A 57,671-nucleotide genomic window follows, 5' to 3' on the forward strand; every position below is an offset into this window, starting at 1 on the left:
ATTGAAGCTGCTAAACTCATAAAATCACTCAAGAAGTATAAAACACAAGCACCACCTATTATTGCCGTTACTGCTGGCGCTACATTAGAAAACGAAAGTTTTACATCAGAAAGTAGTCTCGATGAATTTTTAGGTAAGCCCATTGATTTTGACACCCTAAAAATAATTATAAAGAAGTATTTAAATATTAATGAATCTGAAGAATCTTAATACTTTCCACACAACCTTTTTCACATTTCTGCATCTACTCTAAAAATGATGATATGAAATACAAATTATTCTTTTTCTTAATCTCAATACTAGCAATTAGCTGTACTGCTGATGATGATACGGAAGTGCAAATACGACTCGCAAATATTAGTGAGTTTGATTATACTAATATTACTATAAGAAATGGCATTTCTTATGAAGATCTAGAAGCTGGAGAAGTTTCTGAATATCAAACTTTTGAATCTTCATACAGCTATATGTTTGTACAATTAGTCGCTAATCAAGATACCCTTTTTATTCAACCCATTGATTTTGTAGGAGAATCATTAATTCGTGGAGGTAATTATACCTATGAAATAGAAGCCAATTTTGAAAACAATGATTTAGGTTCTTTACGAGCTATTTTAGTAAGGGATTAAATCAATAGTACAAAAGTCAGTTCTTCATTTTATTTTTATAGTAGAGATGTATTGGTATACGCTTTCGCGAAAGCGTATATACGCATAAAAATTTCTTGGAAAGTTTCTACGTTGAATTTATAAGATCCCAAAACGAGTTTGGGATAAGCGATTCACTAATTATAAAGAGCAACCAAGGGTAGTTTAAAAACATCCAACTGCTAATATGAGATCCCAAAACAAGTTTGGGATAAGCGACTCGCAATCTTTCTATAGCGTTTCGCTTAGAGAAAGATGCTCGCTGCTTACATATTTCGTCTATACTGCCCTCCTACTTCAAATAAAGCGCTTGTAATCTGTCCTAATGAACATACTTTTGTAGCTTCCATAAGGTGCTCAAAGATATTTTCATTATAAATAGCAGCCTCTTGAATCTTTGTAATCTCACTATCAATTTTATCAGCTTTTGCTTGGTGTAAACTTTCAAGCATTGTGATTTGATATTGCTTTTCATCTTCGGTAGCTCTAATGACCTCAGCTGGTCGAACTGTAGGACTTCCTTTACTACTTAAGAATGTATTTACCCCTATAATTGGGAATTCACCAGTATGCTTTAACGTTTCATAATACAAGCTTTCTTCTTGAATTTTACTACGCTGATACATGGTTTCCATTGCTCCTAGTACTCCGCCTCGTTCTGTAATACGATCAAATTCTATCAGTACCGCTTCTTCTACAAGATCTGTAAGCTCTTCGATGATAAATGAACCTTGAATTGGGTTTTCATTTTTAGCAAGCCCTAATTCTTTATTGATGATCAATTGTATGGCCATTGCACGACGTACACTTTCTTCTGTAGGCGTTGTAATAGCTTCATCATACGCATTGGTATGTAATGAGTTACAATTATCATAAATCGCATACAATGCTTGTAAAGTCGTACGAATATCATTAAAATCAATCTCCTGTGCATGTAAACTACGTCCAGAGGTTTGAATATGATATTTAAGCATTTGTGCACGTGAGTTAGCATTATACTTATTTTTCATGGCCTTTGCCCATATCTTACGTGCAACGCGTCCTATCACTGCGTATTCTGGATCGATCCCGTTAGAGAAGAAGAACGAAAGGTTTGGGCCAAACTTATTGATATCCATACCTCTACTTAAGTAATACTCTACATAGGTAAATCCATTAGCCAGTGTTAATGCCAATTGCGTAATTGGGTTAGCTCCTGCTTCTGCAATATGATATCCAGAAATAGATACCGAATAAAAGTTACGTACTTTTTGTTCTATAAAATATTCTTGTACATCTCCCATGAGTCGCAATGCAAACTCTGTAGAGAAAATACATGTGTTTTGTGCTTGATCTTCTTTAAGGATATCTGCTTGTACAGTTCCACGTACTTGTGCTAGTGTTTCTGTTTTAATCGTAGCATACACATCAGCAGGTAATACTTGATCACCTGTAACACCTAGAAGCATCAATCCTAATCCGTCATTCCCTTCTGGTAATTCTCCCTGATAACTTGGTCTAGTTTTTCCTTTATATATCGCTTCAATCTTAGCGTTTACTTCTTCTTCTAGATTATGTTCTTTAATATACTTCTCACAATTCTGGTCGATAGCTGCATTCATAAAGAAACCTAATAACATAGGTGCTGGACCGTTAATGGTCATACTTACTGATGTCATTGGGTGGCTTAAATCAAAACCAGAGTATAATTTTTTAGCATCATCAAGACAACAGATACTTACTCCTGCGTTTCCTATTTTCCCGTAGATATCTGGACGATGTCCTGGGTCATTTCCATATAGCGTTACACTATCAAAAGCTGTACTTAAGCGCTTAGCCGGCATTCCTAAACTCACATAATGAAAACGTTTATTGGTACGCTCTGGTCCTCCTTCTCCTGCAAACATACGTGTAGGATCTTCTCCCGTACGCTTAAAAGGATATAGTCCTGAAGTATATGGGAATTCTCCTGGTACATTTTCTTGTAATACCCATCGCAATACATCACCCCAAGCTTCATATTTAGGTAAAGCTACTTTAGGAATCTGTGTATGTGATAGCGATTCTGTATGTGTATCTATTTTAATCTCTTTATCTCTTACCTTAAATGTATAAACAGGACTTTTATAACGATTTACTTTTTCATCCCATCCGGTAATTACTTCCCAATTGTAAGGATCAAGGTTTAGCTTTACACGATCAAATTGTGCGACTAAGAGTTTTATTAGGTCTTTATCTTCTTGAGTGATTTCTTCTGTGGTTTCAAAAGTAACACCAGATTTATCTAATTGAGGTTTTGCATTTAATAAGGTCTCTATGGTTTTATAAATCCCATATAAACGTTGTGCTGTTTCCTGTTGCGCTTTCGCGGAAGCGTCATACGCTCTATTATTTTCTGCAATTTCACTTAAATATCGTGTACGAGATGGAGGAATTACAAATATTTTTTCGCTCATCTCTTTACTGATAGCGAATGTAGATTCTAGATTTGCTTCATTTACTTCATTTACCTTCTCCATAATTTTCTTATAGAGGGTATTCATTCCTGGGTCATTAAACTGAGAAGCTATCGTTCCAAATACTGGCAAATCATCTTGATGCGTATCCCAAAGGTTATGATTACGCATATACTGTTTTTTGACATCACGAAGTGCATCTAATGAACCTCGTTTATCAAATTTATTAATAGCTACAAGATCTGCGAAGTCAAGCATATCAATCTTCTCCAATTGTGTAGCAGCACCAAACTCAGGAGTCATTACATATAGTGAAGTATCCGAGTGTTCTAGAATTTCTGTGTCTGATTGTCCAATACCAGAGGTTTCTAGTATAATCAAATCATATTCAGCAGCTTTGAGTACTTCTATAGCTTCTGCAACATATTTAGAGAGAGCAAGGTTACTTTGGCGTGTTGCTAAAGAACGCATATATACTCTTGGAGAATTAATTGCATTCATACGAATACGATCTCCTAGTAAAGCCCCTCCTGTTTTACGTTTGGAAGGATCTACAGAAATAAGACCTATGGTTTTTTCTGGAAAATCAATCAAGAACCTACGTACAAGTTCATCTACCAATGAAGACTTTCCTGCTCCTCCTGTACCTGTAATTCCTAATACAGGCGTCAATGAGGTTTTATTTTTTTTATGAATAGTTTCTAAAGCTTCAGCAGCTACCTCTGGAAAGTTTTCTGCTGCTGAGATCACTCTTGCAATAGCTCTAGGGTTTTTCTCTGTTAAATGATTGACTTCTCCATTTAATTGGTCCCCTACTGGAAAATCAGATTGTTGTACAAGGTCATTAATCATTCCTTGTAATCCCATCTCACGACCATCGTCTGGAGAATAGATACGGGTGATACCGTAATCCATTAATTCTTTAATTTCTTCTGGAAGAATAACACCTCCTCCACCTCCGAAGATTTTTATATGATCTGCCCCTTTTTCTTTAAGAAGGTCATACATATATTTAAAATATTCATTATGTCCTCCTTGATATGAGGTTAATGCAATGGCATTAGCATCTTCTTGAATTGCCGTATTAACGACCTCTTCTACACTCCTATCGTGTCCTAAATGGATAACCTCTACTCCTGTACTTTGTATGATACGACGCATAATATTAATGGCGGCATCATGCCCATCAAAAAGAGAGGCTGCAGTAACTATACGAACTTTATATTTTGGAGTATATGGTGTGGCTTGTTTCATCTTCAAAAAAAGGGTGTTTTATGGATGCAAATTTACGTAATATTCAATAAAATTGCCGATTTATTTATAATCATATAATTTATTGTTACAATCCAAAAATTTCTCCCTGGTTTGCAAAACGGTAGCCTTCTTCTTCTAAGGTAAGTCGCTTTGCGTTTTTGACACTTAATGCAGGATTAGAATGATTAAAATGTATAAAAACAACCTTTGATTTTACTGTCTTATTTTCTTCTTTAAAAAGTAGTGTTGTCTCATCTATAAAGGGATGCGGAACTTCACTCATAGGTCTTGGGATTTCTCCTTCCGAAAAAAATGTTGCGTCTATAAATGCATAATCTACTTTTTTTACTTCTTCTACAATAGATTTCTCCCATACGGACCATTTATTAATATCTGGAATAAATAAAGCTGTTTTTGTAGGGCCTTCTATACGATATCCAACGGTTTCAGAAAACTCATCTCTGTGCGGCACTAGGAATGGAGTAATCTTTAGCTTTCGCGAAAGCGTAATAAGACTATCCTCTTGCATAGACTGAATTTCTATATTCTTTAAAGTGACTAACTGACTCCATGGGCCATTGGATTCTAAGAAAGTTTTCATTTTTGGCATCGCATACACAGGAATGCCTTTGCTTCCCATGGCTTCTCTGCCAAAATGCATTAAGCCTGTATAATGTCCTATATGTGCATGCGTTAAGAAAACACCGTCTATAATAGTAGCTGTAGGGAGTTCTTCTCCCAAAAGGTGCAATTGTTGTGGCATATCTGGCGTAGCTTCAAATAGGTATTTCTTCTGCTGTTCTTTATCTATCAGTCCAAGGCTTACTACTAATTCTTGGGCACGTAGATTGTTTGCTACATCATTAAATTCTTTAGGATTATTAATATGGGGCATTCCGCCGTCTTGAGCAATTCCGAGTATTTTTAGGTATACTTCATTTTCTATTTGAGATGGTATAGGTTTTTGTACTTCTTTAGAGGTATCACCACAACTCAAAATGAATAGCGATATAGGTATTATCAAAAATCTTAAATTCATATCTTTACTGAAATTATATCAAAGATACCCAAATGAAAAAGTTTATCGCCCTATGTATGGTCATCTGCCTAAGTTCATGTGCAGAATTACAACAAGTTGTTAATAATCTTCCACAAGATGGAGGGAATGTCCTTTCGCAATCACAAATAGGTAATGGCCTAAAAGAAGCGTTACAATTAGGAATTGATAAACAAGTATCAAAACTTACCGCTAAAGACGGGTTTTATAAAAACGAATTAACAAAAATATTACTTCCAGAAGAGCTTCGTAAAGTGGATAAGACTTTGCGAGATATAGGATTAGGAAGTCTTGCAGATGAAGGGTTAAAAGTATTAAACAGAGCAGCTGAAGACGCTGTAAAGGAAGCAACTCCAATCTTTATAGATGCTGTAAAAGGAATTACGTTTGCTGATGCTAAAAATATCTTACTAGGTAGTGATGATGCTGCTACACAATATTTAACTTCAAGAACAGAGCAAGCATTGTATAGTAAATTCAATCCTGTTATCAAGAACTCCTTTAATAAAGTTGGAGCTGATCAGATATGGGAAAATCTTATTACTAGATACAATAATATCCCGTTAACTAATAATGTAAATCCTGATCTTACAGATTATGTAACTCAAGAGGCATTAAAAGGGGTTTATAAAATGATCGCTGTTGAAGAAAAACAAATACGTACAAAATATACTTCTAGAACTACCGATCTTTTAAAACGTGTTTTTGCATTACAAGACTAATTAAAAGTCTGTAAATCATTGTACTCTCTTAAAATTTTACAAATAATAACGAGTAAAATGTCGCATTTGAATTATTTATTTGCGCATATACAAGGAAAGCTTACACATACTAAATAGCTATAGTTATATGGGTTTTGGTTTTTTAATTTCATAAGGAATTAATAACTAAAACCTTATAATTATGAAAAAAATTATTTTCCTTTTATGTGTTGTTTTTACAACCTCTAGTTTATTTTCTCAAACAACAAGTCAGAGTAATTTAAATGATCCAGTACCTGCAGATGCTCAATGGTTAGGGAGCAATAGTAATAACGCCTTAGCATGGAGAAATGGTAATGTAGCTATTGGAACCTCTTCTACTACAGATGGATTTCTTACCTATAAACTTTCAGTAAATGGAAGCATGCGAGCTACCTCTGTCAAAGTATATAATGGATGGGCAGATTACGTATTTGAAAAAGAATATAGTCTACCTACACTTGCAGAAGTGGAAGCATTTATACAACAAAATGGACATCTAAAAGATATTCCATCTGCTGCTACAGTTGCTGAAGAAGGAATTGATCTTGGAGAAATGAATAAGCTACTATTGCAAAAAATAGAAGAACTCACCCTCTATGTTATAGCATTGAATAAAGAGATCGAAACTTTAAAAAAGGAATAGACGTATGCGTTATAATATATTTATAAAAAGTATAGGGATATTTATTTTCTTAAGCTTTTCAGCTTTAGGGTTTGGACAACAGTCATTGACTACAGAAGTGATTGATTTATTTGAGGTATCTACAAATAAATCAATAGCTAGTCAATACTTATCCCCCAAACAGGAAGGGTACATTTTACAACTTAACGAATCGCGATTTGGTAAGTTTATGAATGATGATAAAAAAGACTTTGCATTTACATTACCATCTCCAAGTGGTCGTGATAAACCTATATCTGTTCTATTAATGAAATCTCATATCATTGAAGATGGAGCCAAAGGTTTTACTAGTGATGGGAAACAGGTTTTTGATCTTGAAAGCTTAGGAAGTCATTATTGGGGTAGTATTTCGGGTGAACAAACACAAGTTGCTATATCTTTTTTCAATGATGAAATATATGGTTATTTCTCTGGTATTAATGGTAACTATAATCTTATCCCTTTGAAAGATGCCGGAAAGGGAATGTATATCTTCTATAAAGAAGTAGCATCTACAGAAAGTCTTGAATGTGGAATGACAGATGAAGAAAATGATAATGCAGCAAATTACACGCCACAAAATAAAAATACAGATATCCGCATACAACGACATCCCATTCGTATTTCGTTAGAAGCAAATAATGCTGTCTTTATGAATCCAAACGTTGGTAATGGTTCTGTTAGTCAGACAATAAGCATTATGCTCTCTCAATTTAATCAAAGCGCCATGGTTTTTGCTAATGAAGAAATTACGATGTGGGTTTCTGAAGTAAAAGTAGAAACACTTGGATGGACAAACCCAACAACTGTTTTCCCTGGGCCTGGTATGACAGGTGAAATAACTTACAATGGGCAAGTATATTGCGAAGGTGCGACCTCTCATTATTTAGCTCAATTTCAAAATGAACGAGCAAATGTGTATAATGGTGATTATGCCTATTTGTTTGTAAATAATAGTTGCTTTGCCGCTGGTAGAGCCGCGACTATTGGAGGGTTTTGTGATAATCCAAATACTTCCAGAATGGGTGTTGGGTTAATTCCTGCGCCGTTACCTTCAGGTTATGAATTGCCAAGTATACATCCTCGCTTAACTATATTTCTACACGAATTGGGGCATCTCTTTGGTTCTCCACATACTCGTAGTTGCATTTGGAATGGAAATGGAACAGCATTAGATGCTGGCCCTAATGGTGATGCAAATAATTGTTATAATGGTCCAAATCCTGCTTATTATACCATTATGGCCTCTGGTGGTGGTGAAAATGAATGGAGGGATTATAACTTCGTTAGAGGATTTGGCGTACAACCTGGTCAACGTATCAGAGATAGGATTATAGAACATATAGATTGTTTTAATGAACTTACATTTTGTCAAGCAAATCGCTACATATTTCATAGAATTTCTGATGAGACTCCCGTAGATTACAATGCCTTTTATCAAGCATTACAAATACAAGCAGATAATGATATTGTAAATAACTCCAAAGCCATATATGTAGCACAAGAATATATCCAACTACTCCCAGGTTTTGATGTTTCATCCAACTCTGAATTTGATGCTATTATAGTAGATGATTGTTTGGATTATGAAGATGTAGATGCACAAACACAATCTGCTATTCCTACTGATGATGTACCAACATTTGACGTAAACATATACCCAAACCCTTCTAATGGAGAATTTAGTGTAGCAATAAATAAAGAATTAAAGCAACTAGAATATGAACTTCTGGACTTAAGTGGTATGCCATTATATAAAGTAAGTTTACAAGAAAAACAGGTATTTAAAGTAAATTATAGAAATTTAAAAACAGGTGTTTATATATTAAGAGTAATTTCTGAAGGAAAAATTGTCATCAAAAAAATCATTATAAACTAATTAAAAATTGTTTTTAAATTATTAAAACCACACTTGTAATAAGTGTGGTTTTTGTGCATAAAGCTATTAGTTAATCAGTTATAAATATTTATTTCAGAATGTACAAGTATTTAATTTTAAAACATTAAACATCTAAACATCAATTTTTTACGTAAATTTAATAAGCCCCAAGTAGTAACCCAATACAAACCAAGCAATGACAACTACAAAACATATTCGATTTAAAGAATATTTGGAAAGGAAACACAAACGGCTTATCGAAGAGGCATATAATATTAGATACACCGATTCTAGCTTAAGTGATGTTTTGACATATGAAGCGCTACAACTAGATCAGAAATTAAAATTTTTACAATTCTAGCTGTAGACGTAATTTTTTAAAATAATCAAAAGCTCCCAATAGCCTACTCCCATACCAAGAAAAATATTCTCCATCTACCAGCACTATTTTCGCATTGGTATATGGCGTAATTTCTTTTATGTGCTTTTCAGCGAAAGGAAATGGTTCTGAAGACAAAAAGATATAATCTAGATTTTGAAGTTGATTTAATTGTATCTCTGGATATCTCCCTTCTTCAGATAAAAATACATTATCAAAATGACACACTCCTAATAGATAATTAATAAACGTATCCGCCCCAGCTGCCATCCAAGGGTCTTTCCAAATGAAATATCCTACTTTTTTACGAGGCATTACACTAGGGATCTCTTTCTGAAAATCTTGGTATTTACGCTGAATATTTTTGACTAAACTAGTAGCTATTTGCTCCACTTGAAAAATAGTTCCATACATTGTAATGAGCGAAAGTGCATCCTCTAAATTTTTAATATCAGAAACATGCACAGGAGCTATCATTTCCATATCACGTACAATCTGTTCGGTATTTTCTTCTTTATTACAAAGAATGATGTCAGGCTGTAATGCTTTTACTTTATCTATATGTATCTGTTTTGTCCCACCAACAACCTTCTTTTCTTTGATGAGGCCCACTGGATGTACACAAAATTTTGTGAGACCAATGATATGATCACGTAACCCTAAATCTACCAATAATTCTGTTTGACTAGGTACTAAGGAAACAATACGCTTAGGAGTTTTAGAGAATTGAAATACTCTTCCTAATTGGTCTATAAACTCCATTAAAGAAATGTATTAAAGCGTTTGGAGAATTGCTTGCATGGCTTCTTGCATACTCTTTGCTGCTTCACGTGCTGCTTGTGCAAAATCTTCTTCCTGAGATTTATAAATAATCCCTCTAGAAGAATTTACTAAAAGGCCAATATCTTTTGTCATACCATACTTACAAACTTCCTCAAGACTACCACCTTGTGCGCCTACCCCAGGAACTAATAAAAAAGATTCAGGAATGATAGCACGTATATCTGTTAGGTATTCTGCTTTTGTAGCTCCTACCACATACATCAAACGATCACTGTTTTCATACGTTTTTGAAGTCTCTAGTACTTTTTTATAGACCTCTTGGTTTCCAATTTTTTGTGTTTGAAAATCAAATGCCCCTTTATTAGAAGTTAATGCAAGTACAATCGTATGTTTTCCTTCAAAGGCAAGAAAAGGTTCTACAGAATCACGCCCCATATAAGGAGCAATGGTGATTGAATCAAAATTAAGCGTTTCAAAAAATGCTTTTGCATATCGGGTAGATGTATTTCCGATATCTCCTCGTTTTGCATCAGCAATTGTAAACTGCTCAGGGTAGTTATCATTAAGATAATTGATTGTTTTTTCTAAAGACTTCCATCCTTCAAGTCCGTAGGCTTCGTAAAAAGCAATATTAGGTTTATAACCTACACATAAATCTTGTGTAGCATCAATAATTGCTTTATTAAATTCAAAAATAGGATCTTCTTCTTTTAATAAATGTTTTGGAATTTTATCCAAGTCAGTATCTAATCCTACTACTAAGAAAGATTTTTTTTTATGTATTTGACTAACAAGTTCTTGAGTGGTCATTATAATTCGCCTTCGTTTGCTTTTAACTTCTCTGTATTTTCTACCAATTGTAACTCATCTAATATCTTCTGGATATCTCCATTTACAATGTTTTGAAGATCATACAATGTCAATCCAATACGGTGATCTGTTACACGCCCTTGTGGATAGTTGTAGGTTCTAATCTTTGCACTACGGTCTCCACTACTTACTTGGGAGTTACGCTTTGCAGCATCTTCTTCTTGTTTCTTAGCAAGCTCAAGATCATACAAACGTGAGCGTAATACTTTAAAGGCTTTTTCTTTATTCTTATGCTGTGATTTTTGATCTTGACATTGTGCCACTAAGCCTGTAGGAATATGTGTTAAACGTACGGCAGAATAGGTAGTATTTACCGACTGTCCTCCAGGTCCTGACGAACAGAAGAAATCTATACGTACATCTTTCATTTCGATTTGTACGTCAAATTCTTCGGCTTCAGGAAGTACCATTACAGTAGCAGCACTTGTATGAACACGTCCTTGTGTTTCTGTTTGTGGTACACGTTGTACACGGTGTACGCCAGCTTCAAACTTCAACGTCCCGTATACATCTTCTCCAGTGATTTCAAATTGGATTTCTTTAAACCCTCCTGAAGTTCCTTCAGAAAAATCAACAGTACTGTGACTCCATCCTTGTTTACCATCTACATACTTGGTATACATTCTATATAAATCTCCAGCAAAAATACTCGCCTCATCTCCTCCAGTTCCAGCACGTATTTCTACCACGACATTTTTAGCATCTTCTGGATCTTTAGGAATAAGCATCATTCTGATTTTCTCTTCCAATTCTGGAATAGCAGATTTTGCCTCATCCATTTGCATTTTAGCCATTTCGACCATCTCTGCATCACTCCCATCAGAAATAATCTCTTCTGCTTCGGTAAGGTTATCTGTATACTCTATATATTTTGCGCGCTCATCCATAAGCGCTCTTAAATCTTTGTATTCTTTATTGAGCTGAACATATCGCTTTTGATCAGATATAATATCTGGTTGAATGATTAAATCACTCACTTCATCAAAACGTTGTTTTACTATCTGTAATTTTTCTAACATAATTGCCTTCTGCTTGCCGCGAATTTACAATTTTCAATTGATATTTTCTTTGCGTATCATTGCTTTTGATCTTATATTTTTAATTAAAGAGTACTTCATATTAAATCAATAGAAAAAATAGGGTTCGGTGGCGGATGCCATTGGTGTACTGAGGCTGTATTTCAGACCATCAAAGGTGTAAAAAAAGTGGAGCAAGGTTTTATTGCTTCGACAGCACCTAATGATACCTTTTCAGAAGGGGTTATTGTACATTATGACGCTCAAATTATTCGTTTAGAACAACTTATAGAAGTTCATCTGCATACCCATAATGCTACGAGCGATCATAGTTTTAGAACCAAATATAGATCGGCTATATATTATTATCATAAGGAGCAAGAGTTCGCTTTCGCGAAAGCGTTATTAGCTTTACAACCGCAATTTTCAGAACCTATTATTACGAAAGCACTTCCACTGGTTACTTTTACTCTTAATGATGAATCTTTCTTAGACTATTTTAAAAGAAATCCCGAGGCACCTTTTTGTACGCGATATATTGATCCTAAGCTAGAAAAATTACAGAGGAAGTACACAAATTGGATTAAGGATTTATAAATACTTGTTTTTTATCAATGGTGATACGTTTACCATCTTTTAAGACAAATTCAAAGCTCTTTCCTTCTTTACCCAGTTGTTTTTGATACTTATTGAATTCACAAAAATCTGTAAATGTATTTCCGTTGAGACTTATGACTTCATCACCCTGTCGTATACCAAGATTCCATGCTTCACTGCCTTCTTTAATTTGTAAAACAATCATTTTTCCATTCTTCACTACAGCGGCACACTCATAATTCCAAACATCGCTTTTAACGGTAGCATCAGAAACATAAAGTTGATCATTACGTAAACTCATAAACAAACGTTTCCCTTTCCATAAACTATTTCCAATTTTAGTGCTTTGATTCCCGTAATCTACAGCTGGAGAAAGCGTCACACTCCCTGATTGCAATTCTGGTAATTGTACCGTTGTATTATAAGTCTTGGTAAGTGTACCATTCACATCATAAAAGCCACTATACATAGCCGTTGTTGGATATTGATCTATACTCAATAAGTTGTACGCTGTTTTATTTACATCTGAATCTCTAGCACCCGTATCTAATAAAAATTTAATTTTCTTCCCATTCATTTCCATAAAAACTGAGGGACGATTATTGGTGAAGTCAAAATCTAAATTGTGCATATCTTTGACTTCCTCAGGATAAAAATCTGGTGGAGACATAATGAGTATTTTATTTTCAAAATCTATGGTCCAATTAAAATGCTGTGTGATGTCTACACCTAATATACCGTCTATATTATAACAAGTAAAGATCTCACTATCATTAGCTTTTAAAATTCTGTGTTTCGTAATTTCTCTACTCCCTAATTGAATCTTTCCGCTTTTATAGAAACGCATCTTCGTTCTTGAACCATTAGAAGAATTTACATTTGTTGTTTTTGAGGTACGTTTTAAATTATCTTCCACCCAAGAAAAACCTACAGTTGCTTGTGCTCCTGTATCAAAGGCAAACTGTTTTTCTACACCATTAAAGCTGATAGGGATTGTAATAATTCCCAAATCATTTCTAAAAGGAATAGTATCTTGAAATACGACTGGTTTTTGTGCTTGAAGCGTTATAGCGAAACCGCATAAAAATAAAAGAATGATGGCTTTTTTCATAAGTAGTGAATGGTCTATACTAAATAGACCAAAATATACTATGATTGTTACAATCTAGGAAAGTAAATTCTTATTATTTCTTGATATATATTACGCACAATACACCCTCACTCTCACATCTAGTTAATTGGTAATTAATTATCTAGCAGTAAATATTTTTTTAAAACACTTAATTGTGTCGGTACTTTTATTATTGAAATTGAAAACCTATTTGAGTTAATTTTTCATCTTTAAACCCAACTACAACTATTGTTTTTTCCTTATTAGGATCTGTCATATACATGCCTGGCATTAAAGAAACTAAATCAATCACTTTAATTTCAGATAGGATTTCATTTGTAGTATTCATATCAAACTCAATACTGTCAATTGATAATTTACCTGTATAGGTTGTTTCTGGAAAGGTTTTATCTCCATCCCAGTTAAAATTTGCTCCTATAAATATCAGATTGTCTTTATAAAAATGCATCGCTATTCCTAGATCAGTATAATGATAGGTCATTTTTCCAGTTGGATACTCTTTATAAAGTACGGGTTCTCCTAATAAAGAGGTAACCTTTTCTAAATCTGAAGTTTTATCAATTTTTTCCCCATTAAGAATTACTTCCTTATTCTCATTAAATATGATTTCTGGAGTATTCTGTGCAGATACTAGTGATACAGTAAAAAGAGTGATGATTAAAAATAGTGTGTTTTTCATGTTATTACTTAATTTTATTAATATTTCCTATATGTGTCTTAGAATAGGAAATCTTACCCTCTAATTAACTAATTAATACGTAAACGTTCCTTTATCACTCGTAATCGTCAATTTCTTTCCAGTGTCACTCGCTTCTACCCTACCAACAATCTGTGCCGGCACATTAAAAGACTCAGAAATAGCTATCAGCTCTTTTGCGATAGTTTCATTACAATAAATCTCCATACGATGTCCCATATTAAATACTTGATACATCTCTTTCCAATCAGTACCACTTTCTTTTTGAATTAAATCAAATAATGGTGGTACATCAAAAAGGGTATCCTTGATAATATGAAGGTCTTCTACAAAATGTAAAATCTTGGTTTGTGCTCCACCACTACAATGCACCATTCCATGAATATCAGTTGCATTATATTTTGAAAGTATTTCTTTAATAATAGGTGCATAGGTACGTGTAGGAGAAAGCACCAACTTCCCAGCATCTATAGGGCTGTTTTCTACAGTATCCGTTAGTTTTTTTGAACCGCTATATACCAATTCATTAGGAACAGCAGCATCAAAACTCTCAGGGAATTTCTCGGCTAGATATGTATGAAATACATCATGTCTTGCCGATGTCAATCCATTACTTCCCATACCTCCATTATACGCTGTTTCATAAGTAGCCTGACCAAAAGATGCCAGTCCTACAATCACATCACCCGGTCTTATATTTGCATTATCTATGACGTCACTACGTTTCATACGAGCCGTTACGGTAGAATCTACAATAATCGTACGTACTAGGTCACCTACATCTGCTGTCTCTCCTCCTGTAGAATGGATAGTTACTCCAAACTTTTTTAAATCTCCTAATAGCTCTTCGGTTCCATTTATAATTGCCGAAATCACTTCACCAGGAATCACATTTTTATTACGTCCTATAGTAGATGACAGAATAATATTATCTGTAGCGCCTACACACAATAGGTCGTCTACATTCATAATAAGTGCGTCTTGTGCAATTCCTTTCCAAACAGAGATATCACCCGTTTCTTTCCAATACATATACGCTAATGCCGATTTTGTACCTGCTCCATCTGCATGCATAATCAAACAATAATCATCATCTCCCGTCAAGTGATCAGGAACTATTTTACAAAATGCTTTCGGAAATAATCCCTTATCTACATTTTTAATAGCGTTGTGTACATCTTCTTTTCCTGCAGATACGCCTCTTAGCGCATAACGTTTTGAAATATCTTGGCTCATAAGTTATTTTGAAGTCACAAAAATAGGTATAATTATGTAGATTTTTCTAGTATACGCTTTCGCGAAAGCGTATAAAACCATAAATAATGACTGAAAATTCTTACCCACTTTTAAGAACCTGATGTCTTATGAATATATAATCTATAATTACATCTAAAAATATATTTTAAAACCTTCTTTTTACGTATTTTAGAATGGTGTATATATTCCCCCCTTATACATTAAAAAACAGTTATTAAATTGAAATCAACCAACTTCATCGGAGTAGCTTCTGCGCTACTTTTATTATTTTTTGTCGGGAATACATATAGTCAAACACAAGATGTACTTGGTCACGGATTTGACATACGATATATAGATCCATTAGACTGGGGTAATTCGTCTAAAGGAAAAGTACTTTTAAAAGGAACACCTGTCCGATCAGCCAACTCACAAAGCTTCCCTGAAACCCATGTATTTGTAACCAATTCATACGAGTTTGAGCGTAATGTTTTAGAGGCAGATACTATAGACTACCCATATATAGCTTATAATAGCAAAGCACACTACAAGCTCTATGACACCTCTGAAAACCCGGAGGTCCTTATGGTATATACAAAAAAGAAAATAGGAACTGAAACAGCGCTTCTGCCCACAAGAACAAGTATTCCAGATAGTGCATTTGTAGAAGATTTTAATAGACTAGGACGCGATATCACACCCAATGGATTTATTGCTAGATATGGAACTCATATGGCACAAGAAGTAGCTTATGGTGGTGTTTTTATACTTCAAAACTCTATTGCAAAAAATGATTATATCTATTCTCCATATGATAAGGATGCTTTTAAAGAAAAAGTCATTGAAGATATACAACAACAACAATTAAATAATGAAGATATAGATCCCTTCATAAACGCCAAAAAAGGAAGACCGTACACTATAGGTGGAGATAAGAATCAATTATGGTTTACTTCTTGGGAAGGTACTGTTTCTAAAAATACACAAGCACCTATTGAAGTGCGTATGATTCCAGTTGTAGAAATCTTACGTTCTTTATCATTACCGACAGTAGAAGAAAAATCTAAAAAAATAAAATTGCTGGATGATGCAACTACAGCGGCTATCCAAGAAGCTCGTGAGAACGTAAGCAAAAAACAAGCAAGCACCTTTTTTAAGAAATACTCATTGCGCTTTAAACAAGAGATCATAAGTTTTGTCAAGAAAAGTATGGGGCCTGTAAAAACAGATGGTGATGATTATACCGGAGATATATTTTTCGGAGGATTTTCTAAAGATGAAGCTTTACTTCATACCAAACCGCTTATAGAAAGAGGTGGCTTACGATTAGAAACACTTATTACTGATGAAGTCGTAACGCTAGATAAAAATGTAATAGTTACCATTAAGCCTGAAGATATCGAATATGGCTATATGAGTGTTTGGGATGATACCAAGAAATTATTCAAAAGTAAGGATAGAAAAAGGTTGCGAGTTGCTGGTTCTGAAGAAGCAAAAACGTATTATAAAGATGCTTTATTAAACAATGTCCAAAAAACAGTAACACTTACTTCTATAGACGATCATATTTACGAAGTTATATATACTATGGAACTTGTAAGAGAAACAGATCTTCTCAAGAATACAAATACACAATATAACTATGTTATTGATTCTGAAATTGTTGCTGCTGCTGCCACTGGAAATATAGAAAGACTTGAATCTCTCTTTTTAAGAAATGCTAATGTAAGTGCTCAAGGACTTATAGAAGCTGTTATAGTAAATAAACAGCCTTCTGAAATCCTTAATTATATTTTAGATAAAGGAGTAACGCCTACCACGAGAGATTTGGATGTTTTATTTGAAAGAGAACATTTTAATGAAGAATACGCACTGATTTTATTAGAACGTGGTGCTGCTCCAAAAAATAATATGATCTATAAAGCTGTTGCATACAAAAGTGCCCCAGTTGTTTATGCGCTTTTTAGAGAAGGCGCCCAACCTCGTAACAACGACCTTTCTTTTGCGTTACAACTACGCTACTACCCTACTGTTAAAGCGCTAATGAGTGAAGATTACGATGTCTTTGAGGCAGATATGGATCAATTATTACTCGCCATTGAAAATGAAGATAATGACCTTGCTAAAAAGTTTATAGAAATGGGAGCAACAGCTGATGCATCCATGTTAGAGAAAGCAATAAAAACAGAGGATATCGCTCTTAAAAATACAGTAATCCCTGTGACTGAAGCAAATCAAGAATCGCTTGAGGTTGCTGCTTCTATAGATGACGAAGCACTTTTTGAATACTTCATTGATAAAGAGGCAAAAATAAATACGAATGTAGCTGTAGAAATGGCCATCGATAATGAGAATGTGAATATTCTTGATATGGGATTAAAAAATGGCGGTGAACCATCTGAAGCATTAGAATATGCTATTAGTAAAGAGAACAAACCTGCTATTGAAGTTGCTTTAAAGAATAAAGCAAAACCAGAACCTGTATTTTCATATGCAATAGAAAGTGAAGACATACAGTTATTTGAAGATGTATTACTTACATATGGCGGTTCATATGAGGATGCATTAACAGCATCTGTAAAAGGTGACAAGCTAGCGTTTGCTCAATTAGTTTTAGCAGAAAATAATGACACCCTTAACACAAGCGAAGTTATTCCTATTGCTGTTGAAAATGAAAACTTAGAAATGGTAACGTTATTAGTAGATAATAGTGCTAATCCAACCGAAGGAATAGAAACAGCAGTTCGTGTAGAAAACATACCTATTGTACAGTATTTAATTTCTGAAGGTGCAGAAACACTAAGTCCCGAATTAATTATGAGTGCTGTAAAAGTGGAAAATCTTGAATTATCTAAAGTTCTCATTGAAGAAGGAGATGCAAATGTAAATGATGCTATTCAAGTTGCTGCTGAGACAGCAAACACAGATATTACGGCTTACTTATTAGATAAAGGTGCTACTGCAGATGATGCATTAAAAGATGCCATGGAAACTACCAATGAAGAAATTATTCTTATGCTTATGGAAAAAACTACTTCTATAGGTGACAATGCACTCTCTATAGCCTCTAGAAAAGGAAATCTAAATGTTGTAAAATACCTTTCGGAGAAAAAAGATTTTGATATCCAAGATGGGCTATTAGATGCTATATATTATAAACAGGATGACATATTAAATTATTTATTACAAGCTGGAGCAAAACCATCTCCTAAGTTAGTAAAAGATGCTATCTCTGTAAATTACATTTCTGGAATAAAAACACTTATAAATAATGGTGTTGATGTAAATCACATTTATGATACTAATGAAACAGCATTATTGATTTCTATAAAAGAAATCGCACCAGAAGACGCTGAACTAATTAGCTTTTTGTTAGATAAGGGTGCCGATATAAATGCGACAAATGGGTCTGGAGAAACAGCAATGCATCTTGCATTACAAAGAGGCCCGTCCTTTATTGAAGTTGTAAAAATATTAATGAGTAATGAAGCAGATTTAACTTTAAAAACAATAAAAGGGAAGACACCCTTAGATTATGCACCAAATAGAGAAATTAAGTCTTTAATCAAAAAGGGACTGAAAAACTATCATTAATACAATAATAAATAGTATTAAAAAAACCTCCAAGTATAAGAATACTTGGAGGTTTTTTTAATGTAGGATTAGAAATTTATTCCCAATCTGGCATATTAGCATTTGTAAATAACTCATCGTCATCAGGGTTATTCCCGCCTAATTCAAATAAGAATATAGCAGGAGGAGCTCCAATATTGTTATCTACTCTAGTAAATATAACATCACCTTCAGAAGGCGAAAATCTAGGATCTAAATCATTTTCTCCAGTAATTACATCGGTAGCAAGCATTGCGCTTGTAGCTAATGCGACATCGTAAATAAACAAACGACCTGAGAAGATCCTATACTGTGGGTTTTCAGAATTAGATATATCTCTTGAATATAAAATACGATCGCCATTTGCACTTATCTGTACACCTCCTGCAGCACCTTGTTCTCCTTCTAAAATTACAATTTCTTCTATTCCTGTAGATATACGTGCGGTAAAAATTCTAACTTCATATCCATTAATATTATTTGTCTTAATAAGCAATAAATCCTCATCAAATTCTTGAATATCTACTTCAGATATAAACGATCCATCCGTAGTTTGGTAAATAGCACTTAAACCTGTTCCATCAGGGTTTATACTATATAATGTATCAAAATATGGATAAATAATTCGATCACCATTAGGAGACCAAGTAAAATCAAGCTCATCTAGTCTAAAACCAGCAACTGGAATTGTAGAAGTAACTTGTTGTACATTTTCTCCGGTTAAATCCATTGTAAAAATATGTGCATCCCCTCCTACTGTTCTAAGAAATGCTATTCGCTGTGCTTGAGTACTCCTTCTAGGTCTGAAACTATTAGTTCCATCATCAGTAAGTTGAAATAAGTTTACGTCTACTTGAGAATTTCCAGTATCACCAGCTCCATCTCCAGAAAATATGACACTATTATCTCCTTCTTTCTTAACAAATAAAAATGGATTTGATGGAAATGCTAACGTTGAAAATTCACTGATAGTAGAAGAAACTGGAGAGTTTTCATCATCATCTACAGTTACTTGCCAAAAATAAGTTGCACCTAAGTTAAGATCAGAAACTGTAAATGTAGTATCCTGTTCTATAATGTAATTTTCAATTTCATTAGTAAATGCATTTCGCAATTCTAAATCATAAGTAAGAGATTCTGCATTAGATACAGAACTACTCCATACAAATTCTACTTCACTTTCGAGATCATTAGCCCCATCAATTGGAAACAATAATACTGGTGCAGATGGAGGATCATTTGTAATAGAAGCCCTATCTAATTCAAAAGCAACCGTTGCAATTTCATCAGGAATAACTGCAGCACCTTCGAAAGCAGTATCAAATCCGTCTAACTCTGCCATAACGGAATAATCATCTACAGCAATGTTTAGTAAAGAAAAGAAACCATTATCATCTGTAAAAACAGTACTTGAAGATGGGTTTGTAGTAATTTTGACATTACTTAATGGCATATCATCTTCACTAGAAATAACAGTCCCTGTTAAGCCACCTGTCATTTCCTCTTGTATCGTGTCTTCACTACAACTTGTAGTAAAAACAAACAATACCAAAGCAAATTTGTATAGTATATTTTTAATCTTCATTCTCTAAATCTTCTATATTTTCTTTCTTGGATTTATTTTTCCAATTGAAATTATAATTAACACCTATTCCAAAATTAAAATAAAAGTCATCTCTATTACCATTAATTCTGAAATCTAATTCATCACTTAGAACAACATTGTGTTCACCAAATAGCTTTATTCCAACTCTTGGATTTAATTTATATTGAATTCCTGCTCCATACTGTAGTTTGAAAAAAGCGCGACCAAACAATGTTTGTTCATTAACTGTTTCTCTAATATCTACGACAAGTCCAGGACCAGCATAAATAAAAGGAGCTAGATCATCCTTAGGAAGTAAATTAAAAACACCATTGATTCCTAAACTCCCAAATATATTTTGATACTGTTCGCCATTATTTAAATCAAAAACAGCTCCATCTATAGCAATATCAAAAAAGTTATTTATGTTGTGCTGATATGTAGCTGCACCATAAAACCCAAGTCGTTTTGTAGCAAAATCACCATCTATGAGGTTTGCGCCTCCAGATAAACTAATAGAGTTTTTATATTCTCTATCTACAAAAAGTCTATTATACAAAGCTTTGGACTCTTCAAACTTTTTATCTTCTAAATATTTATTAACTAATTGATCATTTACTTCTTTTCCATCTTTGGAACTCCATAATTGATCTTTAACACCTTCTATAATTAGATCATGAACTGCTTTTTCTATGGCATCTTTAACTGCAATTTGAACAGGTTCACTTTGAGTGATCCCAGTTTCAGCTTCTAGTAATCGTTGAAATTTTACAAATCTAAAAAAGTTACCACTTAAAGATTGAGATAAGATAGTTTTAGAAACATAAATGGTTTTAAGAATTTCCCCACTAGTAGTAGATACAGCTCTTAAGTATACAGTAATTCTATCTTGTCTATATTGAGAAGATGCACCAAGACCAAAATATCTAGCACCTATTCCTCCTGTAACAATATTGGTATCGTATGATATGATCCCACCTTCTAAAATAAGTCCCGCATATAATAATGGAGGTAATGGAGGTGTATTAGGATCTAAGTTTTTAATATATTCTTGTTTTGTATTCCTAATGATATTACGCTCTGTAGTAAGATTACTTAGATTTTCTCTTTCTATGGGTTTAAACCAACCTGAATCTTCTAACGCTTTAATTAAAATTGTAGTTCCCCCTTGCGTCACAGCTGTACTGAAAGTGCTTCCGTTTTCTACAGGTTTAAATTGCCCTGTTTGATCACTAAAATTATACACAGCCACCTCCAACTTTTGAGCGGCGTCTGGAAGATCTAGTAACTTATCAGTTGACTTAGAGAACTCACCCACCCTAGAAGGTTCTTGATATAAAGGTTGATTAAAATAAGACCCGCAGGAATTAAATATAACTAGTAGTACTACTAGTATAATCTTTTTAAAATAATGCATATTATAATACTAATTGCTCTTACTAATTAGGAACGATGACTTGTGTTTCCTCTCCGTTGGTAGTATCTAAAATATTGATAATAAGTCCTTCCCCGCTTTCAAATACTTCTACTGCTAGTGTACCAAATGTAAATGTTCCTGGTTCAGTTAAATCTCCTATCGAATCTAATTGCTGCTGTGTCAATGTCCGTGAGATTTGACTAAGAATTTGATTATTTAGATTATCGCCAAAGCGCTCTAGGTCTGATTGCTGATCTGCAGCATTTTGAGGGGCTGTAAAGCCATTTTGAGCTTGAGCTGAACCTAATAATTGCTGATAATTAAAAGTATCTCCTCCAAAAAAAGGATTGATAGGTCTATACACAAATTGTTGCGCACTCATAGACGTGACAACAAAAGCGACAAATAAAGTAATGATCGTGGTTTTCATGATAAAATTAATATCTTATAAATTGTTCATTCTGCTTTTCTAATCGATTGAGGAAAGATAACACTCTTTGAAGAGAAATTCTAACCATATTGGTAAGAAATTCTTTTCTAGGTTGTGCAAAAAATTGCCAAACCAGTTTTCCATCTACCTCTACAGTGATTAAAGTGTTTCTTCTTCTACCTGGAACTTCTTTAATTAATATATTTTTTGGGGATCGTATCTGTCTATTATAGTATTCACTATAAAACATTCTAAAGAAATCACGACCAGATTTTGTTAATGTTTTTTGTATAACCAATCCATCAATTTCATAACCATCTTGGGCTACGGCTTCATCTTGTGATGTTGCTTTTGGGGTATTTCTATTTAAATCAATAACCGTTTTACCTCCTTGTTCAAGTACAATTCTATCTTTACCTATTGGTTTATCATCTTTGTCATAAATTAATAATAACAAAATAATCTTATCATCAACGTTATAATTTACAGTTAAAGTTGATAACACTTTTTTTTCATCGCCTTTTAAAAAGAATAAATCAGTTTGATTATTTTTTACAACATTACCGTCTTTATCGGTTCTGAAAACTGAATAATCATACTTTAAATTAATGTCAGTAGAAGTCTTATTTCGTGCGGCTGCATGAAAGGTATAGAACTCGCTGTTGCGTTCTATTAATATTTTAGCTTGAATTTCTTTGTTGAAAAATTGGCCATGAGTAATGGCTGTATTAACTATAAGGAAAACAATAAGTAAAAATGTTTTCTTGATTTCATTGGTAGCTATTTTATGAATCAATCTCATAGCTTATATATTATAAGAGACAGTTAAGTAGTATTACTGAAAACTCCTTATAATTATTGTTGGAGATGCTTCTGTTTGCACAAATCTTAACGATCTTGTTATTGAATTAGTTCCAAAACGTTCAAAAGTAAGATTATCTCCTTGTTGTAGTAAATCTAATGAAGCATCCTCGGTAGGATTATTAATAAAATCTCGTACTAAATTAAAATTTCCATCCTGAGTAATTGTAGTTACCACTGTATTTGCGCGATAATCTAATGCCGTAAAATTTGAATTCCCCCTTTGTGTTACTTGTATTTCACTAGAAGTAGTATTTGCATTAATAGCTGTTAAATTCAAATCTCCGATTTGAGTTAAAAATATGCTATTCCCTGATATTTGTTGATTTCTAACATTAGGAGCTGTATTAAAGCCTAGATTCAAAAGTACATCAGAACTAACAGACTGACTATCTAGTACGATTTCATTTCCATTAACCTCTTCTTCTTCTGGATCTTCATCAAATGTTTGGGCAAAGAGCGGGATACTACAAAAAGTAGTGATGCAGAAAACTATAAGTAAACGAACAAAATTTTTCATAACTCTAATTTAGAATAAAAATTGCAACTAGACCACTATTTAGACTAGAATTTCAATTATATATAAAATTCAAAAATTAAACTCATTTTATAATTGAAAACGAATTTAAAATATATAATAAAGAAAAGTAACAGGTGAATAATACACCTGTTACTTTTACATACTACTTTTTAGTTTATAGGAGCTAAAGAGAACGATGAAACTGAATGTGGTGCAGTTACACTTTGTGGTGTAACCTGAATAAATCCAGTTTGAGTTCCTGTTCCTAATGGTCCTTCTTGAAGAATATCAGCTTGATTTCCTCCAGCACCAGGTGTAAACACTCCTTCATTTTGACGAATAGTATAACTCTGTCCATCATGTTGTGTAAGAAGTGCTACGTTATTTTCTCCATGCTGTAATGTTTGACCATAACTTCCTGCTCCAAATTGGAACATATTAGAGTTATTACCCATACCAGCTTGAGAAGCAACTGCAGTATTATCATCTCCCCATTGAGACTGTAAAGATGAATGATCTGCACCATTTTGATTTAATGCGGCATTATTGTTATCTCCTGTTTGTTCTTGTCTACCTACATTTTCAGTACCTCCAACAGCGTAGAAACTTTGAGTAATCCAACCTGAGTTTCCATTACCATCTTGTACCTGAGCTGCATTGTTAGAACCAGCTACAGAACTAGCCTGAGCAATAAGACCATCGTTACCGTCTCCAGATTGGTTTTGATAAGCTACTGCTTCTGTAGAACTTTCGTTTGGAATACTATTTACTACTTGAGAATCAAAATTTGTTAATTCAAGAAGTCTTCCAAAAGAAGTTCCAGATACAATATGACTACCATCCCATCCTTGATCGATTTGTGCTCTGTTTCCTACTGATCCTTCCGCTTCTTGGATTTGCTCAGCTCTGTTATCATCACCAAATTGAGAAGCTAATGCTACGTTACGTGCATCACTTCCAGCAGCATTATCTTGTGCTACACGTGATTCGTTGTTATTTCCAGTTTGAGTAACAATAGCAAATTGTCCTTGGCTGTCTTCTGGACCAGCGTTTTGATCTATTTCAGATGTATTTCCAGTACCATTTTGAACAGTAGAAGCATCACTATTATCCCAAGTCTGTAATGTATATGCAGAGTTGTCCTCTCCATCTTGCTCGATAGTAGCTGCATTCATCTCAGCTTGATTAGCAGTACCTTGCATAATCATAGCTCTGTTTGCTGCTGTATCATTATCATTATTCTGATCAATCATTGCATTGTTGTAATCACCTTCTTGGAAGATCGTAGATTGGTTATTGTAACCAGTCTGTTCAACTTCTGCAAAGTTTAATTGTCCGCTTAATGCTTGATTTCCATTAACATTTCCAGTTTGCATTACTCTTGCTAAGTTTGCAGTACCATTTTGATTTGTTAATGTAGATTGGGATGTCCCAGCCTGACGTACTTGCACAGCATTATCAGCTCCATTCTGAATACTCTCACCGGTGTTTGCTCCCATAGCTGAACCTGGAATTTGAGCTACCTGAACAGCTTCACGAGCACCAGTATCATTTGTTGCTGGAGCTTGTGCCATTGCAACACTAGCAACTGCTAATGCAACAACACTTAAAATTATTTTTTTCATAATTTGTTATAATTTGTTAGTTATTAAATATGTAAGCAGGGGATGATTTTTATTATATAAAATCTCATCATAAGAATATATATCCTATGATGAGATTCTTTGATATTAATTAGTTAATTGGAGCTAAAGAGAATGATGAAACTGAATGTGGTGCAGTTACTCCTTGAGGAGTTACTTGAATAAATCCAGTTTGAGTTCCTGTTCCCATAGGTCCTTCTTGAAGAATATCAGCTTGATTTCCTCCAGCACCAGGAGTAAATACTCCTTCGTTTTGACGAATAGTATAACTCTGTCCATCATGTTGTGTAAGAAGTGCTACGTTATTCTCTCCATGCTGTAATGTTTGACCATAACTTCCTGCTCCAAATTGGAACATATTAGAGTTATTACCCATCCCAGCTTGAGAAGCAACCGCAGTGTTATCATCTCCCCACTGATCTTGTAAAGATGCATGATCAGCTCCATCTTGATTTAATGTCGCTGCATTATTGTTTCCAGTTTGCATTTGTCTTCCAACATTATCAGTTCCTCCAGCTGTAAAGAAACTTTGAGAAATAAATGCTGAGTTTTCATTACCATCTTGGATTTGAGCAGCATTATTTGATCCCGCTTCAGAACTAGCTTGTGCTATAAAAGCATCATTATCATCACCAGATTGATTTTGAAATGCTACTCCAGATTCAGAGTTTTCTACTACTAAAAAGTTATTTACAGCAGAATCAAATCCTGAAACTTCACCAAATCTTAAAAGCGCATCTGAAGAAACAGAAACGGTACCATCTGTACCTTGATTAATCTGAGCTCTATTACCAGCAGAACCTTCTGCTTCCTGGATTTGCTCTGCTTTGTTATTATCACCTAACTGTCTTGTTAATGCAACATTACGTGCATCACTACCAGCAGCATTATCTTGTGCTACACGAGATTCGTTGTTATTTCCTGTTTGAGATACAATTGCAAATTGTCCTTGACTATCTTCTGGACCAGCATTTTGATCTATTTCAGATGTGTTTCCAGTACCGTTTTGAACAGTAGAAGCATCACTATTATCCCAAGTCTGTAATGTATATGCAGAGTTGTCCTCTCCATCTTGTTCGATAGTAGCTGCATTCATCTCAGCTTGGTTCGCAGTACCTTGCATAATCATAGCTCTGTTTGCTGCTGTATCATTATCATTATTCTGATCAATCATTGCATTGTTGTAATCACCTTCTTGGAAGATCGTTGATTGGTTATTAAAACCTGTTTGTTCAACTTCTGCAAAGTTTAATTGCCCACTTAATGCTTGATTTCCATTAACATTTCCAGTCTGCATTACTCTTGCCAAGTTTGCAGTACCATTTTGATTTGTTAATGTAGATTGAGATGTTCCTGCCTGACGTACTTGCACAGCATTATCAGCTCCATTCTGAATACTCTCACCGGTATTTGCTCCCATAGCTGAACCTGGAATTTGAGCTACTTGAACAGCTTCACGAGCACCAGTATCATTTGTTGCTGGACTCTGTGCCATTGCAACACTAGCAACTGCTAATGCAACAACACTAAATATTACTTTTTTCATAATTTAATTTGTTATAATTTGTTAGTTAATTGGTGCTAAAGAAAACGATGAAACTGAATGTGGCGCAGTTACTCCTTGAGGAGTTACTTGAATAAATCCTGTTTGAGTTCCTGTTCCCATAGGTCCTTCTTGAAGAATATCAGCTTGATTTCCTCCTGCACCTGGAGTAAACACTCCTTCATTTTGACGAATAGTATAGCTTTGTCCATCACGTTGTGTAAGAAGTGCTACGTTAAACTCTCCATGTTGTATGGTCTGACCATAACTACCATCACCTTCTTGAAAGATATTGAGATTATTGCTCATTCCTCTTTGAGTAGAAATATTGCTATTATCATTACCTGTTTGTACTTGAAGAGCTAAATGATCATTCCCGGTTTGTAATACTCCAGTAGCGTTTCCATCTCCCACTTGCTCTTGTCTTCCTACATTACCACTTCCATTTGAACTCCCGAAGGCATTTTGACTCAAGTAAGCTGCATTATTATTACCGTCTTGTAATTGCGCACCATTATTAGAGTCAGCTGTTGAAGAATATTGTCCAATAAACCCTTGATTTCCATCACCGTTTTGTTGTTGAAAAGCAACACCATTATCAGAATCTCCTATGTTATTACCTCCACCTGTTACACTTGGATCAAAAGCGAGTGTATTAAACCAAACTTGCTCTGATGCTGGAACTTGAAACAATTGACTCCCTGTTCCTTGAGCAACAACAGCTATATTTCCTGTAGATCCATTAGCACTTTGGATTTGTTCAGCACTGTTATTGTTACCTGTTTGTGCAGTATACGCTACATTACGCGCATCACTTCCATCTGCATTATCTTGATCTACACGAGATTCATTATCAACTCCTATTTGAGTTACAACTGCAAATTGACCTTGACTATCTTCTGGACCGGCGTTTTGATCTATTTCAGATGTATTTCCTGATCCACTTTGAACAGTAGAAGCATCACTATTATCCCAAGTCTGTAATGTATACGCAGAGTTGTCTTCTCCATCTTGATCTATAGTAGCTGCATTCATCTCAGCCTGATTAGCAGTGCCTTGCATAATCATAGCTCTGTTTGCCGCTGTATCGTTATCATTATTCTGACTAATCATGGCATTGTTATAATCACCTTCTTGGAAGATCGTTGATTGGTTATTAAAACCAGTTTGCCCAACTTCTGCAAAGTTTAATTGTCCACTTAATGCTTGATTTCCATTAACATTTCCAGTCTGCATTACTCTTGCTAAGTTTGCAGTACCATTTTGATTTGTTAATGTAGATTGAGATGTTCCAGCCTGACGTACTTGTACAGCATTATCAGCTCCATTCTGAATACTTTCCCCTGTATTTGCCCCCATAGCTGAACCAGGAATTTGAGCTACCTGAACAGCTTCACGAGCACCAGTATCATTCGTCGCTGGACTCTGTGCTATTGTAACACTAGCAAATGCTAATGCAACAACACTGAATATTATTTTTTTCATAATTTAATTTGTTATTTATTAAATAATAAGTGGGGGGTGACTTTTATTACATAAAATCTCATCATAAGAATATATCCTATGATGAGATTTTGATATTATTAGTTAATTGGCGCCAATGTAAATGCACTCACTGCTTGTGGAGCGTTTACTGACTGAGGATTAACTTGTATAAAAGAGTTTTGAACTCCAGTTCCTAATGGTCCTTCTTGAAGGATGTCTGCTTGGTTTCCTCCAGTTCCAGCACCAAATGCACCTTCATTCTGACGAACTGTATAACTCTGACCATCACGTTGAGTAATTAATGCCACGTTATTTCTTCCATGTTGGATACTTTGCGCATAACTACCATTTCCTTCTTGGAATATATTCAAGTCATTGTTTCTTCCTCTTTGAGTAGAAAGAGCTGAATTCCCATCACCGAATTGTGCTTGAAGAGCACGGTGATTGTTACCATTCTGCATTAACCCAACAGAGTTATCTGATCCATATTGTTCTTGTCTTCCTGTATTACCATTCCCATTTGGGCTTCCGAAAGCGTTCTGAAGCAAGGCAGCAGCATTATTGTTACCATCTTGTATTTGAGCTCCATTATTAGAGTCATTTGTATCTGCATATTGCCCTATAAATCCTTGGTTTCCATCACCATTCTGCTGTTGGAAAGCTACACCATTTTCAGAACCTAAAATATTATTAGTACCTCCTAATATTGAAGGATCTAATGCTGCTGTATTTAAGTAAGCTTGTTCTGATGCTGGAGCTTGAAATATTTGGTTACTTACACCTTGGCTTATAACAGCAATATTTCCTGTAGATCCCTCAGCACTTTGATTTTGCTCTGCACGGTTATTACTACCTGCTTGTGCAGTGTATGCACTATTACGAGCATCACTTCCTGGTGCATTATTTTGATTTACTAAAGATTCATTATCCTCTCCAGTTTGAGTAACAAGAGCAAATTGACCTTGACTTTGATTAGGTCCTGCATTTTGAATAATCTCAGATGTGTTGTTTGTTCCATTCTGAATTGTCCAAGCATCACTATTATCAAAAATTTGCAATGTAGAAGCAGAGTTTCCTTCTCCATTTTGATCTATCATTGCTTCATTGTTTTCTGCTTGCTGTCCAATACCTTGCATAATCAATGCACGGTTTGCATCTGTATCATTATCATTGTTTTGTTCAACCATGGCATTATTACCATCTCCTTGTTGCTCAATAGTAGATTCATTATTAAATCCGTCTTGATCAACTTCTGCAAAATTTAATACCCCACTTTGTGCTTGCACTTCTCCTGTTTGAAAAATTCTAGCTAAGTTGGTTGTACCATCTTGATTTGTCAATGCAGACTGTGATGTTCCTGCTTGACGAACTTGTACAGCATTACTTGTACCATTCTGAATAGATTCCCCTGTGTTTGCTCCCGCAGCTGAACCAGAAATTTGTGGCACTTGAACAGCAGCTCTAGCTCCTGATTCTTGTTGCCCCATCGCTACAACACTAATACATAATGCTGCAACACCTAAAATTACTTTTTTCATAATTAAATAAGGTTTAGTTAATTAAAAATTATTAAACAAATACTATTTACGAACACATACAAAAAACATATTTGTATAAGAATATGATATGCATCAATGTTCGGTTCATTACTTACCTAGTCTCTCGCTAGATAAAATGTATTTTGGGGGAGATAAAATACATTATTGTTAAAATCATAAAACTTTCAAGCAATCCTTAAGACAGTGTAAAACTATATTAGGGGTGCATTTTATAATTTAATATTGAAAATTATTCAGAAGTACTAACAAGCACTTCTGAATAATTGGTTATTTTATTAATTAATAGGTGCTAAAGAAAAAGTACCTACTGAATGTGGAGCTGTTACACCTGAAGCACTAAAAGGAACAAATCCTCTTTGAACTCCTGTTCCAAGTGGTCCTTCTTGAAGGATATCTGCTTGGTTATTTCCGTTATTTCCGAATTGATTTTCATTTTGACGGATTGTATAACTCTGACCATCTCTTTGTGTAAGGAAAGCCATGTTATCATTACCATGTTGTAGTGTTCTTCCGTAACTACCGTTTCCTTCTTGAGTTACATCTGAATAGTTTGCTGTTCCTCTTTGAGAAGCTACTATCGTATTTTCATCGCCAGTCTGTGACTGTACAGAAGTATGTAATCTATCATTTTGAACGATTGTTGCTGCATTATCATTACCTACTTGTGTTTGAGTAGATACATTACCAAATCCAGCATCTGGTGTTAAGTTTTGAATCGCTTGTGCTATGTTACCATCTCCATTTTGAGACTGAGCTGAATTATTACCATCTCCAAATTGTACAATTACAGCATCGTTTTCACCTCCAGTTTGTGTTTGGAAAGCTACTGCGTTTGTCGCTTCAAGACCAGCTCCGTCATCATCGCCAGCTAAAGTTGGATCAAATAGATTTACTGCATCAAAGATATCATCTTGTCCAGCTGAATATACTGTAATATCACCTGAAAAACCTTGTAATACATCTGCACTATTTCCTGCTGCACTTCCTGAAGAAACTTGAACTTGCTCAACTTTGTTACCAACACCAGTTTGACGAGCTATTGCACTGTTACGATCTTGATCTCCATTTGCTCCAGATTGGTTTACACGAGATTCATTATTCATTCCTGTCTGATTTACAATAGCAAAATGTCCTGCACTATTTTCAGGACCAGCATTTTGATCGATCTCAGATGTATTCCCTACACCATTTTGAACAGTCCAAGCATCACTATTATCATACGTTTGTAATGTGTATGCAGAGTTATCTTGACCATCTTGTTCTATAGCAGCATCATTCATTTCAGCTTGCTGACCCGTACCTTGCATAATTTGCGCACGGTTTCCTAAAGACTGATCGTCTCCATCATTGTTTTGACTTGTAAAAGCATTGTTGAAATCTCCTTCTTGAACAGTAGTAGATTGGTTATTTGCTCCGTCTTGATCAACTTGAGCCCAGTTACCCTGACCACTTAATGCTTGGTTACCATTTACGTTACCAGTTTGCATCAATCTAGCTAAGTTGCTAGTTCCATCTTGAGTTGTTAATACAGACTGCTCAGTTCCTGCTTGACGCACTTGAACAGCATTACTTGTTCCATTTTGAATGGATTCCCCTGTGTTTGCACCCATTGCAGAACCAGGAATTTGTGCTACTTGCACTGCTTTTTGAGCTCCTGTGTCTTGTGCATGAATTGCAACACCAAATGTCAACGCAATTGCGCTTACCAATAATTTTTTCATAATAAAAAGTAGTAGTTAAAATATTTAAAAATTAAAAATTGTTAACAACCGACTTTCAAAAACAAACATTCACAATCTAACATCCACAGATAAAAATCTATGAGTGTTATATTATAAAATTGTTTGGTAACAAATTATAATATGGGGTACTATAAAGTAATAAATGTTATAATGTATTTATAGGGGGAGAAATGCTAAATACGGAGACTAAATTATACAAATAAGACAACGAAACAAGTAAGAATTATAACTTTTCGATCAAATGAATATAGCAAATTTGTCATATTCAAGCTAAACACCAGTAAAAACTATACTTAACACTAGAAAAAAAAATCAAACGAATTATCTACAAAAAAATGTCTGTAAATAAATTCCTACGTGGTACTACGTATTTCGTGTAATAATTTTACGGTGTAATTAAACAAATAATTTATTTACAAAGAAAAAATCCAATATAAGACAAACAATATCAATTATTTAGAGAAGTGGCACTAATTAACAAATAGCAACTCCCTATATTTAGGTAATGGCCATAATTCATCTTCAACTAATAATTCTAGTTTATCACAATGACGTCTAATTTTTTGTAAATAAGGCAATACCATATTGCAGTAGGCCTTAGATTTTTGAACTAATTTCATTTGATTTGCTTTTTTACGAGCCTCAGTCATCTCTGTAATACAAGCATTTAATGATGCAATATGCTCAGAAATTTCTTTTATAATATTCACCTGTTCTTTTGCTAAGGATACATAAACATCATCTCCATATATTTCTTTAAGACCTTTTACATTAGTAATAAGCACATTTTGATACCTCAAGGCTGTTGGAATGATATGATTACGGGCTACATCACCCAGTACCCTACTTTCTATTTGAACTCTCTTTATGTATTCTTCAATTTCAATCTCATAACGTGCTTGTATCTCAACAGCATTCATAACCCCCAAAGATTCAAATAACGTAATTGCTCTTTTAGAAATCTTTTCTTCTAGTGCATCTGGCGTGTTTCTATGATGGCTAAGCCCTCTTTTTTTAGCTTCCTTCTCCCACACAGCACCATAACCATCACCTTCGAATCGAATATTTCTACTTTCCTTAATATACTCTCTCAATACATTAAAAATAGCATCGTCTTTTTTCATAGAAGAGTCATTTATAAGAGCATCTACTTCTTTCTTAAATGCTTTTAATTGACTCGCGACTATTGCATTTAAAACAGTCATGGGGTGTGCACAATTTGCAGTAGCCCCTACAGCTCTAAATTCAAATTTATTTCCTGTGAATGCAAAAGGAGATGTTCTATTACGATCTGTATTATCTAATAGTATTTCTGGAATTTTCCCTATAACATTAAGCTTTAAATCTGTTTTTTCTTGTGGTGATAATTTCCCATCCGTTACTTTTTCAAGCTCATCTAAAACTTGCGTTAACTGAGATCCTATAAAAACAGATATTATTCCAGGAGGTGCCTCATTTGCGCCAAGTCTATGGTCATTTCCTGCGCTAGCAATTGAAGCTCTTAACAACTCTTCATAAGAATGTACTGCTTTAATGGTATTTATAAAAAAGGTGAGGAATTGTAAGTTTTTCATTGGGGTTGTTCCAGGGCTCAAAAGATTGATTCCTGTATCTGTTGCTAACGACCAATTATTATGTTTACCGCTTCCATTAACACCTTCAAATGGTTTTTCATGAAATAACACTTTAAAATAATGACGTTCTGCTACTTTTTGCATTACATCCATCAGTAAAGAATTATGATCTACCGCTAGATTTACTTCTTCAAATATGGGAGCTATTTCAAATTGATTAGGAGCTACTTCGTTATGTCTCGTTTTAATAGGAATTCCTAGCAACAAACATTCTTGTTCCAATTGTTTTAAATACGTCAATACTCTAGATGGAATAGATCCAAAATAATGATCATCGAGCTGTTGCCCTTTCGCGGAAGCGTGCCCTAAAAGCGTTCTACCTGTTAATTCAATATCTGGACGTGCAGCTGCTAATGCACTATCAATAAGAAAAAACTCTTGTTCCCAACCTAATGTTGCGTGTACTTTGCCTACATTTTTATCAAAATAACGAGCTACGTCTGTTGCTGCTACATCTACCTCTTGTAATGCTTTTAACAAAGGAGTTTTATAATCTAACGCCTCTCCTGTATAAGCAACAAACACTGTTGGTATACATAAAGTAGTTCCATACACAAATGCCGGAGATGTAGGATCCCAAGCAGTATATCCCCTAGCCTCAAACGTATTGCGTATACCGCCATTAGGAAAACTAGATGCATCTGGTTCTTGCTGAACTAATTGTGCGCCATCAAATTTCTCTATAATATGTCCATCAGTAGTAATTTCAAAAAAGGCATCATGTTTTTCGGCAGTTGCGCCTGTAAGGGGCTGAAACCAGTGGGTATAATGTGTTGCACCTTTTTCCAAAGCCCAAGCTTTCATACCAGAAGCAACCGCGTCGGCAGTAATACGATCTATTTTGCGTCCTTTATGTATGGCTTCTGTAACATTTTCAAAAGCCGATTTAGGTAAATGTTGGCGCATCGACTGTTCCCCAAATACATGTTGGTTATAAGACAAAGAGCGAAGTCCTTCTTCTTTTGGTACTTGAATAGAACGATGTTGTACATCTTGAAGTGCTTGAAATCTAAGAATAGGCATGTGTATACATTTAAAGATTATAAATCACATATTATAATAAGGACAAATATACGAGTATTTCAAAAACAACACATAATTTTTACATACCCCCTAATTTTTAGGGGGTGTTAATAACTAAAATTAAATTTTTAATAAATAGCCCCTAAAAAATTACACACAATACATATTAATTATATATTTGCATCGTAATTAAAAAAACACGCCGTAATGAGCAAATCTAAATTAGAGTACATCTGGTTAGATGGATACACACCAACTCAAAACATGAGAAGTAAAACTAAAGTTGTAAATGACTTTAGCGGAAAACTAGAAGATTGTCCTATATGGTCTTTTGATGGATCATCAACAAAGCAAGCATCTGGTGGAGCATCAGATTGTCTATTAAAACCGGTAGCTATTTACCCTGACCCACAACGTAACAATGGGTTTCTTGTAATGACTGAGGTTTTAAATGCAGACGGAACTCCACATGAGTCTAATCACAGAGCACAAATTGATGATAATGATAATGATTTCTGGTTTGGATTTGAGCAAGAATATTTCATTATGGATTCTGCTACACAGTTACCATTAGGGTTTCCTGTAGGTGGATATCCTGGGCCTCAAGGAATGTATTACTGTTCTGTAGGTGGTAGAAATACACACGGGCGTGATTTTGTAGAAGAGCATGCTGATTTATGTATTGCTGCTGGACTTAACTTTGAAGGAATCAACCAAGAGGTTGCTTCTGGACAATGGGAATTCCAATTATTTGCAAAAGGAGCTAAGAAAGCTGGTGATGAAATCTGGGTAGCTCGTTACTTACTAGATCGTCTTACTGAACAATATGGTTGGTATATAGAATATCACCCTAAGCCAGTAAAAGGAGATTGGAATGGATCTGGTATGCATGCCAATTTCTCAAACACAACACTTCGTACATGTGGATCTCAAGAGATTTATGAAAAGATTTGTGAAGCATTCCGCCCTGTAGCTGCAGAGCATATTGCTGTATATGGAGCTTATAACGATCAACGTTTAACGGGATTACACGAAACAGCTTCTATTCATGATTTTAGCTATGGAGTATCTGATCGTGGAGCATCTATTCGCATCCCAATCATCACAGTAGAACAAGGATGGAAAGGATGGTTAGAAGATCGTCGTCCTGCATCTAACGGTGACCCATACAAAATTGCAGGTCGTATCGTTAAGACTGTAAAAAGTGCAAAAATTTAATTAGTTATTATATTTAATTCTAAAAACCCTGTTAGTAGTTCTGGCAGGGTTTTTTATTTTATACGCTTTCGCGAAAGCGTATACAGAAGACAAAGTGGTTATTAACAAAAGTAATAGGTTAGATACCTACCTTGAAACATATAACCTAGAAACCATTTTCAAATCTAGCAAAGCGTTTATTTCGTAAAAGTAGTCTAATTGCTATTGCTGAGTAGAATATGCTTGCTTACTAGTTGGAATATCCCAATTTGGATATACTCGAAAAGCCCTCTTCCCGTCTTTCGTTTTTGTTGAGATGATTCCTTTTTTAATAAGTATTGATTTTGGAAAAACAAATTGCCCAAATCCAAGGTCTGAACGTACACTTACAACAAAAAAATCTATTTGATCGTCATCCATAAAAGGTTCTATTGGACCATCGTTATATCGTTTCCAAAATGTAACAAATTGACCAACCTTTTTAGGAGTAATCTTAGCGCTTCTAGATATAACATGCTTCCCATTAAGCATAAAACGACAAGCATCATACTCCCTACTCTCTAATTCAAATGTAAAATCTGAAATATTTAAAGCACATCTATCGTAGACTTCTGTTTTTATTTGCTTTAAATTATCATCCATTTATTTGAAATTTACCAGATATCTTAAACATCTCAAAAAACAGTTATAAAGGCGTACATTTTACAAAAATGTAAAGCCTACAAATACAATATATGCTACAAAAAGAATAAGACCTTTATACCTTGATAATTGCATTCTTTTAGGGATAAATGCAAGTGGTAAGAGAATCACTGCAAATCCTATCATCCAAAAAATATTTGTAGACAAAATAGCATCATCTACCACTGAAATAGGTTTTATAATTGAGGTAATACCTAGCACTGATGCAATATTAAAAATGTTAGACCCAATAAGGTTTCCTAACGAGATTGCTTTTTCTTTTTTTAATGCAGCTATCACTGATGCTGCCAATTCAGGAACGCTGGTGCCTATTGCAATAACCGTTACAGAAATCACATAGTCACTAACGCCTACGGCTTTAGCGAGCTCTGTTGCCCCTTTAACCAGCCATTCTGACCCAAAATATAATGCGGTTCCACCAATAGCCAGCCAGATAAAAATCTTGAAGTAAGAACTTTGTGCCAACCCATCATCTACGCCATCTTCATCTACCTCCTTCTTTTTACGAGCTCTACGTATTAAAACAAAAAGGTATATAATGAGACATGATACTAATCCTATTCCTTCTAATTGCGTAAGCTTCTCATCATTTTTTAATAAAAAATATAGCACGATAGAAAACAATAGCATTATAGGCCAATTGAATCTATAGAAATCTCGATCGACCGCTAGAGAGGATATAATTGCTGTAATTCCTAATACCAACCCAATATTTGCAATATTGGATCCTATTACATTACCTAATGCAATATCAGAAAGTCCATCATATGCTGCCTGTATACTCACTAAAAGTTCTGGAGCAGATGTTGCAAAAGAAACTACAGTAAGCCCAATCACCATCTTAGAAAGGTTCAGTTTAAAAGATAACCCTACAGAAGAACGTACTAAAAACTCACCCCCTACTACCAATAACAACAATCCAATTAGGACATAAAATATACTCATATATATGAACTTTGCGACGAAGATAATAAATAGTAATCGTCACACACATATCAAAAATTAATGTTTTCATCAGTTTGTGTATGACATTGTTAATAAGGGAATACTTTTTGCTTTGTCTATTACATATAAAGCAGTACATTAGTTATTGATATGGAACTGACCCAAGAGTACATAGAAGCAGAAAACAAAGAGCTAACACGCCAGTATAAAAAACTACTGCGCATCAGTTATCAAACGCTTACTGCCGAAGATAAAAAAATGATCCGGAAGGCTTTTAACATCGCTGTAGATGCGCATAAAGATCAACGTCGTAAATCTGGAGAGGCTTATATTTTTCATCCACTTGCTGTAGCACAAATTGTAGCCAGTGAGATAGGGTTAGACGCTACTTCTATAGCATCTGCATTACTACACGATGTTGTAGAAGATACAGAATATACACTTGTAGATATTGAACAGCTTTTTGGAGAGACCGTTGCTCGTATTGTAGATGGACTTACCAAAATTTCTAATTTGAAAAAGGATAGAGATGTTTCTCTACAAGCTGAGAATTTTAGAAAAATGCTATTGACTATTAATGACGACCCACGTGTTATTATTATTAAAATAGCAGATCGTTTACATAATATGCAAACGATGGATGCCATGCGACCTGACAAACAGGCAAAAATTTCCAGTGAGACGTTATACATATACGCACCTCTTGCTCATAGAATGGGACTTTATAATATCAAAACAGAGCTTGAAGATTTAAGTCTTAAATATACAGAACCAGAGGTCTATAAGGATATTAAAGACAAAATCAAAGAGAGTAAAGAAGAGCAAGATAAATACATCCGAGACTTTAAAAAGGTTATTGAAGACTCTCTTAATTTAGAAGGATTAAACTACGAGATCAAAGGTCGTCCCAAATCTATTTATAGTATACGACGTAAAATACTCAATCAAGGTATTAATTTTGATGAAATTTATGACAAGTTTGCGATTCGTATTATTTACAAAAGCGATGTTGCAAATGAGAAATTTTTGGCATGGAAAATATACTCTATTGTTACAGATCATTTTAGACCCAACCCTACTCGCTTAAGAGATTGGATATCTTCTCCAAAATCTACAGGATATGAAGCACTTCATATTACGGTTATGGGACTTAAAGGAAGATGGGTAGAGGTTCAGATTCGTTCTGAACGTATGAATGAAATTGCAGAAAAAGGATATGCTGCTCATTTTAAGTACAAGCAAGGTGACGATGGAGATAAAGGTCTTGATGAATGGATTAATAGACTTCAAGAAGCATTAGAAAATCCAGATACTAATGCAGTAGATTTTGTAGAAAACTTTAAACTCAACTTATACAATAAAGAAATCTTTGTATTTACACCGCAAGGGGATCTTAAATCATTGCCTAAAGGAGCTACTCCACTAGACTTTGCATTTAGTGTACATACAGAAGTAGGATTACATACCAGAGGAGCGCGAGTAAATGGAAAGTTAGTTCCATTAAGTCAAGAACTTAAAAGTGGGGATCAAGTAGAGATTATTACATCAGAACAAGCAAAACCAACAAATAACTGGCTGGATTATGCTACCACAGCTAGAGCAAGAGCTAAAATTAAATCATCTTTAAAAGACGAGAAAAAAGAAACCGCAGAAGATGGCAAAGTAATTCTTTCGCGAAAGCTAAAATCTCAAAAAATTCAGCTTAACGAAAAAACAATCAATGAACTCGTATCATATTTTAAATTAAACACAAGTTTAGATCTTTTTTATAGGGTAGGCATAGGTACCATTGATAATAAAATGATCAAAGAATTTGCTACGCAACGTAGTAATGCTTTTGTAAGTTTCTTTAAAAATAAAATACGGAAACCTAATACCGTTGAAAATGTAGATCGTGATGAAATTACAAACAAATATGACGATCTTGTATTTGGTCCGGATGAACAAAAATTAGATTATAAGTTTTCAAATTGTTGTAGCCCTATACCTGGAGATCCTGTATTTGGTTTTACAACGATCAATGAAGGCATTAAAGTGCATAAAAATAATTGTCCAAATGCTATTTCTTTACGAAGCAAATATGCCTACAGGGTAATTCCCGCAAAATGGATAGATTCTAGTGCACAAGGACATAAAGTTGATATTAAGCTTACTGGAATTGATAATTTAGGACTCGTAAACGAAGTCACAAAAGAAATTTCAGATCATATGCACGTAAATATTAAGAGTATCAGTTTTACAACAAATGGAGGTATTTTTAATGGAAATATTACTGTAATTGTTCAAAACAAAGAGCATCTTAAAAAGTTAATGGATAATCTTAAAAAAATCAATGGAATTGACAAAGTCACTCGATTATAATTCCGTAACTTTACATCTTTAATAGCACTATGAGTGTAAATTCTACCATAAATAAAGATCAAGAGGTTGTAAAGAATGTTTTTACAACATACTTAGAAGAAAAAGGACATCGTAAAACACCTGAGCGTTATGCTATCTTACAGGAAATATACAACAACGATGAGCACTTCGATATAGAGTCCCTTTATATCAACATGAAAAATAAAAATTATCGTGTAAGCCGTGCTACTCTTTATAATACTATAGAACTTTTATTAGAATGTGGATTGGTTCGTAAGCATCAATTTGGAAACACTCAAGCACAATATGAGAAATCATATTTTGACAAACAACATGATCATGTGATTTTATCTAATGGGGAAGTGATAGAATTTTGCGATCCGCGTATTCAAGCTATTAAGAAGACTATAGAAGAAGTTTTTGACATTACAATTGACAAACACTCCCTTTATTTTTACGGAAAAAAAAACACCTCTAATTAATATATACGAATGGCAGTAGACTTACTACTAGGGCTCCAATGGGGCGACGAAGGAAAAGGAAAAATTGTAGACGTACTTACCAAAGATTATGATATCATCGCTAGATTTCAAGGAGGTCCAAATGCAGGGCACACCTTAGAATTTGATGGTATAAAACACGTATTACATACGATTCCATCTGGGATTTTTCATGACAATGCAATGAACATTATTGGGAATGGCGTTGTTATTGATCCAGTGATTTTTAAAAGAGAATTACAAAACCTAGATAAGTTTGAAGGATTAGATTACACTTCAAAAATATTGATTTCGCGTAAAGCACACTTAATCCTACCTACACATCGTCTTCTAGATGCTGCTTCTGAAGCTTCTAAAGGAAAAGCAAAAATAGGATCTACTCTTAAAGGGATTGGTCCTACATATATGGATAAAACGGGGCGTAATGGAATACGTGTAGGAGATTTAGAACTGGCTGATTGGAAAGATAGATACACTGCATTACGTACAAAGCATATCTCTATGATTGATTTCTATGATGCAAAAATAGAATACGATTTAGAAGAATTAGAGACCGAATTTTTTGACGCTATTAAAGTTTTAAAGAAACTTACATTCATAGATTCTGAAGAATATTTACATCAGGCACAAAAATCAGGAAAAACAATTCTTGCCGAAGGTGCTCAAGGATCGTTATTAGATATTGATTTTGGAACGTATCCATATGTTACATCATCTAACACTACTGCTGCGGGTGCATGTACAGGTTTAGGAATTGCGCCTAATAAAATAGGTGATGTTTTTGGAATATTTAAAGCATACACCACACGTGTGGGCTCTGGCCCCTTCCCTACCGAGTTATTTGATAACGATGGAGAAACTATGGGACGTGTAGGCAATGAGTTTGGCGCAACTACGGGTCGTCCTCGTCGTTGTGGATGGTTAGATCTTGTTGCTCTTAAATATGCAGTACAGGTAAATGGTGTCACCCAATTAATGATGATGAAAGGTGATGTATTATCAGGTTTTGAAACCCTTAAAGTATGCACAGCCTATACCTATAAAGGAGAAACTATAGAGCATTTACCATATAATATTGAGCCAGAAAATGTAGACGTAGTTTATAAGGAAATGAAAGGTTGGAAAGAAGATTTAACAGGCATGACAGAAGCTTCTCAACTACCACAGGCCCTTAATGAATACATAGATTTTCTAGAAAAAGAATTAGAAACCCCTATCAAAATTGTTTCTGTAGGACCAGATCGTACGCAAACAATTATGAGATAAGGTATTATTCAATATCATATAAAACCCGCAAGTATCGTACATTGCGGGTTTTTTAATAAATATATAACTCGCTTTTGAGACTTTGTTAACTACCTTTTGAGATCACATTAACGCTTTCAGAAGTCAATTTGTTTATTTTTGCTACAATGCATATCAAAAAATACATACTTATACTGATTTTTGCTGTTTTTGCTTTCGCGAAAGCGCATACTCAAGAAGAACGTAAAGAAATACACATCAAATCTGATGTGACAGAAAAGAATGAAATAGAATATCCTGGTGCTGTAATTTTATATAAGAGAAAAAAACAAGTATATATATCACATGAAGGTATTGAAATGTGGTGTGATATTGCTTTTCATTACAAAGAAGAAAACTTTGTAAAAGCTTTAGGAAATGTAAAAATGAAACAGGGAGATTCTGTTTCTATGCGCAGTAAATATGCAGAATACAGTGGAGATACAAAATTTGCATTTGCAGCTGGAAAAGTATGGTTAAAAAAAGATACAACAGTCGTTACTACAGATACCATGTACTTTGATCGTAATAAACAGCAATCTTATTATCGTACAGGAGGTGTAGTTACCTCGCCTAATAGTAAAATCACAAGTCGTATAGGACGTTATTATCTTGAAGAAGACAAAATATCATTTATCAGTAATGTTGAAGTAACCAATCCTGAATATGTGATCAATAGTGAGCAATTAGATTTTTATAGCGAAACAGAACACGCCTATCTATATGGTCCTACCACAATCACAAGTGAAACTTCAAAAGTATATTGTGAACGAGGATTTTATGATACTAAAAACGATTATGGATATTTTGTGAAAAAATCACGAATAGACTATGATAATCGGCAAGTTTATGGAGATAGTCTTTATTTTGATAGAACTCGAAATTACGCTAGTGCTACTAATAATATAAGAGTAAAAGACACCCTAAACAAAAGTCTCATTAAAGGTCATTATGCTGAAGTTTACAGAGATAAAGACTCTGTATTTATTACACAAAGAGCTGTTGCCATTACAGAGCAAGAAGGCGACTCTATCTATGTACATGGGGATAAACTTATTGTGACAGGAAAACCTGAAAACAGAATTGTGAGAGGGTATTATAATGTACGTATGTTTAAAAGTGATATGAGTGGTAAATGCGACTCTATTCATATTAATCAAAAAACAGGGCTTACACAAATGATACGCAGGCCCATCTTATGGAATGAAGCCAATCAAATAACAGGAGACAGTATTCACCTTATTAATGATGTGGTGACTGAGAAACTAGATTCTCTAAAAGTGTTTGACAATGCTTTTATTATTCAAAAAGACTCTATAGACGGATATAATCAGGTAAAAGGACAAAAACTCTACGGTTTCTTTAATAAAGAAAATCAATTAGATTCTGTAAACATTATTAATAATGCAGAGAGTATTGTCTATATGCGTGAAGAAAATGGAGAACTACAAGGTATTGACAAAAGCAAATCTGCCTCTATTACGATCTTATTTGTAGATAAAGCAATAGACGAAGTTATAAAATACAAAAACCCAGGTGGTAACATATGGCCAGAATCACAGTTTTTAAAGCAACAGCAAACCTTTGAAAATTTTGAATGGCGTGGTGATGAACGTCTTTTAAGTAAAGAAGATATTTTTAAAGGTGAACCGCCATTTACGTTAACAAAAATACAAGGAATCCCATTACCTATCATAGATAGCGACTTCTTTGAAGAGTCTGAAGATGGAGAACTTGAAACACCAAGCGCTTCCAATTTATCGGAAAAGGAATTGTCTAACAGAGCCGAAGACAAACCCAAAATAGGAACCGAGGAGGAAGACGAAATAACAAAGCGACAACGGGAGTATTTGATTAATCGAAACAAAGCAACTTCTTCTGAAGGAGATAGTACTCCTAAAGTTTTAGATCCTAAAAAGAAAAAGAAAAAAGGAGATGGATCACCAAATCGTTTATGAAATCTGATTTTCTAAAATATCAAGCACAAACCACACCTCACCCTTTAAACTTTGAGGTAGATTATGCTAAGGGAAGTTATATTTATCATAAAAACGGAAAGAAACACTTAGATTTTGTAGCAGGTGTTTCTGCTTGTAGTTTAGGACACCAACATCCAAGAGTTAAAGAGGCTATTCGAAAGCAATTAGATTCCTATCTTCATGTCATGGTATATGGAGAATATGCACAAGAAGCACCTATAGCATTATCAAAACTATTAGCTTCATTATTACCAGAATCATTAAATAGCACTTATTTAGTAAATAGCGGAACAGAAGCTATAGATGGCGCTATTAAGTTAGCTCGAAGAGTCACTGGACGTAGTGAGATTATTGCAGCCCTAGACGCCTATCACGGTAATTCCTATGGCGCCTTAAGTTTAATGAGTAAAGAAGAACGTATAGCGCCCTTTAGGCCTGTTATAGGTGGTGTATCTTTTATTAAGTTTAATTGTCAAAAATACTTGGAGCGAATCACTACCAGTACAGCAGCTGTTATATTAGAAACTATACAAGGTGGTGCTGGTTTTATAGAACCTCAACACAATTTTTTGAAAAAAGTGAAAGAACGTTGCCAAGCTGTTGGTGCTTTACTCATCCTTGATGAGATTCAACCTGGTTTTGGACGTACTGGAAAACTCTTTGGTTTTGAGCATTATCAAGTAGTTCCTGATATTCTAGTAATGGGAAAAGGTATGGGTGGTGGTATGCCTATTGGTGCTTTTACAGCTTCCAATGAGCATATGCACTTGCTATCAGACAATCCAAAACTAGGACACATAACTACTTTTGGTGGGCACCCTGTAATTGCCGCAGCTGCATTGGCAACTTTGCGAGAAATTACAGAAACTTCATTAATAAAAGACACCCTTAAAAAAGAGCAACTTTTTAGAAAATTACTCATACACCCATTACTTATAGAGATAAGAGGAAAAGGTCTTATGCTTGCTGCACTTACCCCTAGCGCAGCAATTACTACACAAGTAATTTTAAGATGTCAAGAAGAAGGTCTTATTTTATTTTGGTTACTCTTTGAAGAAAGAGCTATCCGGATTACACCCCCATTAACAATCTCTGAAGATGAGATTCGAGAAGGATGTAGTATCTTACTGAAGATACTCAATGAAATTCATGAATCATTATAGTAATTTTATTCGCTTTCGCGAAAGCGAACTTACTAGACCTACCTGCCGGCAGGCAGGTTCACTACCATAGGGAGAGCGAAGCGATAAAGTATATACTAAAAACCCCATTCATATATAAAATAAAAAAAGGTGTTTCAATGAAGAAACACCTTTTCTTTTGGCTGATTATATAGAATATAATCTTAGTTATTTATTAAACGGAATTCAGTTCTTCTGTTTGCAGCATGCTCACGCTCTGTACAAGAAACTCCATCAGAACATCTGTTTTTAAGTCTACGCTCACCAAATCCATTAGCAACTAATAAACTATTGTTAATTCCTTTAGAAATTAAATAGTTAGCTACTGACTGTGCACGACGCTCAGAAAGATCTTGGTTAGAAGTTGCATTACCTCTTGAATCTGTATGAGAAGCAATCTCTAATTTTACTCCTGGGTTTTGAGCTAATAATGGTAATAAACGAGTATCGATTATATTTTTAGCAGCAGAAGTTAATGTAGCACTATTAGTATTCCAGTTGATAGGAAGTGCTTGGTACTCTACAAGAGCACACTCTACTTCTCTCCAAGTAGTTAATCCTCCTTTTTGCTTAAGAACCTCTTTAGAAACTGTAGTATACGTTGCTGGAACTACTTCTTCTGTAGTAGTAGCATCTTTAGTAAGTATCGTTTTTGTAATGTTTGCGTACTCAGCTGGAATTTCTTCTTCTACTACACGTGCTGGTTGATCAACCACTCTTTTAGTATATGTAGCATCTTTAGATCTACCAGGAGTAGATTGTACAGATGCATCAGCAGCTAGTGTACGAATAGAAACTGTTTGATATTCTGCTGGGTATCCTTTGTAACACCAGTAACGACAATCATCTGGATTACTAGACTCACAATCAGGAGCTGGAGCACCTAATTCCCATTGAGCATAAGCAGACTTTGTTTCAATTGTTTCAGATCCATTAGCAAAAGAAGCTGGGATAATTCTTAAAGAAGATCCTGAAGTGCTTTTTACGTAAGATACTGTTTCTGTTTTATACGTAGCTGGTATTACTTTAAGACGCTTAGAAGCTTCTTTAACTAATACTCTCTCAGTTTGAGTTTCGTATTGAGCAGGAACCGTCTTTAATACTTTATAAGCTGGAGTCTTTTGAATTTGTACTGTTTGTGTTTCATAAATATCAGGCGTCGTACAACGAACATAACATTTTCCTGGTTCTGGATTTGCTGGTAAATCTTGTGCATTCGCAGATGCGAAAACAAGACCAAAAACAGAACATAATAATAAAATTTTCTTCATAATAATTGATAGTTTAAAGTTAATGTGTTGGAAATCATATTAAAAGTACAAAAATATATGATTCATTTTAACATATGCTTTAACATAAATTAAGAAAGCTTTAACATGGGTGAAATACACTAAAACATCGACAAAAAACACAATCCATACTGTTTTTCACTAGTACAATTACATTAATGGTTAAAACTGAAAGAAAATCGTCTATCTAAAACCTTGTAAAAACATCAAGAAGTGTTCGTGATGAGACTCAGAATAGTCTAAATGTGTAACTATACGGAGTTTTCCTTGTCCCATGTCACTTATAGTTATTTGTTTTTCAGATAATTGGTCAATAAATCTTTGTTTAGAAGGGCTATCAGAAAGATTAAAAATCACAATATTGGTATCAATAGGTTCTACAGAAGCAACCACATCCATTCTTTCTAATACATTTCCTAATGCTTTAGCTCTTTGATGGTCAATACGCATTCTATCCAAATGATGATCTAATGCATAAATCCCAGCGGCTGCCATATAGCCTACTTGACGCATGCCTCCTCCTAATATTTTACGCACCCGAATTGCTTTGTCCATAAATTGTTGTTTCCCCACTAAAACAGACCCCATTGGCGCTCCTAATCCTTTAGACAAACACACAGAAATTGTATCAAAGACCTGCCCATAATCTTTAGGGTTTTCATTTTTAGCGATCATTGCATTCCATAGGCGTGCACCATCTAAATGAAATCCTAAGCCGTGATGATCACATACGTTTTTTATGCGCTTTATCTCTTCAAAATTATAACAAGCTCCTCCCCCTTTATTTGTGGTGTTTTCTAAGCAAACCAATGTTGTAAGCGGGCTATGATAAAAATCTGGTGGATTAATAGCTTCCTCTACTTGAGATGCAGTAATCATCCCTCTATTCCCTGATAATAACTTACAGGATACCCCACTATTAAACGAAACACCACCTCCTTCATAATTATATACATGAGCATATGCATCTGCTATTAACTGCTCACCAGGTTGTGTATGAATTTTTATCGCTGCTTGATTGGTCATACTCCCCGTTGGGAAATACAAAGCACTATCCATTCCAAACATATCTGCAATACGTCGTTCTAATTCATTTACAGATGGGTCTTCTTTATATACATCATCACCTACTTCTGCTTTCATCATAAACTCCAGCATAGCTGGAGTAGGTTTTGTAAGTGTATCTGATCGTAAATCTATTTTCATAAAAATTATAGCAAATTAATTATATCCTTCTAATAAACGTGTGCGTACTATTCTTGAAAACATCCTATCGGAGAACCATCTGGGATTTTTGGAGATGGTATCACCTTAAAGGTTTCTGGTTTATCTAATGTTTTCTTGATTTGATCTATCATATTCATATCATTAGCATTACTCATACTTAAAGATGAAAGAATTTTAGATCGTAATACGAATTTCACAGTAGCTTTTGTTTGTGGTATCGCATTAGGGTGTACATATAGATTTAATAGATGTTTCACCACATTATAATTAACTGTAGTTTGCACTTCATTTTTGTATGCATCCTTTTCATTGCTATTTAATGTCTCTTTAACTAGCAGTTCTAACATATCTTGCAATCCTAATTGTTTTGCATCTAGTGCTTTTTGTTGTACTAAACGATTAGCACGTTCTGGATGTAATAATAATCCTAAAGTCATATCACTAGCAGTTGCTGGAGCGCCTAGTGCATCAAAAGCAACACCCGTTTTACTTTGAAAACTTTCTCTAGTACGATAATACCCATGCGCTCTAGGCGGAAATAACGAAAGCTGGTCTTTAGGTATCATTAGTGCATCAGCTTTTAGTGTTTTAAGTACGCTTGCAAGAGCTTGCTTTTGACTTTTAGCATCTAATACTTCTGTCACCTTCAAATTAGCATCTCCTTTAACTGCATAATTATAATCTAATCCTCCTATCATTTTAACAGCTGCTTCCGTTTGATACCGATGATAAAAATATAAGGGAACAAAAACATCTTCCAAAACTGAATACGGTTCATCTGTACGGATATTATCTACAGAAAAATTTGAAATTGCATGTGCACGCAATTTCAACACATTTTCTAATTCTTTATCTGCTTGTACCCCATTATCCCAAAGGTGTGCTTTATAGTGAGCCCCACCTTGCGGTCTTGCATCACTATCTGTGATATAACGCAGTCCATTCTTTTCGGCAGTTTCAAGTACCGAGTTTAAATACTCACGCTCTGCCATTCCATTAGGAACAATTCCATAACTATAGGCCACAGTTACTTTATCCCACGCACCTATTCCTGTTGCGTATGCATCAGAAAAGTCAACAGCACCATTTTTTAATTGTAATGTTGGATGAGGATAATCCATAACACTAGCTCTACCATTAGGACTAGCAGCAAAATTATGTGCAAATCCAATAGTATGCCCTACTTCATGCGCACTTAACTGTCGTATACGCGCTAATGCCATTTCCAACATAGGTTGATAATTTGCATCACTTTGAGCAAAAGGTTTATTCATAAGTGCTTGAGCTATTAAAAAGTCTTGTCGTATACGTAAACTCCCTAAGCTTACATGTCCTTTGATAATTTCTCCAGTACGAGGATCTGTAACACTAGCTCCATAACTCCATCCACGCGTACTACGATGCACCCATTGAATCACATTATAACGTAAATCCATAGGATCTGCATTATCTGGTAACATCTTAACTTGAAAAGCATCTTTAAAACCAATTGCTTCATAAGCTTGATTCCACCATTGCGCTCCTTCTAATAAAGCAGATCGCACGGGCTCTGGAGTTCCTGGGTCCAAATAATAGATAATAGGCTCTACAGCTTCACTTACAGTAGCATTTGGGTTTTTCTTAATTAATCGGTGTCTATTAGCATATCGTTTACGGATAGATTCTTGAACTGGGGTTGCATAATCCAAAAAGCTAGTTGATATATTTCCAGCTCTTGGGTCAAAAACTCTAGGCGTATATCCATCATCCGGTAATTCTACAAAAGAGTAATGTTGTACTAGAGATACCGAAGAGGCATCTGGTGCAACTGTTCTTAAATTTCTACCTGTAGGCTGTCCCTTAAATGTTAATAATGCTTCAAACTCTGTATTTTTCGGAAAGCTCTTAGTACGCTCCATAGCAAGAGCACTTCGGTTTTTATCTATTTTATACCCTCCTTCTTTCTGAAACTTTAAACGAGTAGCAACACCGTGTGTATCTTCCATTAGAAATGGAGTTACGTCAATTACAAACGTATTCCCTTTTGTTTCCTTTATAGGAAAGCCATATAATACAGATGTAGCAAACGCTTCTTCTATAGATCTACGTTCTAGTTCATTAGATGTATTAGCTCTATAATTTTGATTAGGCTGTACTAATAGTAATTTGTTACCAGCTTTCTTAAAATATACGATAGCAGAGCCTCCTAATTGTCCTCTATCAAGTCCTATATCATTAGATCCAAGACCAGTACGTAAGGAATGTACATATAAAAACTCTTGATCAATTTTATCTACTTCAAGATATAGTTTATCTGCACTTTCATCATAATGAATCTTAAAATACCCGTCTTGTGTTTGAAGGTCTTTTTTTCCTTCCAAGAATTGTGCATTCCCTATAATAGTGTAAAAAACAACCATCATAGATACTAGTAAAGTCTTTCTCATTTTTCTAATGTTTGAAGAGACCTAAGATAATGGTTTGTACGCTTTCGCGAAAGCGTAATTACAAATCCTCCACTATAAAATATACACAGTTATAAACAACTATGATCTTGGAATAACTACGAGCCCTAATGATTGATCGGCAACAGCTACATGTGTCTCATTTGCAGCCACACCAGTTGGCTCGGTTAAAGTGCCTAAAGTAGTAATAACTGTAGCAGACGAAGGGTCGATTACGGTTACTTCATCATTGGTCACGCCTACAACAAAAAGGAATTCTCCATCTGTACCTATATTGGTAGGCTCATACCCAAGAGGTATTTGAGACAGTGCATTATTATTTTCTAAATCAATGACCTCTATTCCTTCTGCTGCAAAATTTGCGACATACAAGCTTCCATCAAGGTATTCACTCTCTACTGGGAAATTAGCAGGTCCAAAGGGTGCTCCAAAAGGTCCTTGAAATTGTCCTGAAGTTAACACCACTACATCTGGTGTTGATAACACCGCTCCTGCTCCATTAAAGTTTACTATTTGTATTCCCCAATTTGCAACATTTCCTAGGTCTTGAGAATAAAATCCTTGTGCACCTCCAGATACAGGCCTTACAAAAACATCTGGAGCTCCTGTACGGTTATCTACAATAGGAATCCCATTAGTAGCTAACTCTAACGTTCCTTGCGATGCTGAGTAATTAAAAATTTGAGTGTTCGATCCACCAGCACCTCCAGAAACAGCAAGCACACAATTGGCAGCAGATAATCCTGAAAAAATAGCAAAGTTTGCAGAAACTGTTGCTACAACTTCTGGCACAAAAGGATTTTCATAGGTTAGCATTTGAATCGTAGTACCTCGTTGAATAAATAATAATTCATTTACAGGGTCTACCGTAATATCATCGGCAGCAATAGCAACAGAGCTACGTTGATCTGTAGCAACTTCTGCTATTTGGATAGAAGCGCCGCAAGTGGCATAAGCGTATCCATTTACAACGACTACATTGGTACAACCATCTGCGCCACGTATGCCATCAAACTCTCCTAATTCCTGAAAACCTTCTTGATCTTGAATCTCATCTGTTGTTTGAGAAAGTGTTGTCGTATTGGATACTAGCAACTCCTCTTCTACAGTGTCTGAAGTGCAAGAAAAAATAAATAAAGAAATAAATAATAAGAGATAAGATGTACGTAACATAGCAGTAGTTTTTTTAATAGTATACTTTGCTATGTCGATGAAATTCAAGAAAATTACAAAATCACAAGAGAATTCTACAACTTGAAATTTGAATGGGTTCTAAAATTAAAACTTGATAAGTATCTTCATTTAATCATTGAAATTCTATTGTAATCTTTTATTTTTGATATCTACTTTAAACCATTATGATTACAATAGAACAATTAAAATCACTCCAAGAGCGTATAACAAGCTTAAGGAGATATCTTTGACATAGATCGTAAACTTATAGAAATAGCAAACGAAGAAGAAAAAACATTTGATCCAAATTTCTGGAACAACGCAAAAGAAGCCGAGGCTTTTATGAAAACACTTCGTTCTAAGAAAAAATGGGTAAAAGACTATGAGACTGCAAAATCTCAAACGGAAGATTTAGAAGTATTGTATGAATTTGCAAAAGAAGGAGATGCTACTGAAGAAGAAGTTCAAAAACAATATGATAGTACATTAGATGTATTAGAGAATATTGAGTTTAGAAACATGCTTTCTGAAGAAGGAGATGAGATGAGTGCTGTCTTACAAATTACAGCGGGTGCTGGAGGCACAGAGGCATGTGATTGGGCCAGTATGCTTATGCGCATGTACTTAATGTGGTCAGAAAAGAAAGGGTACAAAGTGAAAGAGCTTAACTTTCAAGAAGGTGATGTAGCTGGTATTAATACGGTTACTTTAGAAATAAATGGAGAATTTGCTTTTGGCTGGCTCAAAAGTGAAAATGGGGTACACAGACTGGTACGTATTTCTCCTTTTGATAGTAATGCAAAGCGTCATACATCTTTTGCATCTGTTTATGTGTATCCGCTAGTAGATGATACGATAGAGATTGATATAAACCCTGCAGATTATGAAATTGTAACCGCTAGATCTTCTGGTGCTGGTGGCCAAAATGTAAATAAAGTAGAAACCAAAGTACAATTAACCCACTTCCCTAGCGGCATCAAAATCTCCTGTTCGGATAGTAGATCTCAACATGATAATAGAGCTACTGCCCTACAAATGCTTCGATCGCAATTATATGAAATTGAATTACGTAAACGAATGGAAGCACGTCAAGATATTGAAGCGAGTAAAATGAAAATAGAATGGGGATCACAAATACGTTCCTATGTACTAGACGATAGACGGGTTAAAGATCATCGTACAAATTATGAATACAGACAACCAGAAAAAGTATTGGATGGAGAAATTGATGCTTTTCTGAAGAGTTACCTCATGGCAATGGGGCAAGAAGAAGCTAGTGACCAATTATAAATATAATGTATACGCTTTCGCGAAATCGAACTTGTGAGATTCACGACCATAGGGAGAGCAAAGCGATAAAGCGTAATAAGAATTATGAAAGAGATTAAAACAATTATATTTGATTTGGGCGGTGTTTTGATAGACTGGAGTCCTGAATATGTATATCTAAAAGAATTTAGAGGAGACCGAGTAAAAATGGATTGGTTTTTACAACATATTTGCGCATGGGATTGGAATGTAAATCAAGATGCTGGATACCCTATAACCAAAGCAACAGAAGAGCGCATAGCTTTGTTTCCTGAATATGAAGCACTCATAAAAATGTATTATGGGCGTTGGGAAGAAATGCTAGGATATGCACATGAAGATACCCTTGTAATTTTAAAGAAGCTAGTAGACAATCCAAATTATAGAGTCTTAGCATTAACCAATTGGAGTGGAGAAACTTGGCCTAAAGCCATTGCAAAATTCCCATGGTTACAATGGTTTGAAGGAATTTTAGTGTCGGGAGACGAAAATATGCGTAAACCATTTGCTTCTATTTATAATCTTATGCTAGACCGTTATCAAATTAATGCAGAAGAAGCAGTATTTATAGATGATAGCTATGCAAATGTACAAGGCTGTGAAGCCGTAGGAATCACCGGAGTTCATTTTAAAAATGCTCCGACATTAGAAATACAATTAAGAACCTTAGGAATTACCATATAAATAATAACCAATTAATTTTTAGCACGCTTTTCCTGTCTATTGACAGGCAGGCACGAAAGCAAACTCATTATGATTAAAATCTATCACCACCCAAAATGTTCAAAGAGTCGAGAAGGATTAGCTATTGTTGAAGCTTCAGGCAAACCTTTTCAAATTATCAAATACATGGATGAGCAATTACCAGTTCCTACATTAGAGCGACTTATTGACACCTTGGGAATCAAACCTATAGAACTTGTACGCACTAATGAAACAATATGGAAAGAAAGCTATAAAGGAAAAGAACTGTCTGATACTGAGATCATAAAAGCTCTTGCTACACATCCTAAATTAATAGAAAGACCTATTGTTGTTAATGGAAAAAAAGCAATTATAGGACGTCCACCTTTGAATATTAAATCTATTTTGTAAATTCACACCATAAAATTAAATTCTATCTAAATAATATTACTGAATTCATTATGAAAAAAATAATCGCAATAGTAGCACTTTGTTTCCTAGGATTAGGAGTTGCTCAGGCTCAGGTATCTTCTCAAAAAGCACCTGTAAAAAGCGCATTACAGACAGGAGTTGTTGAGATGCTTACTCAAAAATTAAACTTAACTCCTCAACAAGTTGCTTCTGTAACTAAAATTATGGGCGTATTTGCTCAGTCTAGAAAAACAGTTTCTCAATCTTCTGGAATGCCATCAGAGACAAAGGCTGAGAAGCTAAAGAAAATAAACGACAGAGAAGATTTAAATATGAAAAACATACTTGATGAAGCTCAATATGCAAAGTTCCAAGAACTAGCAAAAGACATTAGAAAAGGATAACTCTTTTAACTACTGTTTAACACTCGGATTAACGCCAGTTTAACAACTGGCGTTTTTTTATGCAGTAATTTCGATTCAAATTTTAGAAGAAAGAATGAAACCAACCATTATAAGCATTTTAGTGATGCTTTTTACCATTTCGCTTCAAGCGCAATCACCACAAGGAAAAGAGATTACACTATCAGGAACCGTACAAGACAAAGAAGGTGCTATTCCATTAGAATACGCTACCATTACTCTTATCAATAAAAGCAACCCGGAAGCCGTTAATGGGGGAATTACAACAATAGATGGTTCGTTCTCTATTAAAACACCCGCTGGTGTTTACGACATAAAAATTGAATATATCTCTTTTCAACCTGTCATATTAAAAGAACAAAAACTGTTTAAGGATACCTCTTTAGGTACTATTAATTTAGAGATAGACGCTGCAACATTAGAAGAGGTTACTGTTATTGCAGAAAAAACTACTGTAGAATATAAATTAGATAAACAAATTTATAATATAGGAAAAGATCTTACCGTAAGGGGTGCATCTGTTTCTGATGTATTAGATAATGTTCCATCGGTAACTGTAGATGTAGAAGGTAATGTAGCTTTAAGAGGTAATAGTGATGTACGTATTCTCATTAATGGGAAACCTTCAGGCCTTATAGGTCTAAGTGGTACAGATGCATTAAGGCAGCTTCCAGCAGAATCTATAGAGCGTGTAGAAGTGATCACCTCTCCCTCTGCGAGATATGATGCCGAAGGAAGTGCCGGAATCCTTAATATTATCCTTAGACGCAGTAAACTACAGGGATTAAATGGAGCTATTACAGCAAACATAGGTAACTTTGATACTAGAGGTATTTCTGGAAACGTCAATTATAGAACAGGAGACTTCAATATTTTTGCTACAGGAGGATATAATATCAGAGGATCTGAAGGAAATACGTTTACTAGCCGTATTGAAACCGATGGTTCTTTAATTGAAGATAGAGAATTTACTAGAGAGCGTGGAGGTCTTACTGCAAATTTTGGTGTTGAGTATTATATAGATGATAATACAAGTATTACTGCTTCTGCAGTGGTTAGGGATAGTGATAATGAAAATGAATCTCTAAATATCATTACACAAACTTCTGGAAATGATGTCTTTTTATCACAGCGATTTGCACCAGAAACAGAACAGGACCTTACGTCACAGTTTAGTTTAAATTTTGATAAGAAATGGGAAAATGATGGTAATCTTTCTATAGAATTTCAATACGAAAATTCAGAAGAAACAGAATTTGTAGATATTAGAAATAGTTCGCTAAATACTGGAACCCCTACTGAATTAGAAACCAACGAAACCATAGAAGATCAAAAACGCTTTTTTGCGCAAGTAGATTTTGTACAACCCCTAGGAGACAATGCTCGATTTGAAGCTGGATATCGAGGAAACATAAGAGATTTAGATACTGATTTTATTGTATTTGATAATACTGTAGATGAAGATAATATAAATGGTGAGTTGTTATTAAATACAGATCTTACCAATAGTTTAATATTTAAAGAAAATATTCATGCGCTATACACACAATACGGAAGTAAAATAAATAAATTCAATTTCTTATTGGGTTTACGTATGGAGTATACCGATATTGAAATTGATCAACAGACCGTTAGTGATTTTAATAGTAGAGATTTTACTAACTTTTTCCCTACAGTAAATTTAAATTACGAACTAAACGAAAAGGAGACGGTAAGTTTTGGTTATAACAGACGTATTAGAAGACCTCGTGGTTTCTTTTTAAATCCGTTTCCATCTAGAACAAGTGCTACTACGTTCTTTCAAGGAAACCCTAACCTGAACCCAAGTTTATCTAATGGTGTTGATCTAGGATACCTTAATAAAATAAGCAAATCATTAACTCTTAATGGTTCTATATTCTTTAGACGTACTGAAGATACCTTTCAATTTGTTTTCTTAGAGACAGGAGATACGACGATTGTAAATGGAGAAGAAGAAGCTGTTTTAACAAGAACCCCTGTAAATCTCTCAAGAAATGATAGAATTGGAGCAGAAGCTACACTTACCTACTCACCCACAAAAAAGTGGCGTATAAATGCGAATGTAAATGTGTTTAACTCGGAAACTTCTGGTGAATTTGAAAGTATTGATTTTGGAGCTAGTAACTTTACTTGGACTGCTAGACTTAATAATAAGTATACACTTCCGTGGCGTATTGATTGGCAAACACGTGTCAATTATAGAGGTCCATCCGTAAATGCACAAAGTGAAAATGAAGGAATCTTTTCTGCAGACTTTGCTTTTAGTAAAGATTTATTCAATGATAGAGCATCTTTAGCGCTCAACATCAGAGATATTTTTAATTCAAGAGTACGAAGATCTACCGTAAACTTTCCTTTCCCAGGAGAGAGTGAGTTTCAGTTTAGAGAACGTTCTATTAATTTATCATTTACGTATCGTTTTAATCAACAAAAGAAACGTGAACGCTCTAATAGAGACTTTGGTGGTGGAGAAGAAGATTTTGAAGGATAATTCTTTTAAAAAAGTATAAAAAGCTTAGTTTCAAATTATAGTATTTTACAATTTTTCAATATCTATGATAAGCTTTCATGAATTTCGATTTCTTTATTCATGAATCTTGGAATAGAGCAGTTGTAGCAAAGACTTACGCAATATAGTTTTGGGGTATCAAATAATAATTCTAAAACTATTTAATTATGAAATTAAGAATCGTAAGTCTTTTATGCCTTTTTTTAGCAATTGCATGCTCAACAGACGAAGTTAACAACACAGAAACAGCTACGGCAGACAACTCCATTACCTTAAATCAAAAGATCGTTGATCAACTTCTTGAGGATGGATATAAAGCTGCTATCACTGACGATAATAAAATCGTTTCAACTGGATATAAAGATCCAGAAAGTTTTGTAAAAGAAATGAATGCTGTTTTCGAAAAAATTGGAGAGTCAAATCGTAAAATTGATTTTAATGCACTAAGCACTCAAGCAGATACCACGAGAGATGTACAATGCGAAATGGGGGATATCGATGAAGACAACTGTGTAACTTTTGTATGCTGGGGTCCTGAGTTAGAACCGCTTTCTATGGGATTTGCTGGAGAAAATCACTATGTATATTGGACTAGCTGCTAATTGTATAAAGCATCTATAACCAATAGAAAAAATGCTACGCATCACTTAATAGTTTAGAGCTAAAAATCAATGCGGGTTAAAATCAAGTACTCCTTAATCTCATCATTACGTATGAGATTAAGGTTTTTGCATTCTTTTTAAATAGATCATAAAATATTTACAACACATATAAGTTATACCATTATCACTATTTATAAATAAAACTTTCATAGTTTAAAAAAACTACATTAGATTTACAATCTAAACAACCCCTATTAAAAACAGAGTCTTTGCTAGCGATACTAAAAAAAGAAATTAATTCATTTTTTGCCTCTCCAATAGGGTATTTGGTGATTAGTTTGTTCCTAGTCGTGACTGGATTGTTTCTTTGGGTGTTTGAGGGTGAGTTTAATATTCCCAATTCTGGTTTTGCAGATTTAGCTCCTTTTTTCCAACTAGCTCCTTGGATTTTTATTTTTCTTATTCCAGCAATTACGATGCGTAGCTTTAGTGATGAGCAAAAAACGGGTACATTAGAATTACTATTAACGCAACCTATATCAACACTACAACTTGTTTTAGGAAAGTATTTTGGCGCACTATTTTTATTAATCATCACATTACTTCCTACACTTATTTATGTAGTTGCTATCTATCAATTAGGAAATCCAGTAGGTAATCTAGACATAGGAGTGACCATAGGATCCTATCTTGGCCTCGTCCTTCTTGCCGCTAGTTTTAGTGCTATGGGTATATATGCCTCTACCCTATCAGATAATCAAATTGTTGCTTTTATACTTGCTGTACTCTTTTGTTTTATATTCTATTTTGGAATTGAAGGTATTGCTAGTTACTTGCCTGGAAATTTGAGAACATGGATTACTAATTTTGGCATGCAAACACATTATGATAGTATAAGCAGAGGTGTTATAGATACTAGAGATCTCATTTATTTTATAAGCATTATTGCCTTTTTCATATATCTAACTAAAAGTAAATTACAAAAGACTCGA

The 57,671-nt window shown here is 34.6% G+C and carries 46 protein-coding genes (2 of these 46 only partly in view); 21 read left to right on the plus strand and 25 right to left on the minus strand.

Going from position 1 to position 57,671, the window contains the following annotated elements:
• Both CHB80_RS08590 and CHB80_RS08595 read left to right on the plus strand, forming a co-directional pair.
• A protein-coding gene (locus CHB80_RS08590; RefSeq protein WP_089371038.1) for an ATP-binding protein crosses the window boundary here: on the plus strand, window positions 1–210 show its final stretch. 2,037 nt of this gene lie to the left of the window's left edge; only the last 210 of its 2,247 coding nucleotides appear in the window; the start codon falls outside the window, past its left edge; it ends in the stop codon at window positions 208–210.
• Between the two features lie 53 nt (window positions 211–263).
• Window positions 264–629, plus strand: a complete 366-nt coding sequence (locus CHB80_RS08595) for a hypothetical protein (protein ID WP_089371039.1) — start codon at window positions 264–266, stop codon at window positions 627–629.
• A gap of 284 nt (window positions 630–913) precedes the next feature.
• Here the strand turns inward: CHB80_RS08595 and CHB80_RS08600 are convergent, their stop codons facing one another.
• Window positions 914–4,336: a methylmalonyl-CoA mutase family protein gene (locus tag CHB80_RS08600; RefSeq protein ID WP_089371040.1), complete on the minus strand. Its 3,423-nt coding sequence runs from the start codon at window positions 4,334–4,336 to the stop codon at window positions 914–916.
• A gap of 85 nt (window positions 4,337–4,421) precedes the next feature.
• Window positions 4,422–5,375, minus strand: coding sequence for an MBL fold metallo-hydrolase (locus CHB80_RS08605; protein WP_089371041.1), 954 nt, complete (start codon window positions 5,373–5,375; stop codon window positions 4,422–4,424).
• A 32-nt stretch (window positions 5,376–5,407) separates the two neighbouring features.
• Between CHB80_RS08605 and CHB80_RS08610 the strand changes: the two genes are divergently transcribed.
• The 4 genes from CHB80_RS08610 (at window position 5,408) to CHB80_RS25130 (ending at window position 9,037) form a co-directional block, all read left to right on the plus strand.
• Window positions 5,408–6,115 carry a DUF4197 domain-containing protein gene (locus tag CHB80_RS08610; protein WP_089371042.1) on the plus strand — a complete coding sequence of 236 codons (708 nt, stop codon included), beginning with the start codon at window positions 5,408–5,410 and terminating at the stop codon, window positions 6,113–6,115.
• A 181-nt stretch (window positions 6,116–6,296) separates the two neighbouring features.
• On the plus strand, window positions 6,297–6,779 hold the full coding sequence (locus CHB80_RS08615) for a hypothetical protein (protein ID WP_089371043.1): 483 nt from the start codon (window positions 6,297–6,299) through the stop codon (window positions 6,777–6,779).
• A 4-nt stretch (window positions 6,780–6,783) separates the two neighbouring features.
• Window positions 6,784–8,676 (plus strand): zinc-dependent metalloprotease, encoded by a 1,893-nt coding sequence (locus CHB80_RS08620; RefSeq protein WP_089371044.1) that lies wholly within the window; start codon window positions 6,784–6,786, stop codon window positions 8,674–8,676.
• Between the two features lie 196 nt (window positions 8,677–8,872).
• Window positions 8,873–9,037 (plus strand): Lacal_2735 family protein, encoded by a 165-nt coding sequence (locus CHB80_RS25130; RefSeq protein WP_143337081.1) that lies wholly within the window; start codon window positions 8,873–8,875, stop codon window positions 9,035–9,037.
• On the opposite strand, the gene CHB80_RS08625 is transcribed toward CHB80_RS25130, so the two are convergent.
• The 3 genes from CHB80_RS08625 to prfA are packed head-to-tail and all read right to left on the minus strand — an operon-like array spanning window position 9,026 to window position 11,727.
• Entirely contained in the window at window positions 9,026–9,817 is a 792-nt protein-coding gene (locus CHB80_RS08625) for an ABC transporter substrate-binding protein (protein WP_089371045.1), read from the minus strand. The two genes, CHB80_RS25130 and CHB80_RS08625, sit on opposite strands and share 12 nt — an antisense overlap.
• Window positions 9,818–9,829: 12 nt before the next feature.
• The gene (pyrF, locus tag CHB80_RS08630; protein ID WP_089371046.1) at window positions 9,830–10,648 is read right to left on the minus strand and encodes an orotidine-5'-phosphate decarboxylase; all 819 of its coding nucleotides are present in this window, start codon (window positions 10,646–10,648) and stop codon (window positions 9,830–9,832) included.
• The gene (prfA, locus tag CHB80_RS08635) at window positions 10,648–11,727 is read right to left on the minus strand and encodes a peptide chain release factor 1 (protein WP_089371047.1); all 1,080 of its coding nucleotides are present in this window, start codon (window positions 11,725–11,727) and stop codon (window positions 10,648–10,650) included. Before prfA ends, pyrF begins: the two co-directional genes overlap by 1 nt.
• Before the next feature lie 117 nt (window positions 11,728–11,844).
• On the opposite strand from prfA, the gene CHB80_RS08640 reads away from it, so the two are divergent.
• On the plus strand, window positions 11,845–12,321 hold the full coding sequence (locus CHB80_RS08640; RefSeq protein WP_317044269.1) for a peptide-methionine (S)-S-oxide reductase: 477 nt from the start codon (window positions 11,845–11,847) through the stop codon (window positions 12,319–12,321).
• Here CHB80_RS08640 and CHB80_RS08645 read toward each other — a convergent pair.
• From CHB80_RS08645 to CHB80_RS08655, 3 genes are all read right to left on the minus strand, one after another.
• Window positions 12,308–13,432, minus strand: coding sequence for an aspartyl protease family protein (locus CHB80_RS08645; RefSeq protein WP_089371049.1), 1,125 nt, complete (start codon window positions 13,430–13,432; stop codon window positions 12,308–12,310). The two genes, CHB80_RS08640 and CHB80_RS08645, sit on opposite strands and share 14 nt — an antisense overlap.
• A 190-nt stretch (window positions 13,433–13,622) precedes the next feature.
• Window positions 13,623–14,132 carry a DUF7738 domain-containing protein gene (locus CHB80_RS08650; protein WP_089371050.1) on the minus strand — a complete coding sequence of 170 codons (510 nt, stop codon included), beginning with the start codon at window positions 14,130–14,132 and terminating at the stop codon, window positions 13,623–13,625.
• A gap of 72 nt (window positions 14,133–14,204) precedes the next feature.
• Window positions 14,205–15,386 carry an AIR synthase related protein gene (locus CHB80_RS08655; RefSeq protein ID WP_089371051.1) on the minus strand — a complete coding sequence of 394 codons (1,182 nt, stop codon included), beginning with the start codon at window positions 15,384–15,386 and terminating at the stop codon, window positions 14,205–14,207.
• 240 nt (window positions 15,387–15,626) lie between these two features.
• Here CHB80_RS08655 and CHB80_RS08660 point away from each other — a divergent pair, with 240 nt between their 5' ends.
• The gene (locus CHB80_RS08660; RefSeq protein ID WP_089371052.1) at window positions 15,627–18,980 is read left to right on the plus strand and encodes an ankyrin repeat domain-containing protein; all 3,354 of its coding nucleotides are present in this window, start codon (window positions 15,627–15,629) and stop codon (window positions 18,978–18,980) included.
• Window positions 18,981–19,056: 76 nt separating this feature from the next.
• On the opposite strand, the gene CHB80_RS08665 is transcribed toward CHB80_RS08660, so the two are convergent.
• The 11 genes from CHB80_RS08665 to CHB80_RS08715 form a co-directional block, all read right to left on the minus strand.
• Complete coding sequence (locus CHB80_RS08665; protein WP_089371053.1) at window positions 19,057–20,583, minus strand: carboxypeptidase-like regulatory domain-containing protein; 1,527 nt, start codon at window positions 20,581–20,583, stop codon at window positions 19,057–19,059.
• Window positions 20,573–22,000 carry a CsgG/HfaB family protein gene (locus CHB80_RS08670; protein WP_089371054.1) on the minus strand — a complete coding sequence of 476 codons (1,428 nt, stop codon included), beginning with the start codon at window positions 21,998–22,000 and terminating at the stop codon, window positions 20,573–20,575. Before CHB80_RS08670 ends, CHB80_RS08665 begins: the two co-directional genes overlap by 11 nt.
• A gap of 22 nt (window positions 22,001–22,022) precedes the next feature.
• Window positions 22,023–22,430 carry a curli assembly protein CsgF gene (locus CHB80_RS08675; RefSeq protein WP_089371055.1) on the minus strand — a complete coding sequence of 136 codons (408 nt, stop codon included), beginning with the start codon at window positions 22,428–22,430 and terminating at the stop codon, window positions 22,023–22,025.
• A gap of 7 nt (window positions 22,431–22,437) precedes the next feature.
• A complete protein-coding gene (locus CHB80_RS08680) occupies window positions 22,438–23,232 on the minus strand; it encodes a CsgE family curli-type amyloid fiber assembly protein (protein WP_089371056.1) in 795 nt (264 codons plus the stop codon).
• Between the two features lie 33 nt (window positions 23,233–23,265).
• Window positions 23,266–23,811 (minus strand): hypothetical protein, encoded by a 546-nt coding sequence (locus CHB80_RS08685; RefSeq protein ID WP_089371057.1) that lies wholly within the window; start codon window positions 23,809–23,811, stop codon window positions 23,266–23,268.
• A 170-nt stretch (window positions 23,812–23,981) separates the two neighbouring features.
• Window positions 23,982–25,436 carry a hypothetical protein gene (locus tag CHB80_RS08690; RefSeq protein WP_089371058.1) on the minus strand — a complete coding sequence of 485 codons (1,455 nt, stop codon included), beginning with the start codon at window positions 25,434–25,436 and terminating at the stop codon, window positions 23,982–23,984.
• A 109-nt stretch (window positions 25,437–25,545) separates the two neighbouring features.
• Window positions 25,546–27,000 carry a hypothetical protein gene (locus CHB80_RS08695; RefSeq protein ID WP_089371059.1) on the minus strand — a complete coding sequence of 485 codons (1,455 nt, stop codon included), beginning with the start codon at window positions 26,998–27,000 and terminating at the stop codon, window positions 25,546–25,548.
• A 21-nt stretch (window positions 27,001–27,021) separates the two neighbouring features.
• The gene (locus tag CHB80_RS08700) at window positions 27,022–28,482 is read right to left on the minus strand and encodes a hypothetical protein (RefSeq protein WP_089371060.1); all 1,461 of its coding nucleotides are present in this window, start codon (window positions 28,480–28,482) and stop codon (window positions 27,022–27,024) included.
• A gap of 98 nt (window positions 28,483–28,580) precedes the next feature.
• Entirely contained in the window at window positions 28,581–30,020 is a 1,440-nt protein-coding gene (locus CHB80_RS08705; RefSeq protein ID WP_089371061.1) for a hypothetical protein, read from the minus strand.
• 296 nt (window positions 30,021–30,316) lie between these two features.
• On the minus strand, window positions 30,317–31,762 hold the full coding sequence (locus CHB80_RS08710; RefSeq protein WP_089371062.1) for a hypothetical protein: 1,446 nt from the start codon (window positions 31,760–31,762) through the stop codon (window positions 30,317–30,319).
• Window positions 31,763–32,253: 491 nt separating this feature from the next.
• On the minus strand, window positions 32,254–34,440 hold the full coding sequence (locus CHB80_RS08715) for a glutamine synthetase III family protein (RefSeq protein WP_089371063.1): 2,187 nt from the start codon (window positions 34,438–34,440) through the stop codon (window positions 32,254–32,256).
• A 207-nt stretch (window positions 34,441–34,647) separates the two neighbouring features.
• Between CHB80_RS08715 and CHB80_RS08720 the strand changes: the two genes are divergently transcribed.
• A complete protein-coding gene (locus CHB80_RS08720) occupies window positions 34,648–35,658 on the plus strand; it encodes a glutamine synthetase beta-grasp domain-containing protein (RefSeq protein ID WP_089371064.1) in 1,011 nt (336 codons plus the stop codon).
• Between the two features lie 201 nt (window positions 35,659–35,859).
• Here the strand turns inward: CHB80_RS08720 and CHB80_RS08725 are convergent, their stop codons facing one another.
• Window positions 35,860–36,279 (minus strand): MepB family protein, encoded by a 420-nt coding sequence (locus CHB80_RS08725; RefSeq protein WP_229746858.1) that lies wholly within the window; start codon window positions 36,277–36,279, stop codon window positions 35,860–35,862.
• Window positions 36,280–36,339: 60 nt separating this feature from the next.
• A complete protein-coding gene (locus tag CHB80_RS08730; protein WP_089371065.1) occupies window positions 36,340–37,284 on the minus strand; it encodes a calcium/sodium antiporter in 945 nt (314 codons plus the stop codon).
• Between the two features lie 156 nt (window positions 37,285–37,440).
• On the opposite strand from CHB80_RS08730, the gene CHB80_RS08735 reads away from it, so the two are divergent.
• The 5 genes from CHB80_RS08735 (at window position 37,441) to CHB80_RS08755 (ending at window position 44,571) form a co-directional block, all read left to right on the plus strand.
• Window positions 37,441–39,645: a RelA/SpoT family protein gene (locus tag CHB80_RS08735; RefSeq protein ID WP_089371328.1), complete on the plus strand. Its 2,205-nt coding sequence runs from the start codon at window positions 37,441–37,443 to the stop codon at window positions 39,643–39,645.
• A 29-nt stretch (window positions 39,646–39,674) separates the two neighbouring features.
• Complete coding sequence (locus tag CHB80_RS08740) at window positions 39,675–40,127, plus strand: Fur family transcriptional regulator (protein WP_089371066.1); 453 nt, start codon at window positions 39,675–39,677, stop codon at window positions 40,125–40,127.
• Window positions 40,128–40,136: 9 nt separating this feature from the next.
• On the plus strand, window positions 40,137–41,411 hold the full coding sequence (locus CHB80_RS08745; protein ID WP_089371067.1) for an adenylosuccinate synthase: 1,275 nt from the start codon (window positions 40,137–40,139) through the stop codon (window positions 41,409–41,411).
• Between the two features lie 146 nt (window positions 41,412–41,557).
• Window positions 41,558–43,387, plus strand: a complete 1,830-nt coding sequence (locus CHB80_RS08750) for an OstA-like protein (RefSeq protein ID WP_179218119.1) — start codon at window positions 41,558–41,560, stop codon at window positions 43,385–43,387.
• On the plus strand, window positions 43,384–44,571 hold the full coding sequence (locus CHB80_RS08755) for an aspartate aminotransferase family protein (protein ID WP_089371068.1): 1,188 nt from the start codon (window positions 43,384–43,386) through the stop codon (window positions 44,569–44,571). Before CHB80_RS08750 ends, CHB80_RS08755 begins: the two co-directional genes overlap by 4 nt.
• Window positions 44,572–44,753: 182 nt before the next feature.
• On the opposite strand, the gene CHB80_RS08760 is transcribed toward CHB80_RS08755, so the two are convergent.
• The 4 genes from CHB80_RS08760 to CHB80_RS08775 form a co-directional block, all read right to left on the minus strand.
• On the minus strand, window positions 44,754–45,860 hold the full coding sequence (locus CHB80_RS08760) for an OmpA family protein (RefSeq protein ID WP_089371069.1): 1,107 nt from the start codon (window positions 45,858–45,860) through the stop codon (window positions 44,754–44,756).
• 201 nt (window positions 45,861–46,061) lie between these two features.
• Window positions 46,062–47,084, minus strand: coding sequence for a threonine aldolase family protein (locus CHB80_RS08765; RefSeq protein ID WP_089371070.1), 1,023 nt, complete (start codon window positions 47,082–47,084; stop codon window positions 46,062–46,064).
• A gap of 47 nt (window positions 47,085–47,131) precedes the next feature.
• Window positions 47,132–49,531: a zinc-dependent metalloprotease gene (locus tag CHB80_RS08770; RefSeq protein WP_089371071.1), complete on the minus strand. Its 2,400-nt coding sequence runs from the start codon at window positions 49,529–49,531 to the stop codon at window positions 47,132–47,134.
• A gap of 99 nt (window positions 49,532–49,630) precedes the next feature.
• Window positions 49,631–50,722, minus strand: a complete 1,092-nt coding sequence (locus CHB80_RS08775) for a YncE family protein (RefSeq protein ID WP_089371072.1) — start codon at window positions 50,720–50,722, stop codon at window positions 49,631–49,633.
• A gap of 185 nt (window positions 50,723–50,907) precedes the next feature.
• Here CHB80_RS08775 and prfB point away from each other — a divergent pair.
• The 7 genes from prfB to gldF form a co-directional block, all read left to right on the plus strand.
• Window positions 50,908–52,012, plus strand: a protein-coding gene (gene prfB, locus CHB80_RS08780; RefSeq protein ID WP_143337082.1) for a peptide chain release factor 2 whose coding sequence is annotated in 2 segments (ribosomal slippage) — window positions 50,908–50,970 and window positions 50,972–52,012 — 1,104 coding nt in all. Because the reading frame shifts where the segments join, the coding sequence is not laid out codon by codon here.
• A gap of 84 nt (window positions 52,013–52,096) precedes the next feature.
• Entirely contained in the window at window positions 52,097–52,714 is a 618-nt protein-coding gene (locus CHB80_RS08785; RefSeq protein ID WP_089371074.1) for an HAD family hydrolase, read from the plus strand.
• 69 nt (window positions 52,715–52,783) lie between these two features.
• Window positions 52,784–53,125, plus strand: coding sequence for an arsenate reductase (glutaredoxin) (gene arsC / locus CHB80_RS08790; RefSeq protein ID WP_089371075.1), 342 nt, complete (start codon window positions 52,784–52,786; stop codon window positions 53,123–53,125).
• 50 nt (window positions 53,126–53,175) lie between these two features.
• Entirely contained in the window at window positions 53,176–53,529 is a 354-nt protein-coding gene (locus tag CHB80_RS08795; protein ID WP_089371076.1) for a hypothetical protein, read from the plus strand.
• A 94-nt stretch (window positions 53,530–53,623) separates the two neighbouring features.
• Window positions 53,624–56,059 (plus strand): TonB-dependent receptor domain-containing protein, encoded by a 2,436-nt coding sequence (locus tag CHB80_RS08800; RefSeq protein ID WP_089371077.1) that lies wholly within the window; start codon window positions 53,624–53,626, stop codon window positions 56,057–56,059.
• A gap of 185 nt (window positions 56,060–56,244) precedes the next feature.
• Window positions 56,245–56,679 carry a hypothetical protein gene (locus CHB80_RS08805; RefSeq protein ID WP_089371078.1) on the plus strand — a complete coding sequence of 145 codons (435 nt, stop codon included), beginning with the start codon at window positions 56,245–56,247 and terminating at the stop codon, window positions 56,677–56,679.
• A 269-nt stretch (window positions 56,680–56,948) separates the two neighbouring features.
• Window positions 56,949–57,671 carry the 5' portion of a gliding motility-associated ABC transporter permease subunit GldF gene (gene gldF, locus CHB80_RS08810; RefSeq protein WP_089371079.1) on the plus strand. The gene runs 3 nt beyond the window's last position, so the window shows 723 of its 726 coding nt (coding positions 1–723); its start codon is at window positions 56,949–56,951; its stop codon lies off the right edge, out of view.

This window comes from Dokdonia pacifica, assembly GCF_900188275.1.
GTDB lineage: Bacteria > Bacteroidota > Bacteroidia > Flavobacteriales > Flavobacteriaceae > Dokdonia > Dokdonia pacifica.

Coding starts and splice junctions, on each gene's coding strand:
- CHB80_RS08685 (WP_089371057.1), bottom strand. CDS start 23,811: ATGAAAAATTTTGTTCGTTTACTTATAGTTTTCTGCATCACTACTTTT.
- CHB80_RS08620 (WP_089371044.1), top strand. CDS start 6,784: ATGCGTTATAATATATTTATAAAAAGTATAGGGATATTTATTTTCTTA.
- CHB80_RS08695 (WP_089371059.1), bottom strand. CDS start 27,000: ATGAAAAAAGTAATATTTAGTGTTGTTGCATTAGCAGTTGCTAGTGTT.
- CHB80_RS08775 (WP_089371072.1), bottom strand. CDS start 50,722: ATGTTACGTACATCTTATCTCTTATTATTTATTTCTTTATTTATTTTT.
- CHB80_RS08615 (WP_089371043.1), top strand. CDS start 6,297: ATGAAAAAAATTATTTTCCTTTTATGTGTTGTTTTTACAACCTCTAGT.
- CHB80_RS08785 (WP_089371074.1), top strand. CDS start 52,097: ATGAAAGAGATTAAAACAATTATATTTGATTTGGGCGGTGTTTTGATA.
- CHB80_RS08760 (WP_089371069.1), bottom strand. CDS start 45,860: ATGAAGAAAATTTTATTATTATGTTCTGTTTTTGGTCTTGTTTTCGCA.
- CHB80_RS08765 (WP_089371070.1), bottom strand. CDS start 47,084: ATGAAAATAGATTTACGATCAGATACACTTACAAAACCTACTCCAGCT.
- CHB80_RS08700 (WP_089371060.1), bottom strand. CDS start 28,482: ATGAAAAAAATAATATTCAGTGTTGTTGCATTAGCATTTGCTAGTGTT.
- CHB80_RS08670 (WP_089371054.1), bottom strand. CDS start 22,000: ATGCATTATTTTAAAAAGATTATACTAGTAGTACTACTAGTTATATTT.
- CHB80_RS08805 (WP_089371078.1), top strand. CDS start 56,245: ATGAAATTAAGAATCGTAAGTCTTTTATGCCTTTTTTTAGCAATTGCA.
- CHB80_RS08675 (WP_089371055.1), bottom strand. CDS start 22,430: ATGAAAACCACGATCATTACTTTATTTGTCGCTTTTGTTGTCACGTCT.
- CHB80_RS25130 (WP_143337081.1), top strand. CDS start 8,873: ATGACAACTACAAAACATATTCGATTTAAAGAATATTTGGAAAGGAAA.
- CHB80_RS08795 (WP_089371076.1), top strand. CDS start 53,176: ATGAAAAAAATAATCGCAATAGTAGCACTTTGTTTCCTAGGATTAGGA.
- CHB80_RS08665 (WP_089371053.1), bottom strand. CDS start 20,583: ATGAAGATTAAAAATATACTATACAAATTTGCTTTGGTATTGTTTGTT.
- CHB80_RS08720 (WP_089371064.1), top strand. CDS start 34,648: ATGAGCAAATCTAAATTAGAGTACATCTGGTTAGATGGATACACACCA.
- CHB80_RS08625 (WP_089371045.1), bottom strand. CDS start 9,817: ATGGAGTTTATAGACCAATTAGGAAGAGTATTTCAATTCTCTAAAACT.
- arsC (WP_089371075.1), top strand. CDS start 52,784: ATGATTAAAATCTATCACCACCCAAAATGTTCAAAGAGTCGAGAAGGA.
- prfA (WP_089371047.1), bottom strand. CDS start 11,727: ATGTTAGAAAAATTACAGATAGTAAAACAACGTTTTGATGAAGTGAGT.
- CHB80_RS08715 (WP_089371063.1), bottom strand. CDS start 34,440: ATGCCTATTCTTAGATTTCAAGCACTTCAAGATGTACAACATCGTTCT.
- CHB80_RS08730 (WP_089371065.1), bottom strand. CDS start 37,284: ATGAGTATATTTTATGTCCTAATTGGATTGTTGTTATTGGTAGTAGGG.
- CHB80_RS08655 (WP_089371051.1), bottom strand. CDS start 15,386: ATGAGCCAAGATATTTCAAAACGTTATGCGCTAAGAGGCGTATCTGCA.
- CHB80_RS08595 (WP_089371039.1), top strand. CDS start 264: ATGAAATACAAATTATTCTTTTTCTTAATCTCAATACTAGCAATTAGC.
- CHB80_RS08600 (WP_089371040.1), bottom strand. CDS start 4,336: ATGAAACAAGCCACACCATATACTCCAAAATATAAAGTTCGTATAGTT.
- CHB80_RS08690 (WP_089371058.1), bottom strand. CDS start 25,436: ATGAAAAAAATAATTTTAAGTGTTGTTGCATTAGCAGTTGCTAGTGTT.
- CHB80_RS08750 (WP_179218119.1), top strand. CDS start 41,558: ATGCATATCAAAAAATACATACTTATACTGATTTTTGCTGTTTTTGCT.
- CHB80_RS08770 (WP_089371071.1), bottom strand. CDS start 49,531: ATGAGAAAGACTTTACTAGTATCTATGATGGTTGTTTTTTACACTATT.
- CHB80_RS08800 (WP_089371077.1), top strand. CDS start 53,624: ATGAAACCAACCATTATAAGCATTTTAGTGATGCTTTTTACCATTTCG.
- CHB80_RS08745 (WP_089371067.1), top strand. CDS start 40,137: ATGGCAGTAGACTTACTACTAGGGCTCCAATGGGGCGACGAAGGAAAA.
- CHB80_RS08650 (WP_089371050.1), bottom strand. CDS start 14,132: ATGAAAAACACACTATTTTTAATCATCACTCTTTTTACTGTATCACTA.
- pyrF (WP_089371046.1), bottom strand. CDS start 10,648: ATGACCACTCAAGAACTTGTTAGTCAAATACATAAAAAAAAATCTTTC.
- CHB80_RS08705 (WP_089371061.1), bottom strand. CDS start 30,020: ATGAAAAAAGTAATTTTAGGTGTTGCAGCATTATGTATTAGTGTTGTA.
- CHB80_RS08680 (WP_089371056.1), bottom strand. CDS start 23,232: ATGAGATTGATTCATAAAATAGCTACCAATGAAATCAAGAAAACATTT.
- CHB80_RS08610 (WP_089371042.1), top strand. CDS start 5,408: ATGAAAAAGTTTATCGCCCTATGTATGGTCATCTGCCTAAGTTCATGT.
- CHB80_RS08710 (WP_089371062.1), bottom strand. CDS start 31,762: ATGAAAAAATTATTGGTAAGCGCAATTGCGTTGACATTTGGTGTTGCA.
- CHB80_RS08740 (WP_089371066.1), top strand. CDS start 39,675: ATGAGTGTAAATTCTACCATAAATAAAGATCAAGAGGTTGTAAAGAAT.
- CHB80_RS08755 (WP_089371068.1), top strand. CDS start 43,384: ATGAAATCTGATTTTCTAAAATATCAAGCACAAACCACACCTCACCCT.
- CHB80_RS08645 (WP_089371049.1), bottom strand. CDS start 13,432: ATGAAAAAAGCCATCATTCTTTTATTTTTATGCGGTTTCGCTATAACG.
- CHB80_RS08605 (WP_089371041.1), bottom strand. CDS start 5,375: ATGAATTTAAGATTTTTGATAATACCTATATCGCTATTCATTTTGAGT.
- CHB80_RS08725 (WP_229746858.1), bottom strand. CDS start 36,279: ATGGATGATAATTTAAAGCAAATAAAAACAGAAGTCTACGATAGATGT.